General features: G+C 63.2%; 58 protein-coding genes (1 of these 58 cut by a window edge). 27 read left to right on the top strand and 31 right to left on the bottom strand.

What is annotated here, in order from left to right:
* Window positions 1-294, top strand: partial view of a pyridoxamine 5'-phosphate oxidase family protein gene (locus C8264_RS11180; RefSeq protein ID WP_108461124.1) — the 3' portion only. Its footprint begins 264 nt before the window's first position; only the last 294 of its 558 coding nucleotides appear in the window; its start codon lies off the left edge, out of view; its stop codon occupies window positions 292-294.
* Between the two features lie 51 nt (window positions 295-345).
* Here the strand turns inward: C8264_RS11180 and C8264_RS11175 are convergent, their stop codons facing one another.
* Window positions 346-1,017, bottom strand: coding sequence for a L,D-transpeptidase (locus C8264_RS11175; RefSeq protein ID WP_245893082.1), 672 nt, complete (start codon window positions 1,015-1,017; stop codon window positions 346-348).
* Between the two features lie 129 nt (window positions 1,018-1,146).
* Here C8264_RS11175 and C8264_RS22155 point away from each other — a divergent pair, with 129 nt between their 5' ends.
* Entirely contained in the window at window positions 1,147-1,446 is a 300-nt protein-coding gene (locus C8264_RS22155) for a hypothetical protein (protein ID WP_205245668.1), read from the top strand.
* A 118-nt stretch (window positions 1,447-1,564) separates the two neighbouring features.
* On the opposite strand, the gene C8264_RS11165 is transcribed toward C8264_RS22155, so the two are convergent.
* From C8264_RS11165 to araD, 8 genes are all read right to left on the bottom strand, one after another.
* Window positions 1,565-2,305, bottom strand: coding sequence for a FadR/GntR family transcriptional regulator (locus C8264_RS11165; RefSeq protein WP_108461056.1), 741 nt, complete (start codon window positions 2,303-2,305; stop codon window positions 1,565-1,567).
* A gap of 1 nt (window position 2,306) precedes the next feature.
* The gene (gene yjfF / locus C8264_RS11160) at window positions 2,307-3,284 is read right to left on the bottom strand and encodes a galactofuranose ABC transporter, permease protein YjfF (protein WP_108461055.1); all 978 of its coding nucleotides are present in this window, start codon (window positions 3,282-3,284) and stop codon (window positions 2,307-2,309) included.
* The gene (locus C8264_RS11155) at window positions 3,281-4,282 is read right to left on the bottom strand and encodes an ABC transporter permease (RefSeq protein ID WP_108461054.1); all 1,002 of its coding nucleotides are present in this window, start codon (window positions 4,280-4,282) and stop codon (window positions 3,281-3,283) included. The genes yjfF and C8264_RS11155 overlap by 4 nt, the downstream gene beginning before the upstream one ends.
* On the bottom strand, window positions 4,279-5,796 hold the full coding sequence (locus tag C8264_RS11150) for a sugar ABC transporter ATP-binding protein (RefSeq protein ID WP_108461053.1): 1,518 nt from the start codon (window positions 5,794-5,796) through the stop codon (window positions 4,279-4,281). Before C8264_RS11150 ends, C8264_RS11155 begins: the two co-directional genes overlap by 4 nt.
* A 171-nt stretch (window positions 5,797-5,967) precedes the next feature.
* A complete protein-coding gene (ytfQ, locus tag C8264_RS11145) occupies window positions 5,968-6,942 on the bottom strand; it encodes a galactofuranose ABC transporter, galactofuranose-binding protein YtfQ (protein WP_425430676.1) in 975 nt (324 codons plus the stop codon).
* A gap of 159 nt (window positions 6,943-7,101) precedes the next feature.
* Complete coding sequence (locus C8264_RS11140) at window positions 7,102-7,812, bottom strand: ribonuclease activity regulator RraA (protein ID WP_108461052.1); 711 nt, start codon at window positions 7,810-7,812, stop codon at window positions 7,102-7,104.
* 19 nt (window positions 7,813-7,831) lie between these two features.
* A complete protein-coding gene (locus tag C8264_RS11135) occupies window positions 7,832-8,731 on the bottom strand; it encodes a dihydrodipicolinate synthase family protein (RefSeq protein ID WP_108461051.1) in 900 nt (299 codons plus the stop codon).
* A gap of 15 nt (window positions 8,732-8,746) precedes the next feature.
* Window positions 8,747-10,489 (bottom strand): L-arabinonate dehydratase, encoded by a 1,743-nt coding sequence (gene araD / locus C8264_RS11130; protein WP_108461050.1) that lies wholly within the window; start codon window positions 10,487-10,489, stop codon window positions 8,747-8,749.
* Window positions 10,490-10,612: 123 nt separating this feature from the next.
* On the opposite strand from araD, the gene C8264_RS11125 reads away from it, so the two are divergent.
* The gene (locus C8264_RS11125; protein ID WP_205245667.1) at window positions 10,613-11,632 is read left to right on the top strand and encodes a LacI family DNA-binding transcriptional regulator; all 1,020 of its coding nucleotides are present in this window, start codon (window positions 10,613-10,615) and stop codon (window positions 11,630-11,632) included.
* Here C8264_RS11125 and C8264_RS11120 read toward each other — a convergent pair.
* From C8264_RS11120 to C8264_RS11100, 5 genes are all read right to left on the bottom strand, one after another.
* Complete coding sequence (locus C8264_RS11120) at window positions 11,610-12,197, bottom strand: DUF6969 family protein (protein ID WP_108461049.1); 588 nt, start codon at window positions 12,195-12,197, stop codon at window positions 11,610-11,612. The genes C8264_RS11125 and C8264_RS11120 overlap by 23 nt on opposite strands.
* Entirely contained in the window at window positions 12,198-12,608 is a 411-nt protein-coding gene (locus C8264_RS22150; protein WP_108461048.1) for a hypothetical protein, read from the bottom strand.
* Entirely contained in the window at window positions 12,605-13,819 is a 1,215-nt protein-coding gene (locus C8264_RS11110; RefSeq protein WP_108461047.1) for a YeeE/YedE family protein, read from the bottom strand. Before C8264_RS11110 ends, C8264_RS22150 begins: the two co-directional genes overlap by 4 nt.
* Before the next feature lie 96 nt (window positions 13,820-13,915).
* Complete coding sequence (locus tag C8264_RS11105) at window positions 13,916-14,818, bottom strand: sulfurtransferase (RefSeq protein WP_108461046.1); 903 nt, start codon at window positions 14,816-14,818, stop codon at window positions 13,916-13,918.
* 182 nt (window positions 14,819-15,000) lie between these two features.
* Window positions 15,001-15,258 carry a YjhX family toxin gene (locus C8264_RS11100; protein ID WP_108461045.1) on the bottom strand — a complete coding sequence of 86 codons (258 nt, stop codon included), beginning with the start codon at window positions 15,256-15,258 and terminating at the stop codon, window positions 15,001-15,003.
* A gap of 464 nt (window positions 15,259-15,722) precedes the next feature.
* Between C8264_RS11100 and rnk the strand changes: the two genes are divergently transcribed.
* The 5 genes from rnk (at window position 15,723) to C8264_RS11075 (ending at window position 19,385) form a co-directional block, all read left to right on the top strand.
* On the top strand, window positions 15,723-16,136 hold the full coding sequence (rnk, locus tag C8264_RS11095; RefSeq protein ID WP_108461044.1) for a nucleoside diphosphate kinase regulator: 414 nt from the start codon (window positions 15,723-15,725) through the stop codon (window positions 16,134-16,136).
* 128 nt (window positions 16,137-16,264) lie between these two features.
* Window positions 16,265-16,786 (top strand): GreA/GreB family elongation factor, encoded by a 522-nt coding sequence (locus C8264_RS11090; protein WP_108461043.1) that lies wholly within the window; start codon window positions 16,265-16,267, stop codon window positions 16,784-16,786.
* Window positions 16,787-16,834: 48 nt separating this feature from the next.
* A complete protein-coding gene (locus tag C8264_RS11085) occupies window positions 16,835-17,227 on the top strand; it encodes a GreA/GreB family elongation factor (protein ID WP_108461042.1) in 393 nt (130 codons plus the stop codon).
* A gap of 259 nt (window positions 17,228-17,486) precedes the next feature.
* Window positions 17,487-18,758, top strand: a complete 1,272-nt coding sequence (locus C8264_RS11080; RefSeq protein WP_108461041.1) for an O-acetylhomoserine aminocarboxypropyltransferase/cysteine synthase family protein — start codon at window positions 17,487-17,489, stop codon at window positions 18,756-18,758.
* Window positions 18,759-18,803: 45 nt separating this feature from the next.
* Window positions 18,804-19,385 (top strand): uracil-DNA glycosylase family protein, encoded by a 582-nt coding sequence (locus C8264_RS11075; RefSeq protein ID WP_108461040.1) that lies wholly within the window; start codon window positions 18,804-18,806, stop codon window positions 19,383-19,385.
* Between the two features lie 4 nt (window positions 19,386-19,389).
* Here C8264_RS11075 and C8264_RS11070 read toward each other — a convergent pair whose 3' ends face one another.
* Window positions 19,390-21,390 carry a HAMP domain-containing methyl-accepting chemotaxis protein gene (locus C8264_RS11070; RefSeq protein ID WP_108461039.1) on the bottom strand — a complete coding sequence of 667 codons (2,001 nt, stop codon included), beginning with the start codon at window positions 21,388-21,390 and terminating at the stop codon, window positions 19,390-19,392.
* Window positions 21,391-21,992: 602 nt separating this feature from the next.
* Here C8264_RS11070 and C8264_RS11065 point away from each other — a divergent pair.
* The 4 genes from C8264_RS11065 (at window position 21,993) to C8264_RS11050 (ending at window position 26,057) form a co-directional block, all read left to right on the top strand.
* Window positions 21,993-23,033: a Bug family tripartite tricarboxylate transporter substrate binding protein gene (locus C8264_RS11065; protein ID WP_245893080.1), complete on the top strand. Its 1,041-nt coding sequence runs from the start codon at window positions 21,993-21,995 to the stop codon at window positions 23,031-23,033.
* 67 nt (window positions 23,034-23,100) lie between these two features.
* A complete protein-coding gene (locus tag C8264_RS11060) occupies window positions 23,101-23,646 on the top strand; it encodes a tripartite tricarboxylate transporter TctB family protein (RefSeq protein WP_162783581.1) in 546 nt (181 codons plus the stop codon).
* Between the two features lie 15 nt (window positions 23,647-23,661).
* The gene (locus C8264_RS11055; protein ID WP_108461036.1) at window positions 23,662-25,191 is read left to right on the top strand and encodes a tripartite tricarboxylate transporter permease; all 1,530 of its coding nucleotides are present in this window, start codon (window positions 23,662-23,664) and stop codon (window positions 25,189-25,191) included.
* A gap of 95 nt (window positions 25,192-25,286) precedes the next feature.
* On the top strand, window positions 25,287-26,057 hold the full coding sequence (locus tag C8264_RS11050; RefSeq protein WP_108461035.1) for a TSUP family transporter: 771 nt from the start codon (window positions 25,287-25,289) through the stop codon (window positions 26,055-26,057).
* Between the two features lie 15 nt (window positions 26,058-26,072).
* Here the strand turns inward: C8264_RS11050 and C8264_RS11045 are convergent, their stop codons facing one another.
* Both C8264_RS11045 and C8264_RS11040 read right to left on the bottom strand, forming a co-directional pair.
* Window positions 26,073-26,975: a S1C family serine protease gene (locus C8264_RS11045; RefSeq protein ID WP_108461034.1), complete on the bottom strand. Its 903-nt coding sequence runs from the start codon at window positions 26,973-26,975 to the stop codon at window positions 26,073-26,075.
* A gap of 273 nt (window positions 26,976-27,248) precedes the next feature.
* Window positions 27,249-28,475 (bottom strand): NAD(P)/FAD-dependent oxidoreductase, encoded by a 1,227-nt coding sequence (locus C8264_RS11040; RefSeq protein ID WP_108461033.1) that lies wholly within the window; start codon window positions 28,473-28,475, stop codon window positions 27,249-27,251.
* A gap of 156 nt (window positions 28,476-28,631) precedes the next feature.
* On the opposite strand from C8264_RS11040, the gene C8264_RS11035 reads away from it, so the two are divergent.
* The 5 genes from C8264_RS11035 to C8264_RS11015 all read left to right on the top strand — a co-directional run bounded on the left by C8264_RS11035 (window position 28,632) and on the right by C8264_RS11015 (window position 31,657).
* The gene (locus C8264_RS11035) at window positions 28,632-28,820 is read left to right on the top strand and encodes a hypothetical protein (protein WP_108461032.1); all 189 of its coding nucleotides are present in this window, start codon (window positions 28,632-28,634) and stop codon (window positions 28,818-28,820) included.
* A gap of 3 nt (window positions 28,821-28,823) precedes the next feature.
* Window positions 28,824-29,033 (top strand): hypothetical protein, encoded by a 210-nt coding sequence (locus tag C8264_RS11030; protein WP_108461031.1) that lies wholly within the window; start codon window positions 28,824-28,826, stop codon window positions 29,031-29,033.
* Window positions 29,034-29,122: 89 nt separating this feature from the next.
* Window positions 29,123-29,494: a hypothetical protein gene (locus tag C8264_RS11025; RefSeq protein WP_108461030.1), complete on the top strand. Its 372-nt coding sequence runs from the start codon at window positions 29,123-29,125 to the stop codon at window positions 29,492-29,494.
* Between the two features lie 80 nt (window positions 29,495-29,574).
* A complete protein-coding gene (locus tag C8264_RS11020; protein ID WP_108461029.1) occupies window positions 29,575-30,432 on the top strand; it encodes an SDR family oxidoreductase in 858 nt (285 codons plus the stop codon).
* A gap of 79 nt (window positions 30,433-30,511) precedes the next feature.
* On the top strand, window positions 30,512-31,657 hold the full coding sequence (locus C8264_RS11015) for a glycosyltransferase family 87 protein (protein ID WP_108461028.1): 1,146 nt from the start codon (window positions 30,512-30,514) through the stop codon (window positions 31,655-31,657).
* On the opposite strand, the gene C8264_RS11010 is transcribed toward C8264_RS11015, so the two are convergent.
* The 10 genes from C8264_RS11010 to C8264_RS10960 form a co-directional block, all read right to left on the bottom strand.
* Window positions 31,597-33,207 (bottom strand): hypothetical protein, encoded by a 1,611-nt coding sequence (locus tag C8264_RS11010; RefSeq protein ID WP_108461027.1) that lies wholly within the window; start codon window positions 33,205-33,207, stop codon window positions 31,597-31,599. The two genes, C8264_RS11015 and C8264_RS11010, sit on opposite strands and share 61 nt — an antisense overlap.
* Window positions 33,204-34,724, bottom strand: a complete 1,521-nt coding sequence (locus C8264_RS11005) for a hypothetical protein (RefSeq protein ID WP_108461026.1) — start codon at window positions 34,722-34,724, stop codon at window positions 33,204-33,206. Before C8264_RS11005 ends, C8264_RS11010 begins: the two co-directional genes overlap by 4 nt.
* Window positions 34,721-36,310 (bottom strand): hypothetical protein, encoded by a 1,590-nt coding sequence (locus C8264_RS11000; protein WP_162783580.1) that lies wholly within the window; start codon window positions 36,308-36,310, stop codon window positions 34,721-34,723. The genes C8264_RS11005 and C8264_RS11000 overlap by 4 nt, the downstream gene beginning before the upstream one ends.
* 10 nt (window positions 36,311-36,320) lie before the next feature.
* On the bottom strand, window positions 36,321-37,067 hold the full coding sequence (locus C8264_RS10995; RefSeq protein ID WP_108461024.1) for an SDR family oxidoreductase: 747 nt from the start codon (window positions 37,065-37,067) through the stop codon (window positions 36,321-36,323).
* Window positions 37,064-38,347: an FAD-binding oxidoreductase gene (locus C8264_RS10990; RefSeq protein WP_245893077.1), complete on the bottom strand. Its 1,284-nt coding sequence runs from the start codon at window positions 38,345-38,347 to the stop codon at window positions 37,064-37,066. The genes C8264_RS10995 and C8264_RS10990 overlap by 4 nt, the downstream gene beginning before the upstream one ends.
* Window positions 38,348-38,392: 45 nt before the next feature.
* Window positions 38,393-38,836 carry a GtrA family protein gene (locus C8264_RS10985; protein WP_245893075.1) on the bottom strand — a complete coding sequence of 148 codons (444 nt, stop codon included), beginning with the start codon at window positions 38,834-38,836 and terminating at the stop codon, window positions 38,393-38,395.
* A 23-nt stretch (window positions 38,837-38,859) separates the two neighbouring features.
* Window positions 38,860-40,410, bottom strand: coding sequence for a UbiA family prenyltransferase (locus C8264_RS10980; RefSeq protein WP_245893074.1), 1,551 nt, complete (start codon window positions 40,408-40,410; stop codon window positions 38,860-38,862).
* Between the two features lie 547 nt (window positions 40,411-40,957).
* Window positions 40,958-43,213, bottom strand: a complete 2,256-nt coding sequence (locus C8264_RS10970; RefSeq protein ID WP_162783579.1) for an AI-2E family transporter — start codon at window positions 43,211-43,213, stop codon at window positions 40,958-40,960.
* Between the two features lie 69 nt (window positions 43,214-43,282).
* The gene (locus tag C8264_RS10965) at window positions 43,283-43,774 is read right to left on the bottom strand and encodes a YidB family protein (RefSeq protein ID WP_108461021.1); all 492 of its coding nucleotides are present in this window, start codon (window positions 43,772-43,774) and stop codon (window positions 43,283-43,285) included.
* 24 nt (window positions 43,775-43,798) lie between these two features.
* Window positions 43,799-44,050, bottom strand: coding sequence for a GlsB/YeaQ/YmgE family stress response membrane protein (locus tag C8264_RS10960; protein WP_108461020.1), 252 nt, complete (start codon window positions 44,048-44,050; stop codon window positions 43,799-43,801).
* A gap of 154 nt (window positions 44,051-44,204) precedes the next feature.
* Here C8264_RS10960 and glgX point away from each other — a divergent pair, with 154 nt between their 5' ends.
* Window positions 44,205-46,283 carry a glycogen debranching protein GlgX gene (gene glgX, locus C8264_RS10955; protein ID WP_108461019.1) on the top strand — a complete coding sequence of 693 codons (2,079 nt, stop codon included), beginning with the start codon at window positions 44,205-44,207 and terminating at the stop codon, window positions 46,281-46,283.
* A 175-nt stretch (window positions 46,284-46,458) separates the two neighbouring features.
* On the opposite strand, the gene C8264_RS10950 is transcribed toward glgX, so the two are convergent.
* A complete protein-coding gene (locus tag C8264_RS10950) occupies window positions 46,459-46,710 on the bottom strand; it encodes a DUF6894 family protein (protein WP_108461018.1) in 252 nt (83 codons plus the stop codon).
* Between the two features lie 110 nt (window positions 46,711-46,820).
* Complete coding sequence (locus C8264_RS10945) at window positions 46,821-48,884, bottom strand: TonB-dependent receptor domain-containing protein (protein ID WP_108461017.1); 2,064 nt, start codon at window positions 48,882-48,884, stop codon at window positions 46,821-46,823.
* Window positions 48,885-49,078: 194 nt separating this feature from the next.
* Between C8264_RS10945 and hemP the strand changes: the two genes are divergently transcribed.
* The 9 genes from hemP to C8264_RS10900 are packed head-to-tail and all read left to right on the top strand — an operon-like array spanning window position 49,079 to window position 55,733.
* Window positions 49,079-49,246: a hemin uptake protein HemP gene (gene hemP, locus C8264_RS10940; RefSeq protein WP_108461016.1), complete on the top strand. Its 168-nt coding sequence runs from the start codon at window positions 49,079-49,081 to the stop codon at window positions 49,244-49,246.
* Between the two features lie 9 nt (window positions 49,247-49,255).
* Window positions 49,256-50,311: a hemin-degrading factor gene (locus tag C8264_RS10935; protein ID WP_108461015.1), complete on the top strand. Its 1,056-nt coding sequence runs from the start codon at window positions 49,256-49,258 to the stop codon at window positions 50,309-50,311.
* 8 nt (window positions 50,312-50,319) lie between these two features.
* Window positions 50,320-51,189 carry a heme/hemin ABC transporter substrate-binding protein gene (locus C8264_RS10930; RefSeq protein WP_108461014.1) on the top strand — a complete coding sequence of 290 codons (870 nt, stop codon included), beginning with the start codon at window positions 50,320-50,322 and terminating at the stop codon, window positions 51,187-51,189.
* Between the two features lie 38 nt (window positions 51,190-51,227).
* Window positions 51,228-52,289 (top strand): FecCD family ABC transporter permease, encoded by a 1,062-nt coding sequence (locus C8264_RS10925; RefSeq protein WP_245893072.1) that lies wholly within the window; start codon window positions 51,228-51,230, stop codon window positions 52,287-52,289.
* Window positions 52,290-52,293: 4 nt separating this feature from the next.
* On the top strand, window positions 52,294-53,112 hold the full coding sequence (locus C8264_RS10920; protein ID WP_108461012.1) for a heme ABC transporter ATP-binding protein: 819 nt from the start codon (window positions 52,294-52,296) through the stop codon (window positions 53,110-53,112).
* On the top strand, window positions 53,112-53,537 hold the full coding sequence (locus C8264_RS10915) for a hypothetical protein (protein ID WP_108461011.1): 426 nt from the start codon (window positions 53,112-53,114) through the stop codon (window positions 53,535-53,537). Before C8264_RS10920 ends, C8264_RS10915 begins: the two co-directional genes overlap by 1 nt.
* Before the next feature lie 7 nt (window positions 53,538-53,544).
* Entirely contained in the window at window positions 53,545-54,237 is a 693-nt protein-coding gene (tolQ, locus tag C8264_RS10910) for a protein TolQ (protein WP_108461010.1), read from the top strand.
* Window positions 54,237-54,668 (top strand): ExbD/TolR family protein, encoded by a 432-nt coding sequence (locus C8264_RS10905; protein WP_108461009.1) that lies wholly within the window; start codon window positions 54,237-54,239, stop codon window positions 54,666-54,668. The genes tolQ and C8264_RS10905 overlap by 1 nt, the downstream gene beginning before the upstream one ends.
* Window positions 54,669-54,671: 3 nt before the next feature.
* A complete protein-coding gene (locus C8264_RS10900; RefSeq protein WP_108461008.1) occupies window positions 54,672-55,733 on the top strand; it encodes an energy transducer TonB family protein in 1,062 nt (353 codons plus the stop codon).
* 84 nt (window positions 55,734-55,817) lie between these two features.
* On the opposite strand, the gene C8264_RS10895 is transcribed toward C8264_RS10900, so the two are convergent.
* On the bottom strand, window positions 55,818-56,123 hold the full coding sequence (locus tag C8264_RS10895; RefSeq protein WP_108461007.1) for a hypothetical protein: 306 nt from the start codon (window positions 56,121-56,123) through the stop codon (window positions 55,818-55,820).
* A gap of 111 nt (window positions 56,124-56,234) precedes the next feature.
* A complete protein-coding gene (locus C8264_RS10890; RefSeq protein WP_108461006.1) occupies window positions 56,235-56,441 on the bottom strand; it encodes a cold-shock protein in 207 nt (68 codons plus the stop codon).
* Window positions 56,442-56,702: the final 261 nt, after the last annotated feature.

Here is a 56,702-nt window from a genome sequence, read left to right as displayed (position 1 = left end):
CTATATGGCCAGGGGCGGGTCATTCACCGTGCGAGCGATGAGTACCGGCATCTGTTGGCAACGCTGTTTGATGGCAACGCTCCGCTGGGCGCGCGCCAGATGGTGCGCCTCGATTTTGATCTGGTGCAGACCTCATGCGGATATGGCGTGCCGCTGTTCGACTACAAGGACGAGCGCCCACAGATGGACGACTGGGCGCGCGCCAAGGGCGTCGATGGCATCGAAGCATATTGGCGGGAGAAGAACCAGGTCAGCCTCGATGGTTTCCCCACAGGCTTGTTCGAGGAATCCTAGTGCCTGAGCAAGGTGGAAGGCCGGTGAGGCGCCGGCCTTCCAATGCCTTGGCTATTGCACGACCACGATTGGCGCGCCCCACCGGACCCGGTCATACAAGTCGATGACATCCTGGAAGAGCAGCCGTACGCAACCGCTGGACACGGCCTTGCCGATTGAATCGGCGTCCATGTTTCCGTGCAGGCGATAGAGAGTGTCCCGATTACCCTGGTGAATGTAGAGCGCGCGCGGGCCTAGCGGGTTTTCCGGGCCGGGCTCCATCCCATGCCGGTACGGTTCAAGTTCGGGCTGCCGCTTGATCATGTCGGATGGTGGCGTCCAGGTCGGCCATTCGCGACCATAGGCGATATGGCCGCGGCCTTTCCAGGCAAAGCCCTCCCGGCCGATGCCGACGCCGTAGCGCATGGCCCGGCCGTTCTCCATCGTCCAGTAAAGGAAGCGGTTCGGCGTATCGACCACCACCACGCCCGGCTTCTCGCCGGTGATGTTGGCCACTTCCTGCCGCCAGTATATCGGATCGACCAGGTCGATGCGGGCCGCCGGAATCGGAAAGCGCTCATCCGGTATGGCCGCATACATGGCCAGGTATTCGGGCGGTATCGCCGGTGCGGGAGGCGCAACGGGTATTGTCGGTTTGGTGGTCGTGCAGCCGGCCAGAGCAAGTGCGGCAAGGCTTGTGGCACCCAGCATCATGTGCCGGCGCGAAATCATGGTGATATGCATGTCATCCAGCAGCCGTCGCGGCCGCCTCTCAAGGGATCAGGATCAGGGATTTTGGCGAGGCTTTGTCGCCAGCGTTCCTAGACGGCTCGCGGAGGTCGGAAGCGTCCGTCGTCGCCTGGGGCAGTGACGGTGTTATCCCGCGACGATGCGAACACCGCGGCCTGCGCATTGACACTGCACGCATCCACGAACGGCAAGACGCCAATTGCCTGCTGGCACGATATCATTTGCCCGTGGATCTTCTTGGAACAGGGCTTGAAGGCTGGCGCGCTGCGTTGGGAAGCATCCGCCTCAACGCATAGCTCCTGGCTGGCGATCGTCCAGAAATGGCCACTTGCCACGGCGCTGGCCATGGCCGGCCCGGGAACGGCCACCAATCCAAACAGCATAGCGATGAGCAGCAGGAACCTGTTCATGAACCGGTTCTAGTATATCCTGATGCAGGATGCGAGGCGCCGGACGAGAGAGTCTTGCGGCGTTGCATCTGCACAACGCCTGTGTGGATGTAGTCGCGGTTTTCTTTTGACTGGCCGTTTGCCCCTCTGTGCTAAGGCACGAGCTTGCTTGCCTGCGCTTCGTCCAGGTCGAGGATGATGTTCAGCGCCCGCTGCGCATCCTCCTTGCTGCCGGTTTCGATGGCGTGGAGCAGCGCGTCGTGGGCGCTGATGGAAGCGCTGCGATAGCTGGCTGAATCCGTGTCGGCGAGGGATTTGAGGGCCAGCGCCAGGGTCAGCTCCACGATGCCGGTGACAGAGCGGAGCAGGCTGTTGCCGGAGCTTTCGGCAATGGCGCGGTGGATTTCGAGCCCCGCCAGGCCATGGGCTTCGAGGTTGCCCTCCGACATATCCATCTGGTGCAGCCAATACTTCATCAGGCGCACATGCTCGGCCGAGCGACGCTCGCTGGCGAGGTGTACGGCGCGGACCTGCAGTGAACGGCGGATGTCGAAAAGGCTTTCGTAGAAGCGCCGGTCGGGCTTGGCATAGAAGTGCCAGGAGAGCACCTGGGGATCGAAATAGTTCCAGCGGCTGGTGGGCGAAACGCGCGTGCCCACCTTCGGTCGTGCTTCGATCAATCCCTTGGCTTCCAGTGTCTTGAGCGCCTCGCGCAGCACGGTTCGCGAAACACCATAGGTTTCCATCATCACGGCGTCGCTGGCCAGGATCGAGCCAACAGGAAACTTGCCGGTGACGATGCCCAGGCCGATCTCGTTTATAACGAAAGTGTGGAAGTTCCGTGCAGCGGGTCGCCCGGAAAGCGAGCGAATAAGGCTGCCTGCTTCGATCATGCTATGCCTTCTCGGGCGACTTCTCTCCTGGGGTGGAGGCTGCGAATATGACCCGCTGCAGGACGATGAACAGGAACAGCAGCACGCCGATCACGATCTTGGTCCACCAGCTCGACAGCGTGCCGTCGAAGATGATGTAGGTTTGCACCAGCCCCAGCAGCATGACGCCGACAAAAGTGCCTAGAACAAAGCCATAGCCGCCGGTCAAGAGCGTTCCCCCGATCACCACGGCGCTGATCGCATCGAGCTCCACGCCGACCGCCGCCAGCGGATAGCCGGCGGAGGTGTAGAACGAGAACACGATGCCTGCCAAGGCCGCCAGCATGCTCGACAGCATGTAGATCTGAACGGTGGTGCGCGCCACCGGCACGCCCATCAAGGAGGCCGAAACCTCATTGCCGCCCAGCGCATAGACATAGGAGCCAAAGCGCGTCCGGTGCGCGAGCAGGGCGCCCAGGATGAAGATGGCGATCATCAGCAGGCCGATGAAGCTGAGCCTGCCACCGCCGGGCAGGCGGATGATGAGGCCGGTGACGGTACCGTAGAAATCGTGGTTGATGGGCACCGAATCCTGGGTGATGACCGAGGCGCCCCCGCGCGCCAGGAACATGCCCGCGAGGGTAACGATAAACGAGGGCACGTTGAGGAAGTGGATGGTGAGCCCCATGGCGGCGCCGAACAGCCCGGCGACGCCCAGGGCAATGGCGAAGGCCAGGAGCGGGTGAATGCCCATCCAGCTGATCAGGACGGCGACCAGCACGCCGGTGAACCCGATGACCGCGCCCACGGACAGATCGATGCCGCCGGAAATGATGACGAACGTCATGCCGACGGCGGCAATGCCGAGGAAGGCATTGTCGGTGAGAAAATTGCCCAGCACGCGGGTCGAGAGCATGCTCGGGAACTGCAGGACGCTCAGTGCGTAGGCGATGATGAAGATAACCGCGGTGGCGGCGAGGGGGCGCAGGCTGCGTTTCATTTGCGTGCTGCCTTTGCCGGAACCAGCCGGCCAGTAAACAGACGTCCGGCAAGGGGCGACTGGATCAGGAGGATCAGGATGATCATGCCCGCCTTGACAATCAGGTTGAACTCGGGCCGGAAACCGGACACCAGGATACCGGTATTCATTGCCTGGATGATCAGTGCGCCGACTACCGCCATGGGAATGGAGAAGCGCCCGCCCAAGAGCGACGTGCCGCCGATGACCACGGCAAGGATGGCGTCGAGTTCGAGCCAGAGGCCGGAATTGTTTGCGTCAGCACCGCGGATGTCGGCGGCAACGACGATACCGGCGATAGCGGCGCAGAACCCGCTCAGCGCATAAACCAGCATCAGCAGCATCCGGCTGCGAATACCGCTCAGCGAGGCGGCAGCGCGATTGACGCCGATAGCCTGGATAAAAAGGCCGATGGCGGTGCGGCGCACGAGAAACGTCACCAGGACCATCAACACCAGGGCGATCACCGCCGCCATGGGCAGGCCAAGGAAACTGCCGGTTCCGATAAAGATCAGCGCCGGATCGTTGAAGGTAACGATGGAGCCTTCCGTGATCAGCTGGGCGATGCCGCGCCCGGCGACCATCAGCACCAGCGTGGCAATGATCGGCTGGATATCGAGCACGGCGACAAGAAAGCCGTTCCACAACCCGCAGGCCAGACCCACCGCAAGCGCGGCAATGACGGCTACGGGTGTCGGATAGCCCGCCACCACCATCGTCGCGGCAACAGCGCCGCAAACCGCCATGATGGCGCCGACCGAAAGGTCGACCCCCTTGGTCGCGATAACGCCGGTCATGCCGATGGCGAGGATCGCCACAGGCGCACCGCGGTTGATCACGTCAATCAGGCTGCCGAACAGGCGGCCATCCTGCCAAGTGATGCGGAAGAAATTGGGGAACAGCAGCCAGTTGATCAGCAGGACGCCAGCCAGGGCGAGCAATTGCGGATTGGCGAGGCGCTCGAGATGCAGCCGCTTCATGCCACGGCCTCGTCTGGATGATTGGCGATTGCCTGCACGATAACCCCGGGGTTGATGTTCTTGCCACGCAATTCGGCGACCATTTCGCGGTCCCGCATGACGACGATGCGCGAGCTATAGGCGACCACTTCGTCGAGTTCGGACGAGATCACGATCATGGCCATGCCATCGTCACGCAGGCGATTGATGGTGCGCACGATTTCGGCATGGGCGCCCACATCGATGCCGCGCGTCGGCTCGTCAAGGATCAGGAAAGCCGGATCGGTGGCAAGCCAGCGCGACAGGATGACCTTTTGCTGGTTGCCGCCGGAAAGCAGCTTCACCGGCATGTCGAGCGAGGCGGCACGGATGTCCATGGCCTCACCGAACTTGCCGGCTATTTCGAGCTGTTCGTCGCGATTAAGCGCGCGGAACCAGCCCAGTTTCCCCTGCAGGGCGATGACGATGTTTTCGCGCACCGAAAGATCGCCGAAAATGCCCTCCGCCTTGCGGTCCTCGGGGCAGAAGCCGAAAGCCTGGGCGATGGCATCGCTGGTGTTGCGGATGGACACAGGCTTGCCGCTGATATGCAGCGTGCCTTGGTCCGCCGGATCGGCTCCGAACATGATGCGGGCCATTTCCGTGCGCCCGGAGCCCAAAAGTCCCGCAATGCCGATGACCTCGCCCTTGTGGACGGTGAGGTTGAACGGTTGCACGCTTTTCTTGCGGCCATAATCGCGAAAGTCGAGCAGCACTTCGGAGTGAGCGTTTTCGGGCTCGAGGTCCGTCGCGCCGGAAAAGGCGATGTCCTTGCCCAGCATCAGGCGAACCACATCGGTGCGGCTGACGCTATCGAGCGGGCGCGTTTCGACCAGCCTGCCGTTGCGCAGCACCGTGACGCGGTCGGCAATGGCGAAAACCTGATCGAGAAAATGAGTGATGAAGATGATGGCGAGGCCGCGACTCTTGAGATCACGCACCACCTCGAACAGGCGCTCCACCTCGTTGCGATCAAGGCTGGCGGTAGGTTCGTCCAGGATCAGCACCTTGCCGGATAGCTCCACCGCACGCGCAATGGCGACGATCTGCTGCACGGCAACCGAATGGGTGCCAAGTTCGCTCCCGGGATCAAGGTTGAGCCCATAGCGCTGCAGCAGGACTTTGGCGTTGGCTTCCATCTTGCGATGGTCGACAAGCCCGAAACGGGTAGGCTGGTGACCGAGATAAAGGTTCTCCGCCACCGAGCGATTGGGCAGCAGATTGACTTCCTGATAGACCGTGCCGATGCCATGTGTCTGGGCATGCAGTGGATTATCGAGGTGCACCTGCTCGCCCTGGACAAACACCCCGCCGCCGTCCGGCTGGTAGGCTCCGGTCAAAATCTTGATGAGCGTGGATTTGCCGGCGCCGTTCTCGCCCAAAAGGGCATGGACCTCGCCCGCCTTGAGGCCGAAATCGACGGCATCGAGCGCGGTATGATTGCCAAAAATCTTGATGACGCCGCGCGCTTCGAGCACGAATGGACTATTCGCCATGTGTGTCCCCGCTCAATGGTTAGTTCCGCCAGTAGACCTCATCCTGAGCTTGTCGAAGGACGAGGTCGTGGCACGATAGCGCGCCCGCCCTCGTGGTTCGACAAGCTCACCATGAGGGCTTTTCTGACACGGCAAACGGACCACCCGTGCAACGGGTGGTCCTGGCTTTAGCTAGTACCCCAACCCCTTGCGGCGGTCGTACTCGCCCTGCGGATCATCTGCCGGAGTATAAAGCTTGGACTCGGTGATGATGAACTTTTCGGGCTCGGTGCCATCGGCGAGATATGCCGAGAGCGCCTGGAAGGCTGGGCCCGCCATGTCGGGGGTCAGTTCCACGGTGGCATTGGCTTCACCGGCTGCCATGGCGGCAAAGATATCGGGAACGGCGTCGATGGAGACAACCTTGATATCGGTGCCGGGCTTAAGCCCTGCGTCCTTGATCGCCTGGATGGCGCCAACGGCCATGTCGTCATTGTGGGCATAGACTGCGCAGATTTCGGCGCCGCCGTTTTCCGCCTTGATGAAGCCTTCCATTACTTCCTTGCCCTTGGCGCGGGTGAAGTCGCCGGTCTGGCTGCGGGCGATGGTGATGTTGTCGTGGCCGGCAATGGCTTCTTCAAAGCCCTGCTTGCGATTGATGGCGGGGGTGGAGCCGACGGTGCCCTGGAGTTCGACGACTTTGCACTCTTCCTCGCCCACTTCGGCAACCAGCCATTCGCCGGCAACGCGGCCCTCCAGCACCTGGTCGGAGGCAACGGTGCTCAGGTAAAGGTCTTCGGGCGCATCCACGCCGCGATCGAGCAGGATGACCGGGATTTCGGCTTCCTTGGCTTCGGTCAAAACGTTTTCCCAGCCGGTGGCGACGACCGGAGCCAGCAGGATCGCGTCAACGCCCTGGGCGATGAAGCCGCGGATGGCCTTGATCTGGTTTTCCTGCTTCTGCTGCGCATCGGCAAACTTGAGATCGATGCCCAGTTCTTCGGCCTGCTGCTTGGTGACCGAGGTTTCGGCAGCGCGCCAGCCCGATTCAGAGCCGATCTGGCTGAAGCCGACGACCAGGCCATTCAGGTTTTCCTGGGCAAGGCTGACAGACGTCAAAGCGGTAGCGAGGCTTGCCGCGACGGCAAGCTTGGTGATGATGTTCACGATGTCCTCCCAATGAGATCGCCACGGCGTGTTCACCTGCGGCAATGAGGAGGACGCTACATAAAGTACTATTATATGTAAAGTACCAAAGAGAGTAGTGCCGGGCGTGACCAGACTGACCTCGTGGAAGTCCGGTTCAATGCTGCGATTTGGCTGAAGTCAGCGGCCCCCGCGAAGCCGCCATTGCCGGAATTCTTCATCGAATTGCGGCTGCGTCTTGGGGTAAAGCCCGATCACCGGCGTTCCGGCCTTGACCTTTTCGAGCACGAAATCTTCGTAGGCCGTCATCTCGACAGCCTCATCGGCCACTTCGCCGGCAATGTGCGCGGGAATGACGATGACGCAATCATCATCGCCAACGATGATGTCGTCGGGGAACACCGCGACGTCGCCGCAGCCGATGGGCACGTTGAGATCGAGCGCCTCATGAAGCGTCAGATTGGTAGGGCTGGAGGGGCGGGTGTGATAGGCCGCAATATCCAGCGTGCCGATGGTGGCGGCGTCGCGAAAACCGCCATCTGTTACCACGCCGGCAACGCCGCGCACCATCAACCGGGTGACCAGGATATCGCCGGCCGACGCTGCGCGCGGGTCCTTGCGGCTGTCGATCACCATGACATTCCCGGCCGGACAGGTCTCCACCGCCACGCGCTGCGGGTGCTGGGGATTGCGAAATTCACTCAGCTGGTTGCGATCTTCACGCGCCGGAATATAGCGCAGGGTGAAGGCGGGCCCGACCATGTTGCGGCCCTTGGGCTGCACTGGATGAACGCCCTGGATCACCTGGTTGCGCAGCCCGCGCTTGAACAGCGCTGTGGCGAGCGTCGCGACCGAAACATTCATCAGCTTGTCGTGCATGGTCTGGTTCATATGCGGGGTTCCGGGAGGGTCAGGTGAGCTGATTGCTGGCGATGAAGGCGTCGAGCTTGGCTTGCTGTGCCGGGGTCAGCGGCCAGGCCGAAGGCGGACGCGTGGGGCCGCAATCGCGCCCAAGTGCAAGAAGCGCGGCCTTGACGCCGGTGACATTGGCGCCGTTCATTTCCTCGGCGCGAATGTCCTCAAAGGCCTTCATGCCGGCGATGAGCTCGTTCGCCTTTTTGAAGTCGCCGGCCTCCAGCGCCGCGTGAATGGCGACGGAGCGCTCGGGCCATACATTGATGAGCCCGGACGTAAAACCGCGCGCGCCCACGGCGTAGAACGCCGGCGCCCAGACTTCGGCAAGTCCCCCGACCCAGACGATTGATGGGTCGCACGCAGCCTTTGCTTCGGCCAACCTGAGCGGATTGGGCGTCGCCCATTTGACGCCCTTGACGTTGGGCAGGGCGCAGAGATCAGCAATAGCCTTGGTGCCGATGGCGTCGTTGCGCAGATAGAGCATCATCGGCAGCCCATCGGCGGCATTGGCGATGGCCTTGAGGTAATCCACGATGCCGCGCGGCGCAACGAACGGATCGGGCGGCTGGTGTACCATCAGCGCCGTGGCGCCGGCTTCCGCCGAGATTTTCGCAAGCGCACAGGCGTCACGCACTCCGCGCCCAATGCCGGCTAATAGGGGCGCGCGACCCGCCACCAGTTCGGCAACCGAGCGCACCATGGTGGAAGCTTCATCGGTTGTGAGCGCGTAGAACTCACCCGTATTGCCGTTGACCACCGGCATGTGGAGGCCTGCGCTCAGGGCGCGGTCGAGAATTGGCGCGAGCCGGGCAGGAGCGACATCGCCATTGCTATCGTACGGGGTCACCAGGATGCCGGAAATTCCAGTCAGGGCCTGATCGAGGGTCAGTGTCATTGCGTTCGCTCCAGCCTAGAAGATGTCGGGTTCGCCGGCAGCCGGCCCGAAGTCGCGTTCAAGGAAGTCGAAGTCGCAGCCCTTGTCGGCCTGCGTCACGTGTTTGGAATAGATCCAGCCCCAGCCGCGTTCGAAGCGCGCTGGCGGTGGCGACCACTCGGCGCGACGGCGCGCCAATTCGTCCTCGGCCACCAGCATGTCGAGCCGACGGTCGGGTAGGTCCAGCCGCACGATGTCGCCATTGCGCAGCAAGGCGAGGGGACCGCCGACATAGGATTCAGGAGCGACATGCAACACACAGGCCCCATAGGATGTGCCCGACATGCGGGCGTCCGAAATGCGCAGCATGTCACGGTGGCCCTGCTTGATCAGCGCCTTGGGGATGGGCAACATGCCCCATTCGGGCATGCCCGGACCGCCCTGCGGCCCCGCATTGCGCAGCACCAGCACATGGTCCGGCGTCACCTCAAGGTTTTCGTCGTCAATGGCCTGCTTCATCTCGGGATAGCTGTCGAACACCAGGGCCGGGCCCTGATGCACATGGTATTTCGGATCGCATGCCGCGGGCTTGATGACGGCGCCATCGGGACAAAGATTGCCGCGCAGCACGGCGAGGGAGCCTTCATGGTAAACGGGGTTACTCAAGGGACGGATCACGTCATCATTGTAGACCACGGCGCCCTGGAGATTCTCGCCCAGCGTCCTGCCATTTACGGTAAGGCAGGAGGTGTCCAGCCTATCGCTGATCTGGCTCATCAGGGCCAGGAGACCGCCAGCGTAGAAAAAATCCTCCATCAGGTAGTCCTTGCCTGACGGGCGCACATTGGCCAGCAGCGGCGTGGTGCGGCCAAGCGCATCCAGATCATCCAGCGTCATGGCGATGCCCGCCCGGCGGGCCATGGCAACCAGGTGCACGACGGCATTGGTGGAGCAACCCGTGGCCATCGCGACAATAGCGGCATTGCGCATCGCGGCGGCGGTCACGATCCTGTCGGGCCCCAGATCTTCCCAGACCATATCCACGATGCGCCGTCCGCAATCGGCGGACATGCGGGAATGGCCCGAATCCACCGCCGGAATGGATGAGGCACCGGGCAGGGTGAGTCCCATTGCATCGGTGATCGCAGTCATGGTCGAGGCGGTGCCCATGGTCATGCAGATGCCGGCCGAGCGGGCGATGCCGCCCTGCAGGCCACGCCATTGCGCGTCCGAAACATTGCCGGCGCGCCGCTCGTCCCAATACTTCCAGGCGTCCGATCCCGAGCCCAGCACGCCACCGGCATGATTGCCGCGCAGCATGGGTCCGGCGGGCAGATAGATCATCGGAATGCCGGCTGCAATCGCGCCCATGACGAGGCCCGGCGTGGTCTTGTCACAACCGCCCATCAGCACCACGCCATCCAGCGGATGCGAGCGGATGGTTTCTTCCGTCTCCATGGCCAGCAGGTTGCGGTACAGCATGGAGGTTGGCTTGGTAAAACTTTCGTCCACCGACAGCGTCGGCAGCTCCACCGCAAAGCCACCGGCCTGCGCTACGCCGCGTTTCACATCCTGCACCCGCTGCGGGAAGTGGCCGTGGCAGGCATTGAGTTCGGACCATGTGTTGAGAATGCCGATGATCGGCTTGCCCAGGAAATCGGCCTCGGAATAGCCAAGCTGCATCAGTCGCGAGCGGTGTCCGAAAGTGCGCAAATCGTCAGGCGCGAACCATCGTGCCGAACGCAAATCTGCTGCAGTCTTGGGCGTTTCCCGGCTCATATCGGCTTCTCCTCCGGCGCTTATGTATGCGCATACATTAACGCAGGTCAACCACTCTCCCCCGCTGCCATTGCATCTAAAGCTGCCACCATGTTAGCGCATGTATATGAGGCGCCATCCGCAATGACCGACCGCAATGAGGATCCACCGAAACGTGGGGTGACCATGGCGGATGTCGGACGCCTGGCGGGCGTGTCGCAGGTGACGGTGTCGCGGGCGCTCTCGTCGCCCTCCAAGGTTTCTGCGGAAACCCTGCAGCGGATCCATGACGCCATCGCGCGCACCGGCTTTGTGCCTAATGCGCTGGCGGGCGCGCTGGCATCGAGCAAGAGCAACCTTGTTGCGGCGCTCGTACCGTCGGTGACCAACATCGTCTATGCCAGCATGCTGCACGCCTTTTCGGAGATCATGTGGGGGCATGGCTACCAGATCATGCTTTCGGAAACCGGTTACGACCCGGAACGCGAGGAAAAAGCCATCGCCACCCATCTGTCGCGACGGCCGGATGCAATCCTGCTGACGGGCGTGAGGCATAGTCCGGGTGCGCGTCGCATGCTGCTGAACGCCGGTATTCCCGTCGTCGAAATCTGGGACATTTCCGAAACGCCGATCGATCGCTGCGTCGGCTTTTCGCATGTGGATGCCGCTATTGCGGCGGCCGACTTCGCACTAAGCGCGGGTTATCTGCATGCAGCTACCATCACGGCCGGGGACGAGCGTGCGCAGCGCCGGCGCGATGCCTTTGCACGGCATTTCGGCAAGCGCAGTGGCATTGCCGTGCAACAGATCGATTTCGACCGCTCGGCCACGCTCGGCCTGGGTCGCGAAGCGGTGGTCCAACTGCTGCAGCAGGACCTGCCTGCAAGAACGGTGCTGTTTTGCAGTTCGGACCAGTTCGCGCATGGCGCCCTGGTCGAGGCTGGTGCGCAGGGCCTCTCGGTTCCTGGCGATCTCGCGGTGATCGGCTTCGGCGATCAGGATTTTGCGGCCCAAACCCATCCACCACTAACCACCGTGCGCATCGACCGGCAGGTACTGGGCAAGCAGGCGGCACAAGCACTATTGGCGGGCTTTGCCAAAATCGGCCCGTCCAACGCGGTCCACGATGTCGGGTTCGAGTTTATCCAGCGGGGTTCGGCGTAGCGGGCTGTGCGGGGACGATGAATTCCGACAGCACTTCGAGGCTACGGTCCTCGGATACGCCGCCCCCAGCCGCCGCCAACACGCGGTCCCGCTCGCGCAACAAATCGACGATCTGCGGCTCATAGGCAGCAAAAACGGCCGTGAGCCAGCGGTTCACCAGATAGGACGGCCGCGGCATCTGCATATCGAAGCGTGACGCTAGACCAATCAACGTCTCCGCATCGGCCCAATCATCTCCCACCACCCATTGGTTGACCGTGAACAGGCGCAACAGCCGCCCATTGGCGTCCACGCCGATCGCAACCAGATGATGAATGGGACCATTGGCGCCCTGCGGCCGCAGGAAGCAATGGAAATGCCCGTGTTCGGCAGAGCCCTCGGCAGCAGGGTGGCAATGATAGAACCACTGCGAATTGCTGGCCGGGTCGAACACGTCGCCGGGAGGATAGTGATCCCACGCCTCGATGGAGGAGACGCCCTGGAACGTCTCGCTCAGCACATTGAGCCCGCCCTTGGCGAGGACTGCTTCACAGAAGGCGATTTCGGCCAGTGCCTGCTCGCTCATCTAGCCCCCGTTCACCACGAGATCGGGCGCTTCCTCACCCGCAGGCTTGGCCTTGGGTGGTGGAGGCGGTGCCGCCAGCGCGCTTGCGGCAGGTGGCGGCGGAGGCGCGAGCTTTGCCTGGGCCGCTGGGGTGGCCGGTGGCGGCGGAGGCGCAGCCAGTTGCGGTGCTCCAGCAGCGCAAGGCGCCGCAGCGGGCGGTGGCGGCGGCGGTGCAAGCGCTACTGCGCCAGCAGCACATGGTGCGGCCCCGGCAGCGCAGGGAGCCGCAGCGCACGGCGCTGTGCCGGACGCGGCCGTCGTTCCGCCGTAAGTAGGGCGAGGCGGCACCGGATTGGTGACATGGTCATAGGCGATAGCGGCGGTCGAAACAGCCAATGCAGCGCCAAAAAGCAGAGTGTTGCGTGCGCTCATTTCTTGGCAAACCCATCAAGGCCGAACATGGGGCGCAGGGCGACGCCCCCGATGGAGCCGACAAAGGCGGCGGCAAACCACAGCCAGCCGTGCAGGCTCCCCGTCGCAATCCCCGAAAACAGCGCGCCGATATTGCAGCCAAAGGACAGGCGTGCGCCATAGCCCATCAGCAGCCCGCCGACCACCGCCGCCAGCAGCGAGCCGAGCGGGATCTTGGCCTTGGGCGCGAATTTGCCGGCAATGGCGGCGGCCAGGGCAGCGCCCAGAACCAGCCCGAAATCCATCACCGAAACCGTGTCGGCCAATACGCTGGAGTTGAGGGCCTGTGCCTGTGCGGGCCAGGTCCAGAACTCCCAGCTGGCAACGTCGACGCCGGCAGTCTGCGCGATCTTGGCGCCCCAGAGGCCGAAACCATAGGTGATAGACCAGGGATGCCCGGCGAGCAGCAGGGTGGCGATATTCAATAGCGCCAGCATCAGACCAGCCCCGACCAACGGCCAAGGGCCGCGCAACACCCAAGTCCAGCCCGGACGAACCGGAGCAGGTTCGGATTCGATATTGCCGTGCACACGCCGTTCGATCAGCGCCGAGACCAGCGCCACCAGCGCTAGGCCCGCGATGGTCACCGCGATGGCAAAACCGACGCCCAGTTCAGCGCCGATGCTGACGGGCGGTAGCGATGGCTGGAGCAGCCAGAACGGCAGATGCGCCGTTCCGACCAGCGCGCCGACGATGAAGAAGACGAGCGTGACCAGCATGCGGGACGATCCCCCGCCCACCGTGAACAACGTGCCCGAGCCGCATCCGCCGCCCAATTGCATGCCCAGGCCGAACATGGCCGCGCCGATCAGCACCGACAGCCCGACCGGGGCCAGCGCTCCGACCATGGCCTGGCCGCCGATATTGCCGGCTGCCACGAGCGGGATCATGGCTATGGCTGCGACCCCGATGGTCAGCATCTGCGCTCGCAGGCCACGTCCGCGCTTTTCCACCACCATGCGGCGCCAGCCGCCGGTGAAGCCGAAGGAGCCATGGTAAAGCGCTACGCCGAGCGCCGCGCCGATCAGGAACAGGGCGCCCTGCCGCAGATCGACCAGCAAGGTAATGAGTGCGAAGCCAGCAACAAGCATGGCCGCGGCAACGAAAAGCGGGGCGCGGTCGGCATTGGGCGCTGGCAGGAATTTTGGCGCGGCGGCAGTAAGGTCGCTCATGGCTCTCGAAAATCGCTGTGTTCATAAAAGGTTTGGATGCTGCGCCGATCAAGCGCAACACCCAAAACCAGATTAGTGGTGCCTGGCTGGCCCGTGTTACTGAATGGGACGCGCCGGATCGGCAGCCCATTCGGCCATCGAGCCGTCATACATCGCAGTATTCTTGTTGCCGGCCACTTCGCTGAGCCCGAACCAGATGATCGAAGCCCAATGGCCGGTGTTGCAGAAGACGATGTTGTCTTCGCCTTCAGCCAGGCCAAGATCTTTCACCAAGGTTGCGACGGTTTCCGGCTGGGCAAAGCTGGCATATTCGCCGCTGTAGAGCGAGGAGTGCGGCAGGTTCACTGCACCAGGAATGGTGCCGGGAACGCGAACGACGGGGCTCTTGGACTGGCCGATAAACTGCTCGTTGGGGCGGCCATCGATCAGCTTGGTGCCGCTTTCGAGCGCTGCGACGACCTGGTCCGTCGTCGTGCGCAGCTGCGGCTGCACTTCGTATGGGAATTCGACAGCCTCGGGAGTCACTGCCTCTGCCACGCGCTCGCCGCCTTGGGCGTCATACTGGCGCCAGCCGCCATCGAGGATCGAAACATCGTCATGGCCGAGATATTTGAAGGTCCAGTAGACGCGGGTTGCGCCGCCGAACTCCGAGGAATCCGTGCCCCAGGGCACGATCACGACGTGATCGTCGCCGTCAATGCCCAGGCCGCCGATCAGGCCGGCGATCTGCTCTTCGGCGGGAATCTGGCCGGGAACGCCATCGACTTCGGTGCGCCAGCCGGCAGACCCATAGGGCGCCACGACGGCATTAGCGATAAAGGGAAGCTCGCCCAGATCGGTCTTTTCGATGTCGTCGCGGATATCGAGAATAACGAGGTTCTCGTCACCTGCATGGGATTTCAGCCACTCTGCGGTAACCAGCGGCGTGACTTCGGCCGCGTGGGCAAACACAGGGACCGCAACCATCACGGCGGCGGCCAGCAAAGACGAGAGGCGCATGCAAAACACTCCTGCAGGTAAGTGCCGGCATGTTACCCTTCTATCTCTGCCGAAGCGACGTCTGGTGGTCCAAAGCTCTGCCGGATAAGGCAAAACCCAACTCCACGACGCGCCCCGACGGGAATAGCTTTCTATTCTACCAACGCCTCAGTCTCAGCAGCCAGGCTCCGGCCGCGAGAGGTTCATCTGTTGTCGAGCTGACTGCGGACCAGATCGAGCCCTCGTCGTGAGATGCGGTACGGTGCGCCGTCACGCGAGATGATGGCGCCCTTGCTGCGCAGTTTCTTGAAGACAGGCAGGGTGCATTGCGGCATCAGCCAGCCCTCGCGGTTGAAGCATTCCACGTTTTCGATGCGGCCCTTCTGGTCCTTGAGCGGCTTTATGCAGCCACCCTGGGCGAGCGCATGCAGCACTCGCTGTTCCGGTTTGGAGATATTCAATTGGATGGAAACCCACGATCAGTGTCCACATGGACACGAACAAACACTGGGCCGCGGGCAGCATCGCGCCTGCCGGCAGCCTGGTTCGATGATCACCTCGCCCGACGTGGAGCGAGGTCCTAGAGGGTCTCTGCGTGCTTACACATGCGCCTGCCATAGCGCACAACGCGCCGCCCCGCAATTGCCCGCCATCGCCGGGTATCGGCTCCGATCGGGCCCGGCGCCGGTCCGACTTGACTTTATTTTCGTGGCCCCTACCTTGAGAGCATGAACCCGATTTCAATCATCCTCCAAGCGGTTGCACGCCGGGCCACTCCGGTCGAAGGATAGTTGCCCTAAATCTGGGTGCGCTGCGCGCCAGGTTTAGGGGCACGGGAACTTACACACATCATTTGAGCACGCACGATCAGTTGAACCCTAGCGTTCGCCTGCTTGGTTGCGGCTGTTCACGCGGAGAAAACATCATGCGTACTCATAATCTCAGGCCACAAATCTCGATTGCCCAATCGGAGCATCCCCAACTCCTGGCACTGGCTGCCGGTGGTGGTGGCTCGCTCAGCCAGGCGGCCGAAAGCCTCCTGACGGAGGTGGAGCGTGCCAAGGTGGTGCCCGACAAGAAGCTGCCCGCCGATATCGTGCGCATGCACTCCCGCGTGCAGTACCGCACGGATCGGGACGAGTCAGTGGACGTGACGCTGGTTTATCCGGTGGAGGCAGATATCTCGCAGGGCAAGATCTCGGTGCTCACCCCCATCGGCGCCGCGCTGATCGGGTTGCGGACTGGCCAATCCATGACCTGGGAAACCCGCGATGGCCGCAAGAACGTGTTGACGGTTCTGTCGGTGATCCAGAACGCCGACGAAGCTGCGGAGGCCTGAATGCGCGGCCTCCCTCCAGTCAGCTGGCAAACCCAAGGCAGCGCGTCGCCCCTGACCCGATAAGGCATCAACTGCCTCCGGGTCAGGGGTCCTGCCAGCCAGACACCCTTTTCGTCCCGGAGTATCCTATGTCAGACCAGCTTCCAGTCGTTCTAACATCCAAAGATTTCGCGCTGCTCGAGGCCATCTCGCAAGGTCATGGCGAACCTTTCGCCGGCGCAACGGAAATCATTCGGCGCAAGCTGGGGGCCGCTACGCTGGTGTTCCCCAACGATGTTCCGGCCAATGTCGTAACCCTCAATAGCCGTGTGCGGTTCAGGGCCGGCGATGCTCAGCCCGAGGAGCGCACTCTGATCGGCGAACCCAGCGAAGAGGACCACGGCCTCACGCTTTCGCTGGGCTCGCCTCGTGGCCTGGCGCTGATTGGCGCAGCCGTCGGCCAGGCCATCGAGGTGCAGCGCAAGGACGGCAGCACCGAGCAATTGCATATTGAAGCCGTAACCTTCCAGCCGGCCCAGCACCGCTTCAAGCCAGCCCTGAAAATCGTGTCGAGCCAGCAGATGGAGCCGCCAGCAACGCCTGCTTCGCACACCAGTGCACGCCCGTTCCAGCGGGGTTTCGACGACGATCCGGGCCCAAGCGCCGCCTGATCGGCTGCGCGCCGATTGTTGTAGTGATGCTTTTGACAGGAGAACAAAGTGGGGCTCTTCGGGTCCATTCTTCCCTCGATCATCGTTGGGGAAGCCGATCGCCATGATTTGCTGGTGCTCGCCATGGGCGGCACAGGCCATACCGCCGACGCCGCCGACGACCTGCTCTATGAGCTCGGTCGCGCCAGGGTCGTCGACGACCGGCTGCTGCCCTCCGACGTGATCAGGATGGAGTCGACCATTGTCGCCAGCATCGGCAGCGGAAAGCCGCAAGTGCTGCGCCTTGCCTATCCCCAGGATGACGGAAAAGACGGCATCTCCATCTTCTCCCCGATCGGCACGGCATTGCTTGGCCTGCGTTCCGGACAGTCCATGCACTGGACCGACCGCGACGGGGCGACCCATGAAGTGAAGGTCCTGTCAGTCAGCAACCGAACCTAGAACGGCGGCGGGATGGGATTTACCCAGTAGATCTCATCCTGAGCCCGTCGAAGGACGAGGTCGTGGCACCGGGGCTCTTCAGCCGTGGTCCGCTGCAACCTTGCCCATTTTCACCGCTCCGGGGACGACTGTTTCTCCCCGGCAGCGCCACGAGCAAGCCTGTTCCCCCTGCAATGTTGCACCCGGGCTGAAGCTGTGGTCGATTGAGCTAACACCATGGCGGCACACCAATCCCATAAGCCGCCAAGCGGAGGACGCCTTGAAGCTTGAATCTTTAGCCCTGCACCATGGCTACACATCGGAAGCCACCACCAAGGCGGCTGCGGTGCCGATCTACCAGACCACGTCGTACACGTTCGACGACACCCAGCACGGTGCGGACCTGTTCGATCTCAAGGTGGCGGGCAACATCTACACCCGCATCATGAACCCCACCACGGCCGTGCTCGAAGCGCGCATCGCCGAGATGGAGGGCGGGGTCGGCGCATTGGCCGTCGCTTCGGGCATGTCCGCGATCACCTACGCGATCCAGACCATTGCCGAAGTGGGCGACAACATCGTCTCCATCTCCCAGCTTTATGGCGGCACCTATAATCTCTTCATGCACACCTTCCCCCGCCAGGGCATCGAAGTTCGCATGGTCGGGTTCGATGATTTCGAAGGTTTCGAGAAGCTGATCGATGGCAAGACCAAGGCGGTCTTCCTTGAATCGATCGGCAATCCGCTGGGCAACGTGGTGGATATCCAGCGCATCGCCGAAATCGCCCATCGCCACGGCGTTCCGGTCATCGTCGACAACACGGTGGCCACGCCCTATCTGTGCCGGCCATTCGATTTCGGCGCCGACATCGTCGTCCACGCGCTCACCAAATATATCGGCGGGCATGGCACCTCCATCGGCGGCATCATCGTAGATTCCGGCAAATTCGACTGGGTGGCCAACAAGGATCGCTTCCCGATCCTCAACGAAGCCGATCCCTCCTATCATGGCGTCGTCTATACCGAGGCGCTCGGTGCTGCCGCCTTTATCGGCCGCGCCCGCGTGGTGCCCCTGCGCAATACCGGCGCGGCGCTCTCCCCGTTCAACGCCTTCCTGATCCTGCAGGGCCTGGAAACGCTCGGCCTGCGCATGGAGCGGCACTGCGACAACGCGCTCAAGGCCGCCGAGTATCTGAGCACCCACCCCAAGGTGAGCTGGGTGAACTACGCCGCCCTCCCCGATAGCCGCTTCCATGCGGTGGCCCAGAAGATCACCAAGGGCAAGGCCTCGGGCATCCTGAGCTTCGGTATCAAGGGCGGCCGCGAGGCTGGCGGCGTCTTCATCGACAACCTCAAGATGATCCTGCGGCTCGTCAATATCGGCGACGCCAAATCGCTGGCGGCACACCCCGCGTCCACCACGCACCGCCAGCTCAACCCCGAGGAACTGGCAAAGGCGGGCGTCTCGGAAGACCTCGTGCGCCTGTCCATCGGCATCGAACACATCGACGACATCATCGCCGATATCGAGCAGGCGCTCGCCGCCGTTTAGTGTAGACGGTCACCTCATCCCCACGATGAGGTGACCGCCCACCAGATGTCTACCGATCTCGAACAGACCCTTGCGGATGCACGCGCCTGCACGCTGTGCCAGAGCCAGCTTCCGCTAGGCCCCAGGCCCGTTCTGCAGGCGAGCGCCACCTCCAGGGTGCTGATCATCGGCCAGGCGCCCGGCACCAAAGTGCACCTCAGCGGCGTGCCCTGGAACGATCAGAGCGGCAAGCGGCTGCGCGAATGGCTGGGCCTGGTCGAGAGCCGGTTCTATGACGCGCGCGATGTCGCGATCGTGCCGGCTGGCCTCTGCTATCCCGGAGCGAAACCGGGCGGCGGCGACAATCCACCCCTGCCGGCCTGTGCGCCGCTCTGGCACCCCCGCATCATACCCCAGCTGAGCGAAGTGCGGCTGACCCTGCTGGTCGGGCTCTATGCGCAGCGGCTCTACCTGCCCGGCAAGAACCCCCTGACCCACAACGTGCAGCATCAGCCCGAAAGCGCAAAGTTCGTCTCGCTCCCGCACCCAAGCTGGCGCGTGGTGTCCTGGATGAAAGCCAATAGCTGGTTTGAAACCGAAACCCTCCCCCACCTGCGTGCCCGGATCAAGGCGGCGCTCGAGCGGTGAGGCTTCAGAACTCGTTCCACTCTTCCTTCAGCGCTGCATTGCCCCGCGACAGGTAAGCGCGGGCGGCTCCCCTGACCTTCTGGTCAATGGCCCGCATCACCGTCTTCCGCGGCACATCCACGGCCGCAGCCTGCGCGCCCATATTGCCCACCCGGAACACGGCAACCGCTTCGTCGAGTTCGCTGGCACGGGCTTCCGTCTGCTCGATGGCGGCGTTGGTCTCTTCGACCAGCGCTGCGTTTTGCTGGGTCATCTCGTCCATGTGCCGGACGGCGGTGGTGATTTCGGTAATGGCGGAGCTTTGCTCCTTGCTCGCGCCGGAAACCGCATTCATCAACTCGTTGTTTTCCTGCACCGCCTGCAGGATGCCACCCAGCTTCTCCGCGGCAAGCGACACCAGCTTGGAGCCGCCGCTGACTTCCTGGGCGCTTTGCTCGATCAACTGCTTGACGTCCGACGATGCCTGCGCCGCCGATTGCGCCAGGCGCCGCACTTCGATGGCGACGACAGCAAAGCCCTTGCCCGCTTCACCGGCGCGCGCCGCTTCAACCGAAGCATTGAGCGCCAGCAGATTGGTCTGGAACGCAATGTCGTCGATCATGCCGATGATGTTGGAGATCTTGGCCGAGGACGTGGTGATCCGCTCCATGGCGCTATTGGCCTGGCCCATCACCTTGCCGCCTTCATCTGCCAGTTGCGCCGCTGACTTGGTGCGGGTGGCAGCCTGTTCGATCTTGTGGGCGTTCTCGATCACCGTGCTGGACAATTGCTCCATTGCCGCCGAGGTTTGCTCGATAGCGGCTGCCTGGCGGGTCGTGCGCTCGGCGAGGTCATTGGCGCCGCTGAGGATCTCGGACGTGGCGACCTTGAGCGAGCGGGAGGTGTCACGCAATGTGGTGATCAACCCGGCAAGCTGTTCCATCACCGCGGTGGTATCGTCACGCAGCTGGGCAAAGGCGCCGCGATAGTTCCCTTCCATGCGCTGGGTGAGGTCGGTGCGGGCGAGCGCCGCCATGACCCGGCCGGCTTCGGTCAGGGCCGAATTGGTGGTCTCCAGCATGCCGTTGAGATTGCCTGCCACGCGGTCTAGCGCTTCGTCATCGAACCGCTCGTTGATGCGCTTGCTGAAATCCCCTTCCACCGCCGCTTCGAGCATTTCGGCAAACACCGACTGGAAACGCTCCATGGTGCGGGCGCGGGCGGCCGCTTCTTCAGCGCGTTTGGCACGCTCGGCGTCCGAGAGCTGCATGGCCCGGCCATTGCTCTGGAACACTTCCAGGGCCTGCGCCATGCGGCCAAGTTCATGGCTCTGTTCGGTTCCGGCAATGTCGAGTTCGTAATTGCCCTGCGCCAGCTCGCCCATGGTGCGGGTCATGTCCCTGATCGCATGCGACAGCCAGCGGCCGGTGATGACAGCCAGTACCAGCCCGATCAGCACGCCCACGGCCGAACTGATGATGACGGTAAGCTCCGTCATGTCGATGCGAGCGGTCGCCTGTGGCCCCAGCGTATTCTGCCGGTCCTTGGCGTGCTCGAACATGGTTTTGAGGTTTCCCGACATCTGGTCGGCAAGATCGTCAAGCTGGGCGACGGCAGGCGAAATTGCGCCCGCCTGCCCGGGCACGACATTTTCGAAAACCGATTGGTAGGCCTTTGCCGTTTCGATCAGGGCCGCGAGTTCGGTCGTGGCCAGATCGTTGCCTTCGAACTTGGCGTAGCCGTCGGCATCGATGGTCCCGACATCTTCGATCTTGGCGACGATTTCGGCTGGAGCAAACGAGCCGGGCTCGCGGAAGTAGTCGTCCACGGCTAGGCGCATGTCGATGAGGTCATTGGTGTAGTCGCTGAGCTCGAGTGTCTCCCGGGCGGCGGCGCGGTACTCATCGAACGAGCCAGCGACACTGGACACGCCCAGATATCCACTCGCACCGATACCCGTGAGTATGACGATAAGCGCGCCGAACGCGCCGAGAATGCGCGCTCCAATGGACATTCGGGAGAACATGGAAAACCTTCTGGATCATGTGTGTCCGGCCGTGCTTCTGCACGCCGCTATTGATCCAGATTTCTAGCCGTTATGGGTTAATATTGCCTTCTGACAATTTGCTGACAAAGCATGGAAGCCTTTGCCGACAGCAGTTTGCATCTGCGGCATGCCGCATCGGCAGCGCTCCGGCTTCGCCGGTTAGACCAGCTGTGGATTTGCCTTGGCACGGCTCATCTGTCGCTCGATGTCGGCCAACAGCGAGGGGAGTTCGCCGGGGGAACGGATGGTATAGCGCGGCACTTCGATGGCCCCTGCCGGGATGTGGGTGCGCTTCTTGGACCAGAGAGCCGGAGCATCGCTATGCCTGCATCCGGGCTGACGAGATCGAGCTTCGACAGGTGGATGGCGGGGTGAGGCGGGAACTGGCGGCGGTTTAAGCCACCTTTTGGTTCACTTTGGGCAATGCCGGAGCCTATCGGACTGCTATCGCAGGGATAAGTGCGCGATCTCCTCATAACCAGTCAGTTACTTATGGGTTGACTCGCCTCGGGAGGAGCCCCAATCTGGCGCCTGTCGATTACGGAAATATTCGGATCGAATGCACCATGGGAGGAATGCTCGTGCACAAACGATTGCTGTTTATCCTGGCTGGGACTGCTGCTGCGCTGTTGCCCGGCGTCACCTCGAGCTTTGCGCAGGAGTGGAAGCCCGACCGGCCGATCAATCTGATCGTGCCATGGGGCGCTGGCGGCTCGACCGACCAGGTAACCCGCGTCACCGCGCCGATCCTGGCCGAAGCGCTGGGCGTGGAAGTGGTCGTGGTCAACCAGCCGGGCGCATCGGGCGCCATCGGCACCCAGGAAGTGCTCAATGCCCCGCATGACGGCTATACCTGGACGGCCAATGCCATTGCCAACAATGCCACCTATTCGGTGACCGGCCTGCTCGAGGGCACCGATATCGACGACTGGCACATCTATCTTTCCGTTGCCAACGTGCCGGTGGTGAGCGTCCCGGCCGACAGCGAATTCACCGATTTCGGCCAGCTACTCGAGGCACTCAAGACCCGCGGGCAGGAAATCACCGTTGCCACCGCCGGCATTACCTCCTCGGGCGGCACGGCCATCGCCGCGCTCTCGGATGCGGCCGAGGGCTTTGAATATAACATGATCACCTATGATGGCGGCGGCCCTGCAGCTATCGCCACGGCATCGGGCGAGGCCATGGTCACCACCCAGCTCGCAGTGGAACAGACCGAACTGATCCGCGGCGGTCGCCTCAAGGCCTTGGCCGTGCTGTCCGACCAGCCGCTGGTACTCGATGGCGTCGATCCGATCCCGCCGATCACCGAATGGCTGCCGGACATGGAAATGGCGCCCGACTATTTCGGCATCTTCATCCCGGCCGACGCGCCGCCCGAAGTTCTGGCCACGGTCGACAAGGTTTGGGCCGACAAGGTGATGAGCTCACCCGAGCTCAAGGAATATGCCGAAACCTTCGGCGCGGTCTTTGCGCCGTCCTATGGAGCCGAGGCACGGGCGCTGGCCATGCCGGTGGCTATCCTGGAAGCCTGCTCGTCAGTGGCGCGCGGCGAGGCGGTCAACGATCCCTCGACCATCGGCATCGACTGCGAGACCCGCACCGAGGTCGGTGCGCAGTAAGGCTGCCTGACAACACGGCCCGGCGATGCAAACCGCCGGGCAAATTCCTGCCGAGACGGACCTCTTCATGACGACACCAGACGACGCCGACCAAACAGCCGGAGACGAGCACAGCCCGGCCATGATCCGGGCCGACCTGCTCGCCGCTTTGGCCCTCATCATTCTTGCGGTGGCGATGCTCTATGGCTCGTGGACCATGGACCGGCTCGAATTGCGGCGAATCCAGCCGCTGACCGCTCCGGGCCTGGTGCCCGGCCTGCTGAGTGCGGCGCTCTTGGTCTGCGGGCTCATACTGGCCATACGCTCGATGCGCCTGCCGGCACCGGGTGGCTGGACCAGCCTGGGCGCGGCGATTACCTCCGGACCTGCCCGGCGCGTCGGCGTGGTACTGCTGCTGGCGCTCACCTATACGCTGGGCCTTGTGGGCCTGCTGCCCTTCTGGCTGGCCACGGGGCTCTTCGTCTTCGCCTTCATTCTGGTCTTCGAAACCTGGCTGGCCGAGCCACGGCGCAGCCTGCTGCAGTCCGCGCCCTGGGCAATCGGCATTGCCGTGGCAACGGCCGCCATCGTCACCTTTGTCTTCGAACGCGCCTTCCTGGTGCGCCTGCCATGAGCGGAGCTTTGAGCCATGCTTGACGGACTCGGCCTGCTGCTGGGCGGCATAACCCATTTCCTGACTCCGCTATCACTGTTCAATATCGCCTGGGCAACGCTGCTGGGCATCGTCATCGGCGCGCTGCCGGGGCTGACCGCCACCATGGGCGTGGCCCTGCTGGTGACGCTGACCTACAAGATGGCGCCCGACCAGGCGATCCTCTGCCTGATGTGCATCTATTCCGGCGCCATCTATGGCGGCAGCCGCACGGCCATCCTCTTGGCTATTCCCGGCACGCCGGCCAGCGCCGCGACGACGCTCGACGGGCATCCTCTGGCACTGCAGGGCAAAGCGGGTCTGGCCATGGGCCTGGCCACCACATCCTCGGCCTTGGGCACCATCATCGGTATCATCGCGCTGGCGCTGATCGCGCCGCTGCTGGCCGAGGCGGCACTCAAGTTCGGCACCTATGAATTCTTCTGGCTGGCGCTGTTCGGCGTGGTCATTTCCGGCCAGCTCACCGCCATGGATGATCCGCTCAAGGGCTATATCGCCGGCATTCTGGGGCTGATGGTCGCGATGGTGGGCATGGAAACCCTGCATGCCCACCAGCGCTTCACCTTCGGCATTTCGGCCCTGGGCGGCGGGGTGGACCTCATTCCCGCTATGGTCGGGGCCTTCGGCCTCGCCGAAATCCTTGGCGTGATGAAGCGCACGGTACATGCCCGCATCGTTTCATCCGGCGATCGGGTGGTGCCCAAGTTCAACGAAATTCTCAAATACTGGCGGACCACCCTGCGCTCCGGCATCATCGGTACCTTTGTCGGCATCGTGCCGGGCGTGGGCGAGGATGTGGGCGCCTGGGCCTCCTATGCCGCCGCCAAGCGGTCCAGCAAGGAAGCCAACCTGTTCGGAAAGGGCAGCCAGGAAGGCCTGATCGCCGCGGAAACCGGCAATTCGGCCGTGGTGCCGGGCGCCATGATCCCGACCCTGACCCTGGCGCTGCCCGGCTCGGCAGCGGCCGCCGTGCTGATCGCGGCCATGTTCATCCATGGCATCCGCCCCGGCCCGCTGCTGATGACCGAGAGCCCGGAAGTGCTCTACCAGATCGTCGCCGTACTCCTGTTCTCGACGCTGGCCATCCTGATCTTTGGCCTTACCCTGACCAAGCCCCTGCTCACGGTTCTGGCGGTCCCGCGTGAGCGGCTCATGGCGGTGGTCTATGTGCTGTGCGTCGTCGGCTCCTTCGCCATCACCCAGCGCATGTTCGACATCTATGTCATGGTGTTCTTCGGCATTGCCGGCTTCATCCTGCGGGAAATGAAATTCCCGATGGCGCCGCTGGTGCTGGGCATCATTCTCGGCGATCTGCTCGATCTCAACCTGCGGCGCGGCTTGATGCTGACCAATGGCGATCCGACCCCGTTCTTCACCCGTCCGATCAGCGCCGTGATCTGCCTCATCATCGTCTTCACCATCCTGATGTCGATCCCGGCGGTGTCAAAGCGCGTCAAAGCCGTGCTAGGCAGAGGCAAAAAGGAAGAAATTCCGAAGCAGGCTTGAAGCAAAAGCGGAACGAAAAGGCCTCTTGCTCGCCCATTGCCCCATGCGGGCAATCGCCTGTATGTCCCAGTCCGTAACGGCGGAGACCACAAGCTTTGGACATCGTTAGTCTGGCCGGCCTCCTGCTGCTCGCCGGTGTCGCTGCCTATGTGCAAAGCCTGACCGGCTTCGCTTTCGGCCTGTTGATGATGGGCGGCATCGGCATGATGGGCCTCGTCCCGCTCCCCGACGCCGCAGTCATCGTGGGCATTCTGACCCTGGTCAATGCGACCCAGGTGCTGTCACGCGGCTGGCGCGACGTGGCCTGGGCTGAATTCCGCCTGGTGATCGGCCCCAGTCTTATCTTGCTGGTAGGCGGGTATTTTCTGCTGGAGCGGCTGGCCGATATCAATCTGGACGGGCTGCGATTGATGCTTGGCGTGGTGATCGTCGGCGCCAGCATCCAGTTGATGCTGCAGCCTCATCCGCTGGCACAGCGCTCAACCCCCGGCACCTTCGTGCTGGCCGGCGCGCTCGGTGGCTTTCTGGGCGGCATGTTCTCGACGGCCGGTCCGCCCCTGATCTACCACTTCTATCGACAGCCGTTGGCAGCGGTCAGCATCAGGGAAACCCTCGTGATGGTGTTCGCCGTCAACGCGTCCCTGCGCCTGTTTTTGGTAGGCGTTTCGGGCAATATCCCGCATGGCACCGTCTGGTGGGGCCTGCTCGCGGTCCCCGTCGTTTCGGCGCTGACCTATGCAGCCCGGCGCTGGCCGCCACCCTTGTCCGTCCTTGCAATGCGCCGTGTGGCCTTCTGCCTGTTGCTGCTGTCGGGACTCTCGCTGGCCGTGCCGGCGCTCCTCAAGCTGACGGGAGTTATCCCGTGACCGACGCCGGCGGCGCTATTGCAGTTGCGGCTTCTGCAAAAAGGCTTCGCGGTCGGCTGTCTTGACGCGGACCCAGCTTTCCCGGCCGCTGCGGACGATGCGCATGGCGAATTCTTTACCGGCGGGGGATTTGGTCCACAGCTTGCGATAGAAATCGGCGAGCCCCGTTACCTCGTCGCCATCGAGTTCGCTGATGACATCGCCGCTCTTGAGGCCGGCCTGCTCGGCGGGTCCGCCATCGGCAACGCTCATCACTACGACGCCATTGCTGCTTTCGGCGGAATAGACGCCGAGCCAGGGGCGGGATTCGCGCTGGGGACGGCCGGCGGTGATCAGATCGCCCAGGATCGGCTGCAGCAGATCGATCGGCACGATCATGTTGATGTCGGTGGTGTCTCCCTTGTGCAGCATTTGCAGCCGCAGCGAGCCGATCCCCACGAGCCTGTTGTCGGCGTCGACCAGCGCCGCGCCGCCCCAGGACGGATGGAAGGGCGCCGTGAACATCGCCTCCTCGAGCAGATATTCCCAGTAGCCGGCGAACTCCTGCTTGGCGACGATTTCGGTGAGGACCTCATGGCCACGCCCATCGATGATGGTGCCGATATCGCCCCGCTTCGCCTCGGCCGAGCTGCCGATCTCGAGCTGCGGCAGATCGAGATCGCCCATCGCCTGGACCAGGCCAAAGCCGGTTTCCTGGTCGTAGCCCACCACATGGGCGGGCAGCACCCGCTCGTCATGGGTGGTCAGCCAGACTTCTTCGGCCTCGGTGATGAAATAGCCAATGGTGACGATCAGGCCATTATCGTCGATCACCACGCCGCTGCCCTCACGCAAGGTGCCCAGCGTCGAGGCAGTAAAGGCCGTGTCCGGCACGAGGCTACGCAGGGACACGACGGAATGTCTTGGGCTAAGAGGCATCAGGGTATTCGCTCCACGCATGCTTGGAGTCGTACATAGGGACGTCCTGCCGGTTGGCAAGGCTAACGGTGGTTCAGCGATGCTGGCGCGGTGCCACGATCTGGTGGTCTGTGTAAGCTCACGACAAGGTCCACCGGGGACATGTTTAACCTGCGTTTATTGACGCCGCGGCGGGGAAGGTATTTCAATGCTCCCGACCTCGCCAAGGCGAGCGACAAACGCCATGCGTTGGACCCCGTTGAAGAGCGGGGTCTTTTTTTTGGGTGCGGCGCCTTAGGGAATGAGCCGGACACCCCGCGCCTTGCTGATATAGCGCCACAGCCATTGCAGGCTCACCAGGGCCCGCTTTTCGGCATTGACCAGCAGATAAACATGCACCACTGCCCAAAGCAGCCAGGCAAGGCCGCCCTTCATGTGATAGCGCCCGAAATCGAAGACGGCGGCGTGGCGGCCGATCACTGCGGTGTTGCCCCGATCGTGGAACCGGAACGGGGGCAGTGTATCGCCGGGACCTGCTGCCGAGCGCAGCGCGCGGCCGAGATGGCGGCCCTGCTGCTTGGCCACCTGCGCCAGCCCCGGCAGAGGTTTGCCGTCCTGCATGAAGGCGGCGATGTCGCCCAAGGCATAGACCCCGGGCAAGCCCGGGACCGACATGTCTGGGCCGACCGCAATCCGTCCGGTGCGATCGGCCTCCATACCAAGCCACTGGGCCACAGGCGTTGCCGATACGCCGGCGCCCCACACGATGGTGCCCGCACCAATGTGCTCGCTGCCGATGGTGACACCCTGCGCATCGATCTGGGTGACGCCGTGCCGGACCAGCAACTCGACGCCAAGTCGCTGCAGTTCGCGCTGCGCATAATCGGCGAGTTCCTGGGGAAATTGCGGCAGGATGCGCTCGCCCCCTTCAACCAGCAGCACGCGCGCGGATTTAGGGTCGATGTTGCGAAATTCGCCCTCCAGCGTCCAGCGGCCAAGTTCCGCAATGGCGCCCGCCATCTCGACGCCAGTCGGTCCGCCCCCGATCACCACCGTGGTCATCAGACGGCGCTGCTCGTCCGGGGCCCGGCTCTTTTCTGCGCGCTCGAAAGCCGACAGGAGCCGCGAGCGGATGAGCCGGGCATTCTCGATGGTTTTCAGGCCCGTGGCATATTGCGCCCAGTCATCATGGCCGAAATAGCTGTAGCGCGACCCCGTCGCCAGGACGAGCACATCGTATGGATATTGCCCGCCATCGGTGCTGAAAACCTGCTGTGCCGTTGTGTCGATCCGATCCACTTCGGCCATGACCACCGAAACATTGGCGTAGCGCTTGAGTACGCGGCGGATAGGTTCGGCGATGTCGGCAGGTGACAATGCGCCGGTGGCGACCTGGTAGAGGAGTGGCTGGAACAAATTGTGGTTGTTCTTGTCGATCACCAGAACCTGGTGGGAGGAGCCGCCCAGCGCCTTGGCGCAGGCCAGCCCACCGAAGCCGCTGCCGACGATGATGATCTTCATTGGATGATGTTGCTCACGTTAAGGTGGTGCTGGATCAAAGGCAAACGGGCGGCCCCAAGTTCCGCAAACGCGATTCAGCGGATAATTTGGACAGTCTATCACAAGTTGGGAACGGCGGGGCGCCGGCTTGGTTTAACCCGAAGAAGGAGTTCGACCATGTCAAAACACCTACCCCCAATTCCACCGCAGAATCGCAGCCCCAAGGGCACTGGCGGGAACGATCATCTCGATGAAACCCAGACCAATGACTCGGCGCCGCAGGGCGCGCGCAACTACGACCAGCAGGGGCGCCAGGGCAATTCGAAGCAGAATACCACCAATCAGGGTTATCAACAGGACAGGTGAACCATGTCTACCTCTGACAAGACCGACACCGCCAACCGCCACCATGGCGGTCCCGGCAGCAGTCATCAGCGGCCCGATCTTCCCGATCCGACCGAAGGGCGCGGCCCCCAGCCGGGTCAGCCCACCAATGGGCGGCAGTCCGATGTATCGGGCGGCGGCGGGGTGCGCGATAGCCACCATACCCACGACCCGCGCGACAAGGGAGAGACGTGATCGATCGCGCGGAGCGAGTAACGGGCAGATGCGTTGAGTGAGTGCCTTGCCGGTCAACGGCAGGGCCTCGCCTTGGAAGGATAGCAAATATGAGCAATGAGATCCCAACCGAACGCCAGCCCAAGGGCGACCACAATCGCCGCCTCGCGCTCGGCATCGAGCCGGAGGCCTTTGCTGCGGAGGCGGGCGTCACGACAGAGCAATTGCGCGAATACGAGCGCACCTCGCCTGACCATCGCTTCGATGCGGAGGTGGCGCGACGGGTCGGCGAAACGCTGGACCGGCTCGAGGGTGTGCTGCCCAATTTCGAAACGGGTCGGGACAAGCCCGCTCCGGGCGCAAGCGTTCCCGGCGTGGGCCTTGATGCTCCCCCGGAAGAGGAGCGCTACGACGGCAATGAAGAGGTGGCGCCTCGCTACGACACTTCGGGCGAAGATGACGCCATTCGCGGGAACCGGTAGCGCGGCAAAATTGTCAGGTTAACCGGCGAACCCGGCTGGCTCGCCCTGCGTTGGGCATGCAGCAAACAGGAGAATTGCTCATGGCCAACGAACCCAAGCCCCCGTTTCCCGACCAGAAGCAGCCGATCCCCGGCAAGACCGCCGCGATGAATCCTGTGCCCGATCATGGCGAGGACAGCTACAAGGGCAGCGGCAAGCTCGAAGGCAAGAAATCGCTGATTACCGGTGCCGACTCTGGCATCGGCCGGGCGGTTGCGATCGCCTATGCCCGCGAGGGAGCCGATATCGTGGTGTCATATCTGAGCGAGCACGAGGACGCCGAGGAAACCAAGCGCCTGGTGGAAGAGGCCGGGCGCAAATGCTGGTTGGTGCCGGGGGATATCTCCAAGCCGCAGCATTGCCGCGAACTGGTGCAACAGGCCGTCAAGGAGCTGGGCCGCATCGATATCCTGGTCAACAATGCGGCGCACCAGGACACGTTCGAGGACATCACCGAAATTCCGGACGAGGAATGGGAGCTGACCATGGCGACCAATATCTCGGCCATGTTCTATATCACCAAGGCCGCCGTGCCGCACATGCCCGAGGGCTCCTCGATCATCAATACGGCCTCGGTCAATGCGGATAGTCCGAGCCCGCAATTGCTGGCCTATGCCACGACCAAGGGCGCCATTCAGAACTTCACGGCGGGCCTTGCGCAAATGCTGGCGACCAAAGGTATCCGCGCCAACACCGTCGCGCCGGGGCCGGTCTGGACCCCGCTCATTCCTTCGACCATGCCGCCCGAGAAGGTCAAGAATTTTGGCAAGCAGGTGCCGATGGGTCGTCCGGCCCAGCCCAAGGAATTGGCGGCGCCCTACGTGATGCTGGCCTCGGCCGAAGCGAGCTATATCTCGGGCGCGACCATCGCCGTGACGGGCGGCAAGCCGATCATCTAAAAAAACAGACGCACCTGCCCGCGCCACGCTGGCAGGTGCTTTTCCATGCCGGTTTGTACCCCCTGAGCGAGGAAATCCTATGAGCCAGCTCGATGCGAGCTATGCCGCCGGCAAGCTTGACCGGATCTTGTTCTGGATAGCCGCGGCGTTGCTGACGCTGTTCTCGCTATGGGTGATCTGGGTCGAATGGCCCCGTATCGCCCCTCCCCACGGGCTGTGGGATTTCGGAGCCTTTCTGGCGTCGGGGCGCGCGGCCGCGGAAGGGCTAAACCCCTATGGCATCTATCCGCCCCTGACGCCGCATGTGGTTTTTCCAGGCTTCGAGGCGTGGAACCCCAATCTCAATCCACCGGTCTCTGCGCTGCTGTTTCAGCTGTTCGACCTGGCGCCGCCGGAGGTGAGTTTTCGCGCCTGGTCTTGGATTTCCATCGGGCTTTATGCGGCGACCATAGCGCTCCTTCTGCATCGTTATGCGCGGGGACCGGAGGCGGTGGTGCTGATCGCCTGGGCCGGGGCGCTGGCGGGGTTCTGGGACACGCTTTATCTGGGACAGATCTATATTCCGCTGGTGCTGGCGGCGGTGGGGGCCTGGCTGCTGCTGGAGCGCGGCGAGCATGTCTGGGCCGGTGTGCTGATCGGGCTCGTGATTGCGATCAAGCCCAATTTCCTGGTGTGGCCGGTGCTGTTGTTTCTCGCCGGGCATCGCAAATCGAGCCTGGTTTCGGTGGGAACGGCTGCGGTAATCAGCATCATTCCGGTGTTGTTCTTCGGGGTGGAAATCTACCGGCAATGGGCGGAACTCGTGGTGTCGGATGGCGAGCGGGCGATGTTTTTGACCAATGCGTCGCTGTCGGGCTTCACTGCGCGGGCGGGCATTCCCTATCTGGGGCTGGTGCTGAGCGGCACCATGCTGCTGGCGCTGGCGGGGTGGGCACTGTGGAAGCAGCCTCCGGTTGTGCAGGCGAGCAGCTTCGCTTTGGTGGCCGCAGTGCTTGCGTCCCCGCTGGGGTGGATCCACTATACGCTGTTCCTGTTGCCGGTGATCGTGTCGCATTGGCGGTTCTGGCCGATGTGGCTGGTGGCGGCAATGCTGTGCATTCCCGTGCCGATGATCATCAACCAGTTTGGGGCACCGACGAGCGTGCAACTGACCACCGGATCGGCCTATGGCTGGGCGCTGGTGCTTTGCCTAGTGACGTTGGTGGTCTCGGCGCGCCGGACATAGACGCGCCAGTCAGCGATTTCATTGGCTAGTGTAAAGTGGGCAGCCAAATAACCGGCATAGACCCGGCTCATGCCGCGCGCGGTCCACACTTCAACCGGCCATTTGGGCTCCATGATGATCTTGGCATCAGCCAATATGCCCTCGGCGGGAGGATACATGTCGTCGTCCAGCGTGCGGCCCCAATGGTACCAGGGGCTGTCGCCGCTGGGGGGAGCAAGGCCCAGGCCCGCGGTGAAAGGGCTGACGAAATCAAACACCACGACCCGTTCGATTTCGGTATCGAGGGTTGACAAGGCTACGGCGCCATCGGCCAGCGAGCGGTTGTAGCGGGAGAAATTGCGGTAAAGTCCCTCATTGGTGACCTGCACCAGCCGGACGCCAGCCAAGCCCGGAAGCGTGAAGTCGTCGCCCTGCTGGCTCAGCGCGAGGCCGGTGTGGAGGATAAGTCCAAGCCCGTTCTGGGCGGTGACGGGCAACATGAGGATGGCCAGCAACAGGGGCAGGCCTAGATGCAATCCTTTGCGGGGCCAGTGAGCGGCCAGAAGCTCGGCGGCAACGGCGGCGCCGGCGGCAAGGCTGAGGATGCCGACGATCTGGAAGTTCTGTTCGATGATGAGTATGCCCGTGGCGCCGCAGAAGCCCAGGAACAGCAGATCGCGCCAGCTGCGGCGCACAAGCAGCAGGATGGCGGCAAACACCAGGGCCACGGCGATATCGGCCAGGTTCTGCAGCACGATGGTGGTGAGGCGCTGGAGATCCGGCAGGTCACCGCTGACATTGCTCGCCAGCTTCACATCGGCAAGGTAGGTCGCTGTTCCTCCCCAGATCGCCTCGATCAGGAGCATTGCGACGACGCTGCCGAGCAGGGCCATCGCCGCCCAGCGACGGGCAGTCCAGTCGATCAGCATGAAAAGGATAAAGGCAATGGCGACGACGCCATAGCTGATCTTGAGATAGACCAAGAACAGCGTGAGCGCCGCAGCACAGCCGGCATCCAGCACCGGCTGGCGGGAACCATCCCTTGGCGGCAGATACATGACCAGGAGCAGGCCGAGGGCCGTCCAGCCCAGGCGATTGTAGAACATGGCGAAGGACAGATCGCCAATTCCCTCGCCGGGGTTGAGCGGCACGGCGGCAATCAGCAGCAGGAACACCGCCAGCGGAATGCCGGTGATCGGGCGCATGCGGCTGCCGATCACCTGGGCGGCGATCAGGGCGAGGAACACGGTTGCCAGCGCCATTCCCAGCGGCATGGCGGCGCCGAGACTCCCCATCAGCGCATAGCCAAAGGCGGGCAGGTAAAATGCGAGCGGACCAAGCGAGGAATGGAAATCCCGATTGGGCACCTGACCCTGCACAATGCGATAGGCGCCATCGAGGAAGATGAAGAGGTCATTGACGTATTTGGTCGTCACAGTCTGCCCCGGCAGGGCGAGAACCAGCGCGAGGACGAGCCCGATCAGGAGGACGATCCAGCCCAGCGACAGCGCGGGAACGCGCACAGTCTCCCGGGCTCTTTGCTGGTCCTTGGCAATGGGAGGTGTCGTCATTGCCCGTTCCTCGAAACGTAGACTTTCCACCCTTCCGTGGCGCTGATGAGTTGGTAATTCCCGGCAACGAAGGGCCCGTAAAGCTCCTCCAATTGCCGGCTGTTAATGCCGATTTCCGGTATCATCACAATGGCCACGTCCTCGAAAAGCTCCGAAGGTGCCGGGTGATGGGCGGCGCTGACATTGCGGCCCCAATGCATCCATGAAATATCGCCGCGCGGTGGCTGCAGCCCCATGCCGGCGGAGAACGGGTTGGAGAAGTCGAGCACCAGAACCCGGGCGGGATTGTCGAATTTGGCAAGCAGGGAAGCGCCCTTGGGGAAGGTGCCGATGTATTTTTCGGTGAAGCCATTATCGCCCGGCGACCACAGGCGGCCAAACCGCACATCGGTGAAGTTGGGCAGGTTCAGGGGCGTTCCGAAATTCGATAGCGCCATGCAAGCATAAAGCACGAGCCCAATGGCATGCTTGACCATCGGGGGCAGGACCATGAGCCAGAACAGCAGTGGCGCCCCGGACCAAGACCGGGCGGCTGGCGCATAGCGCAGATGCGTTTCGGCGGCGACGACCCCAGCCGCAAACAGCGTGATAATGCCCCAGCCATGGGCGTTCTGGGAAATGATCAGGATGCCCGAGGCGATGCAGAGCCCGTAAAAGCACAGATCGAGCAGGCTGCGGCTGCGATAAAGCGCGAGTGCGGCAAGCACCAGGGTGAGTATCAGATCGGTGAAATTGTTGAGCACGGCCCGGACCAGCAATTGCACGTCGCGCTGGCCGCTGACCTTGGCGGTGTCGATCAGATCCTGCACATGGGCGAATGAGCCGCGCCAGACGAGTTCGACCAGCAGCATGCCGCAGCCGACAAGGCCAAGCGCAGCGCCGGCCCAGCGCCGCTGCCTTGGGTCGAGCGCAAACAATAGCAGCAGCGCAAAGGCGGTCGGGGCATAGGTTATCTTGGTATAAAGCGCCACCAGCACCAGAGCGGCGGCGCAGCTCGCATCCTGCCACCAATGGGGTGCGTCGGGCGCCTGTGGGCGCAGGTAAAGCACCGCGAGGAGCGCCAGCGCAGCCCAGCCGATGCGGTTGTAGTACATCGCAAAGGAGACCGAGGAGAGCGGATCGCCCAGATTGGCCGGAAGCGCCAGGATCAGCAGGAGAAAGGCACCGAAGGGCAGGGCCAGCATGGGCCGAAGGCGCGAGCCCAGGACGTGGACGAACACCGACGCCAGAACCAGGATCAGCACGGCCATGCCGACGGGCAGGGCACCACCCATGCGGCCGGTCAGCCAGAGGCCGAGCGCGGGCAGGTAATACACCAGTGGGCCAAGGGCTGTGTGGAAATCACGGTTGGGAACCTGGCCGAAGGCGATGCGGTTGGCGCCATCGAGAAAGATCAACACGTCGTTGACATAGGCCGTGGTGATGGTGCGACCGGGTACGGCCAGCAATAATGCGGCAATGAACGCAAGGGCCCAAATGGCGGTGTTGGACCGCGACGGGGTGATCTGCCGTGTCACTGCAGGTCGTCGGGGCGCTGGAAGATGCGCCAGTTCGGGGTCTGTGCAGCGGGCTCGAAATTCTCGGAAACAAAGGGCAGGTAGGCCGCGCCCATGGTGCCGATACCACCGGCGGCGAGGCGCTCCAGCACGGTGGAGGTGTTGCCCAGCATCTCGGCGGCGGGGATCTGGTGGATTTCGTTCTGGTGATGCCCCCACCGCAGATGCGCGGTATCGCCGCGGGCTGGCTGGAGATCGAGGATCAGGGAGAAGGGGTTGGGCCCGCCGAGAACCACAAGCGGCGCGGCTGGTTGATCGAGCCCTTCGATGGCGCCGAGGCCATCGGCAACCAGATCGGTGTACCACCGGCTGCCGCCGAAATCGCCCGGAGTCCAGAGATCGGCAAGGCGCACGGCCTCGAGGCGAGGCAGGGTGAGCGCCTGCCCGCCATTGACCAGGGCCGTGCCAGCGTGGAGCGAGAGGGCGATGGCGCAGTGCACGATGGTGGGGAAGAGAAAGCCGAAGAGGTAGAGCTTGACGCCGGCGGGATTGACCAGCGCGCCAACCGGGCGTGCGTCGGCGCGGCGCATGTCGCGCAGGATGGTTTCGGCCACGGCCGCGGCGGCGGCGTGAATGACGATCATGCCCCAGCGCTGATCGTTCTGATTGAGGAGCCAGAAGCCGGCAAGCCCGCACAGGACGGCAAACAGCACCAGGCGTAGGCTGAAACGCCGCCATGTCGCGATGCCGACCAGGAAGCCGAGCAGCAGGTAATCGGCCGTGTTGCCGAGGAACAGATCAAGCCATTGCCGTGGCGTGAAGCGCAGCCAGCCGCCCGCGGAAAAGGCGAGGAGGGAATCCTGCCAATAGGCGAGCGAGCCACGCCAGAACAACTCGATCAATCCCGCTACGGCGGCAGCGAGGATGAGCGCTGTGCCCGCCCAGAGCCACTGGCGCCGGCCGGTCAGCATGAACAGGAGAAAGCCGACTGCCACAATGCCATAGGTCGCGCGGCAATAGATCAGCAGGAGGGTGAGGACGGCCGCGCAGAGAATATCGAGCAGCAGGGTGGGCCGCCCGGTTTCCGGCGGCAGGAACATCACGAGGAGCAGGGCCAGGCCAACCCAACCGATGCGATTGTAAAACTGGCCAAAGGACAAGGCGTTGACCGCGTCGCCCAGATTCATCGGGACGGCCAGGATCAGCAGCAGGAAACAGCCGAAGGGCAGGGCAAGCGCCGGCGACAGGCGCGAGGGCAGGATATGGGCCGCGATGGCGCCGAACGGCAGCAGCAGCAGGGCCATGCCGACCGGCAAGGCGGCGCCGAAGCTGCCGGTGAGCCAATAGCCCAGCCCCGGAATATAATAGGCCAGCGGGCCGATGGCGGAGTGGAAATCGCGGTTGGGCACCTTGCCCCAGGCAAGGCGGTGCACGCCATCGAGGATGGCGAACAGTTCCTCCAGTGTCCGCGTGGTGACGGTCTCGCCGGGAACCGCCAGCAACAAGGCCAGCACGGCGCAGGCGATCAGCAGGGCGCGGGCGGGATGGCGCTGCAGTGTGTGCCAGCCGGTTGCAAGGACACCGGATGAGGCGGGGGGCGCCAGCACGCGCTCCATGCTAGAGCCGCATCTTCTTGAAGATGGGTTCGGGAATGGCGCGCACGGCCATCATCACGGGCCGCCACAGCTTGCGTACGTAGAGCACGTCGCGCTTCCTGCCTTGCACCGCGCCGAGGATGGCGGCGCCCACCTCGCCGGGTTCGGCCGTGAGCAGGGGCGGCAATTTCATGCCCTCGGTCATGCGGGTGCGCACGAAGCCGGGTTTGACCGTGATGACATTGATGCCGCCGGGACTGAGCCGGTTGCGCAGGCCGGAGAGGAAGGCGGAAAAGCCGGCCTTGGCGGCGCCATAGACATAGTTGGAGCCACGGCCACGATCGCCGGCGACGGAGCTGACGCCGACAATGGTGCCACTGCCGCGCTGTGCAAAACGCTCGGCGATCATGCCAAGAAGCAGCGCCGGACCTTCGAAATTGGTGCGGATGACCTTGGAGGCGTGGTCGATATCACCCTGCGCCTGCTGCTGGTCGCCCAGTTCCCCAACGACGCAGACCACGGCATCGGGCAGGACCGGAAGCCCGTCGAGGAAGGTTGCAAAGCCAGAGGTATCAAGGATGTCGAGGTGAAGGAGGCTCACTTCGCTGCCGCTGCGGGCTGCGATGTCGTCGCGGTTGCGCTGCGCTGTTTCGGTGTTGCGCGCGGTGAGGAGCACGTTCCATCCGGCACCGGCAAAGGCCTGTGCCGTCGCATGCCCGATGTCGGACGTGGCTCCGATCAGCAGCAGGGTTTGTTGCGCAGTGCTCATATGGCAAGCCTCTCGGAGAGTTTGGATGCGATCTGACCTTCAACGCCGATGTGACGCCGCAGATCCTGAAATTGCGCAAGGGCGGGATAGCCGGCCCGGAACGTCGCGCGGGACTGGCGCGCGTCCTTGGCAAGGTAAAGCCGTCCACCGGCCCGCGTAACCACTTCGTCAATCTCATTGAGCAGGGTGAAGATATCATCGCGCACATGGACGTCCAGCGCCAGCGTATAGCCGGGCATGGGAAAAGACATCATGCCCTGGCCCTGGCCCAGCTTCTTGAGCACGGCAAGGAACGAGGCGCGGCCGGAGCGGGCGAAGCGTTCGAGGATTTCGCTCAAGACCGCATGGGCATTGTCGGGCGGCACGACGCATTGATGCTGCAGGAACCCCCGGCGGCCATAGATGCGGTTCCAGCGATCCACGCCATCGAGCGGGAAGAAATAAGGATTGTAGTGCACCAGCGCGGCGGCATCCCCATTTCGCGCGCCCTTGCGGAAATAAAGCTCGTTGAACGCCAGTACCGAGGCACGGTTCAATGTCCAGCCGGGCAGGTCGAGCGGCACGCTGAGCCTGGCGGGCCTCGAAACGGCCAGCATGTCGCCGTGGCGCGCGGCTTCCATCTCGCTGCGGCTGGCATGTTCGCCTGCATAAACCAACGAGCGCCCAAGCGAGCCGCCACCGGCCAGGCAATCGATCCACGCGACGGAGTAGGTGACGTTATCGGCTGCATCGAGCGCCGCCAGCGCGGCGGCAAGGTCGGGGGCGACTGTGGTTTTCTGGGTGATGAAGGCGGTTTCTATGGGGCGTAGCTTTATACTCGCCTCGGTGATGATGCCGGTGAGCCCCATGCCGCCAATGGTGGCGTGGAACAGTTCGGTGTTCTCATCGGGCGAGCAATGGTGGGTTTCTCCGCTCGGCAGCACTAGCTTGAGGCTTTGTAGGAGCGCCCCGAAGCCGCCATCGCGGTGATGGTTCTTGCCGTGAACGTCCGAGGCGATCATGCCGCCAAGGGTCACATGCTTGGTGCCGGGCACCACGGGCGGGAAAAAGCCGCGTGGCACGAAGGCGTCGAGGATTTCCGACAGCAGCAGGCCGGCCTCGGCGGTGAGCACGCCCGTTGCGGGATCGAAGGCCTTCATGCGGTTGAGCCGCTTGGCGGAAACGCTGATCCGGCTGCCGATGGCGGCATCGCCATAGGCGCGCCCATTGCCGCGGGCGATCATGCCATGGCGGTCATGCAGCAAGGCGGCCAGCTCGCCCGGTGCGGAGGCCACGAGCATTTCACTCTCGTGCCGCGGGAAGCGACCCCATCCCTCCAGCAGCATTCAGGCGCTCTCCGTCCGGAACGTATAGCGTTTGTCCAGAGCATATTTGGCGCAATAGCCGATGGCCAGACCCAGCGCGCCGCCGGTGTATTTGGCGAAATCGGTCTGCCAGATCACCCAGGCGGTGATCTCGAAGGCCCAGAAGATCACCGTCGTGCCAACGCTGAAAAGGGCATAGAGGCTCACCTTGCGCATCTCGCTCCGGCCCGTGGTGTAGTCGTCTTCGAACACCCATTTCTTGTCGAGAACATATTTGACGGCAAAACCGGCGGCCGTGCCGAACAGGATCGAGAGCACGAGGGGCGCCATCGGCAGCGCCACGATAACCATGTGCTGGGCCATGAAATTGACGATGGTCGAGATCACGGCGAACAGCACATAGCGAAAAGCGGTCATGCTGACGCTGGCCGCGCCGGTGTCGCGCGCAGGGGTGAGCTGGAACAAGTTCTGATGCCTCCGCTTGCCAGCTACATTGCGCCGACGACCATGGCGCCGGCAAGCGCCAGAGTCACGATGCTGACGCGGTCCTTGAGGGCAAACACCATCGGATCGTCGTGCATTTCACCACGCTGCGCCAGCACCAGGGCACGGCCCAGCCAAAACGTTAGGACGGGTGCGACCAGCCAGAGAATTTCGGGGCGGCTATAAAGAGCCTCCGAAGCCTCGTTGGTGGCGTAGAGGATGAACAGGGTGATCGACTGCAGCCCCGCAGCGGCGGCAAGTGCGCCCACCATGAAGATGTCGTCGTTTCGATAGTCGCGGCTGGAGCTGTCGCCCAGATGCGCCTTTTTGCGCGCGCCCAATTCCACGAAGCGCTTGATCAAGGCCAGCGACAGGAACCAGGCCACCAGGAAGGCAAGCAGGTAGAACGAGGTGGAAACGCCGATTGCGACCGCCCCGCCGACGACGCGCACCGTATAGAGCCCGGCCAGCGCCATCACGTCAGCCAGCAGCATGCGCTTGAGCACGAAGGAATAGGCGGTGGTCAGGGCATAATAGCCCAGCAGCACCCCGAGGAACGGCAGGGAAATGGCCGAGGCGATGGCGATTGAAATGCCGAACAGGATCGGCACGGCCATCACTGCATCGGCCAGTGGAATGGTGCCGCTCGCCAGCGGACGCAGGCGCTTGCTGGGGTGGCCGCGGTCATCCCTGATGTCGACGAGGTCGTTGAGAATGTAGACGCTCGAGGCGCAGAGCGAAAAGGCAATGGCCGCGACGAAAACGGTCAGCAAGGCCTCAAGCTCGAAGATCTGGCTGGTGATCAGCGGTACGAAAACCAGGGCGTTCTTGGCATATTGGTGCACGCGCATGAGACGCGCCCAATCCTTCCAGCTCGTCTGGTCGTGGTGCAAATGTTCCACGTCATCGAAGCGCCGGGCCAAGGTTCGGCCCACCCGGCCATTGGCGCGGATGGCGAGACACTTGGCGGCATGGGGCCACACTTCAAGGTCCGCCTTGTCATTGCCGATATAGTCGAACTGCCGGTCGCCGAAGGCATCGACGAGGATCTGTGCCTTGACGTGGCCCGAGCAGTTGGAACTCCTGGTGGTGGCGAACCAGCCGTCGAACAGGCCCAGATGCTCGGCAACCGCACTCACCAGCCGCTCGTGGCTGGCCGAGGCCAGGTAGACCGGCCGGCCGGCGTCGCGGGCTTCGCTGATATATTGGAGCACCACCTCGTCATAGGGCAGGACGGAAGGGTCGAAATCATCGGGCAGGGACAGATGGTCCTTGAGCGCGGACTTGCCCTCGCGCAGGGCCTTGAGAATGCCTAATATGGCGTGGGGGCGCTGGCCCAGCTCGGAAAAAGCCGCTTCGATCAGCAAATCCGAGCGGAGCAACGTGCCATCGAGATCGACGACCAGCGGGCGCAATGCGCCCAGTTCAGGCCGGATGGTGTCGCTGTCATTGTCGGGACGCGCTACCTCGGGGAAGGAGAAACGTCCCTCAAGGCTTGTTTCGGGTTGCCGGTGGGCTGGTAGTGGGTGAATGGCGTATTGCTCTGACCTGCTCAAGTTCCACCTCTGCCGCGTGGTTGTTTGGGTGGGCCGCCTGGATGGCCCGTTTGCGGCGGGTTAACAGCGTCGGAGAGCCATTGTTCCGCATCGCTGCCATGGCTAATCTGCATTAACCAAGCTGGCGCCCGAGGCGAGGGGACGAAAAGGCGAGCAATTTCAACAAAAAAGCCCCGCGCGGGGGCGGGGCCTTCGCTCGCGAAAATGTGAGCAGGGCTCCAACCGCCGCAAGGGGAGCAGGCCCGGGTCCTGCCCCGAGCTTGCTTCCCCTTAGCTTGCGATCCGCTTCGATCCTGCCCTCAAAATTCGCGCATCCGCTTCCGGGTTGATGCGGAGAACCTCCGCGATCCGACCACAAGCGGCATCAAACCCTACCGCAGACGCGTAAACTTTGAACCGCTTTGCAGCGAAGGGCCAAGGGAACGCAAATTCGTCGAGGACGTTTATCTGTTGCAGGTTTGCCCCTGCGACCTCCAAACTCCCATGGATGACCCCGGCTCATGCACACGGCCGGGGTCGCTTTTTTATGGGATATGGCAGGTGGCCCTCAGGCGATCTCGGCCCGGGTCAACTGGTTCAACCGCGTCATCAACTTAAGCGCTTCCAGTTCGAGCTTTTCCCGATCCACTTCGGTGAAGTCGCGCGGCTTGTCGTCCAACAGGGCGAGGACGCCGATCACGGTGCCGTCTGGCCCCTTGAGCGGCACACCGGCGTAAAAGCGTACGCCGTTCTCAAGGAAGAACCGGTCATTGGCGAATTCCTCGCTTTCGACCACATCCGGCAGGATGAGGGTCGCTTCGCTGGCCACGACGCTCTGGCTGGCGCCGTTGATCTCGTCGTGTTCTTCGACCACGGTGAGCGCGCGGAATTTGCTATCCACAATGTCCATGATGGCCGTGGGGGCATTGCTGGCGCTGGCGATATCGCCAAGAGCCTTGGCGAGAGGACCGTCCGAATGAGCGAGCTGCCGCAAGCGGTCGAGTGCCGCATCATCGATGGCGGGAACGGCAGTGGGCTTCTGTGGGGTATCGGCATGGACCAATTCGTCCACCGCCAAGACGGCTTCCGACAATCCGGGCACGATCCGAGCCACGCCCCAATCCTGCTTGCGATCACCGCTCACGGGAGGCACGCCAAGAGCTACCGCTATGATCTTTATGCCCGAATGGCGGCGCGACAAGCGGCGGGCAACCAGGCGCGCATGGCTGCGCGGGCTTTTGTCGAGATAGCAGAGGCAGATGACCTCGACCCCTTCAAGCGCCAATTGACCGATGCTTTCCTGCCGGATCGCCAGCGGCGCGAGGGCCTTGACCGGGCCATTTTCCGGCTTGATGAGGCGCATCAGGATCTGCGCCGCCGCGTCATCCAGTTCGGTGCGTCCCCCGATGCACAGCACGCGCGGCTTCTCGCTCGCCGTAAGGTCGGCCTCGATTTCAATATCGATGTCGTCGATGACGGCGCGCATGCTGTCCATCACGTTGCGGCGGTGGGAGAGGTCCGAAACATCGAGGGATAGGTCCATCTCGGCCAGCAGCAGCGCCGGGACGGCCACATCGAGATAGAACTTGGACACGTCGTTGTCGGCGATATGCTCCTCGGCCAGCTCCACCGCTTCCTCGACATTGCCCGAGACCAGGCGCTGATACAGCCGTTCGGGCTGGCTCAGGACCGGCTCGCTCCCCAACAGGGTTTCAAAGAACGCCAGCTGCGGCACGTAGCGGCCAAGCACCACCAGACAAACGGTAATCGGGGTGGAGAGGATCAGCCCGATCGGTCCCCACAGCGTTGCCCAGAACATGGCGGCGACCAGCACCGCCAGCGGTGACAGGCCGGTGCTGGAGCCATAGAGCCGGGGCTCGATGGCATTGGTGATGGTCATCTCCAGCGTCACGAACAGCCCAATGGAAGCCAGCAGCATGAACCAGCCCGGGTCCACCGCGAAGGCCAGCATGAAGGGGATGCTCGCGGCCATCAGCGTTCCGACGAACGGGATATAGCGGAACAGGGCCGCCAGCAGACCCCAAAGCACCGCATTGGGCACGCCGATGAGATAGAGGCCGGCGCCGAAGACGATGCCATAGCTGAAATTGACGCCGAACTGCACCAGCAGATAGCGCCCGACGCGGGCCGCGGCTTCGTTCATTACCTTGGTGCTGGTGCGCAGATCGCCCCGGCTGACGAGCTTAAGGAAGCGGTCGCGCAGATCTTCGCGCTCGAGCAGCAGGAAGATCAGGAAGACCAGGACAATGGCGCCGGTGGCCAGCGGCCCGAGCACGGAGCCAAGCACGCCCTGTAACAGATCGAGCGGCCCGGCCCCGCCATTGGTGATGGTGACGGGCGTGGGTGGAACGACGGTTTCCTCCGCGGGATTGGGGAAGTCACCGGTCAACTGGTCGATTGCGCCCATGAGGCTGTCGAGGAACTGCCCACCGCCCATGGTTTCCTGCAGGGATTGGGTCTTGGCGGCGACAGTGCTTTGATAGGCGGGCAGGTCGGACGCGAGCTTGACCAGTTGCGTTGCGACCAGATAGCCAATGGTACCCACCAGCGCCGCGGCCAGGCCAACGGCGATCAGGATGGCGAGAATATGGGGAACGTGCAGCCGCCGCAGGCGCCGGATCAATGGGGCCAGGGCAAAGGCCAGCAGAACGGCCAGCACCAGCGGCACGAGGATGCCTGAGCCCAGATAGAGCACCACAATGGCAATCAGCAAAAAACCCGCTGTAATCAGCGGATTGCCACGCTCAGAGGGCCGGACATAAATGGGCCGCACGGGTGGTGCGCCGAACTGTTGATCAGGCAAGGCGACGCTCCTCAAGCCAGTGATGTGAGCGCGGCCGCCCCCGGAGGAGCGACCGCGCCGAAGTTTCTGTCAGACGAAGCGGCTGGCTTCGGTTTCTGACGGTATGTGGCCATCAGGGGTAAAGTGGTTGACCGCGTCCGGCAAGGTCTTGCTCAGGCGCTCAAGCAGCTCCTGCCGGCTGAGCCCGGTCTTTTGCTCCAGCTCGGCGATCGTGTCGGCGCCAAGGGTCTGTTCCAGATCATTGGGGTCGATGGGCTCGTTTTGCCCGGGGCCGACCCAGCTTTGGGCCTTGGAGCCCTGTCCCGAGCCGTTGAACTGTTCCATGAGGTCGCCCAGCCCGCCGCTCAGGATCGAACCCAGACCGCCGGCACCTGCACCGCCCAGTGCGCCGCCAAGCACGCCGCCCAGGCCACCCTGGTTCTGTCCGGCTACGCCGGGATCACCGGTGCGGTCATTGTTGCCAAGCCCACCCAGCATCGAGCCGAGCTTGTCACGGTTCTGGTAGCCCGCGACTGCCAGCATACCCAGCAGCGCGACCATTGATGGCATTCCTCTGGCCATTTCGGCCTCCTTGTTCCGTTTGGACTAGCGACGGCGAGCGATCATGCCCCACACGAACAATACGATAATGGCACCGACAACGGCGCCGATCAGGCCTGCGCCTTCACCGGCCGAGTACCAGCCCAGGGCCTGGCCCAGGAAGGTCGCAACGAAGGCACCAACAATGCCCAGGATGGTGGTCAGGATGAAACCCGATGGCTCGTTGTTTCCAGGCATGACGAACTTGGCGATGAGGCCCGCGATGAAGCCGATAATAATTGTCCAGATGATACCCATGACGCTCTCCTAAGTTGATGGACACAAACGTGTGAGTAGGTCCTCGGTTCCGCGATGCAGGTTCAATGCTGTCGCGCATGGCTCAATTGCGTTGGTCCCAGCAACTTTCCCGATGGCAGCCCCGTTTATACGGACCACTTGGGGAAAGCCTTGCATGTCAGACCTGTATTCGCCGTCTCGCCAGATCCTGTCGGGTGATCATACTCGCTTGGGCGCCCACTGGGACGGGGAGGGCACCAACTTTGCCCTGTTCTCCGCCTATGCCGACCGCGTCGAACTCTGCCTTTTCGATCCCTCGAGCGGCGCCGAGGTCGAACGGATCGTGTTGCCCGAATATACCAACGAAGTCTGGCACGCCTATCTGCCCGGCGTTGGGCCGGGTACGCTCTATGGCTATCGCGTGCACGGAGCCTTCGATCCCGAGAACGGGCACCGGTTCAATTCCAACAAATTGTTGCTGGACCCCTATGCCCAGGAAGTGGTGGGTGATGTGCAATGGTCATCCGCCCATTTCGGCTATCTCGCCGACAGTGAGGAAAAGGACCTCTCCTTCAACGAAGAGGACAGCGCCCCTTTCATGCCCAAGGCCAGGGTGGTTGACCCCAATGCCTATGATTGGAGCGGGGACAGCAAGCCCAATATCGATTGGGCCAAGACCATTTTCTACGAGACGCACGTAAAGGGTTTCACCAAGCTTCACCCAGCTGTTCCGGAGGAGTTGCGTGGCACCTTCGAGGGACTCGGGCAGCGCGAGATCGTCGACTACATCAAATCCACCGGCGTGACCTCGGTGGAATTGCTGCCGATCCACTACTTCCCCGACGACGATTTCCTGCTTCACAAGGGTCTGCACAATTACTGGGGCTACAACACGCTGGGCTTTTTCGCGCCGGCGAGCCGCTATTATGGTCCAAACGGCATCAACGGGCTGCGCAGCACCATCCGCGCCTTCCACGATGCCGGGCTCGAAGTGATCATGGACGTGGTCTACAACCACACCGCCGAAGGCAATGAGATGGGGCCGACGCTCTCCTGGAAGGGCATCGACAACTTTTCCTATTATCGCACGATGCCCGAGGAGGCGCGCTACTACATCAACGATACGGGCACCGGCAATACGGTCAACACCAGCCATCCGCGCGTGTTGCAGATGATAACGGACTCCCTGCGCTACTGGTCCGACGAGATGCATATCGACGGCTTCCGGTTCGACCTGGGCACCATTCTGGGGCGCGAACCGCACGGGTTCGACCAGCGGGGCGGGTTCTTCGATGCCGTGGGGCAGGACCCCACGCTCGCCAAGGTCAAGCTCGTGGGTGAGCCGTGGGATATCGGTCCCGGTGGCTATCAGGTGGGTGGCTTCCCGCCCGGCTGGGCCGAGTGGAACGACAAGTATCGCGACACGGTGCGCGACTACTGGAAGGACACCGACGACACCTCCGGTGACTTCGCGGCGCGCTTTACGGGCTCGGCCGACGTCTACGATCTGCGCGGCCGCCGGCCATGGTCCAGCGTCAACTTCATCACCGCCCATGACGGTTTTACCCTGCACGATGTGGTCTCCTACAACGAGAAGCACAACGAGGCGAACGGGGAGGACAATAACGACGGTCACAACGACAACCGCAGCTTCAACTATGGCGCGGAAGGCGAGACGGACGACCAGGGCATCATCGAGATCCGGGAACGGCAAAAGCGCAATTTCCTCGCCACCCTGTTCCTCTCGCACGGCACGCCCATGCTGCTGGCGGGCGACGAATTCGGACGCACCCAGGGCGGCAACAATAATGGCTATGCCCAGGACAGCGAGATCAGCTGGGTGAACTGGGATATCGGGGACACCGGCAAGGCGCTGACCGAGTTCATGCGCAAGGTCATCGCCATCCGCAACGCCCAGCCCCTGGTGCACCGCGAGAACTGGCGCGATATGATGGGCGTCACCTGGTACAATCCGGGCGGCGGCGAACAGTCGAGCGAACATTGGGAAGACGCCGGCGCCACCACACTGGGCCTGCGCCTGTCACGCGATGACCTCAAGGGCCAGGACGGGGTGTGGTGGGAATTGCTGGTGTTGTTCAACCCCCATGACGGAGAGGTCGATTTCGTCGTGCCCCAACGCGAAGGCGGCGGGGATTGGGTGACCGAGATCGATACGTTTGAAAGTGGCGTGCGGAACGTGGCTGGTGGGGCGGCGATCAAGATGGGGCCGCGGTCGTTGATCGTGCTGCGGTAGGCCTCGTCTCCTGTTAGTTCCATCCACCGCGTCATTCCCGCGAAAGCGGGAACCTCCGTTTCAAAACAGGGGTTCCCGCTTTCGCGGGAATGACGCGGTGATAAATTGGAAAGCTAGCAAGTGCAGGACAGGAACCCTCCCTTCAAAAAAGGAGGCGAACATTCATCACATAACCCTAATGCCGCATCTCCACGCTCGGCTGGATCTCGCCTGAGTCGATGCTGATGGTTAGCCAGAGAACCTGGCGGTAGTTCTGGTCGGCGACTACGATCTTGAGGGCGAGTTGGCTGGAGTGGACGTCCATGGCCATTTCGATGGCCGCGCGGTGGGCCTCGGCCTGGGCGTGTTCGATATCGCGGCACTCGATGCCGACATGGTCGATCTCGAGATCGCCATCCTGCAAAACGTCGAAGTAGAAGACGGACATGAAACTCTCCGCTGGAACAAGGCCAGCGGCGCGAATTCGTTCATTGCCGGCTCTTCACAAATTGGCTGGACCCAACAAAAAGCCCCGGCGCTTGGCCGGGGCTGGGATTGCTACCAGTCGAACTGCTTGGACAGCGACAGCTTGAAGGTTCGCCCGATGGAACGGTCTGGCGATTGGTTGTCGCGATAGTCGGTGTCGAGGATGTTATCGACCCCGAACCGCACCTCGGTGCCCTTCAGGACGCCCGTGGTAGGCTTCCAGGCGGTGTAGGCATCGAAGGTCATGTAGCCCGAGGTTTCAGTGGAGCCGCCGCCGGACGGAGCGACGCCTGTGTCGGTGGAGGCGGCGAAGGTGCCCTTGACGCCGTATTCCAGGCCGTACTCGTCATTGCGGGCACCCAGCGTCGCCACCAGCTTGTGCGCCGGGATCGAGGTGAGCTGCTCGCCCGTGTCGGTGTTCTCGCCGAAGGTCGAGGTATAGGCCAGCCGGGCGAACAGATTGCCCGATTCATAGGAGCCTTCGACCTCGACGCCATAAATGGCCGCGTTGGAGACGTTGGAATAGTAGGGGCCGGGGACGCCGCGCGGATTGGCTTCGATCAGGTTTTCGATGTCGCTGTAAAAGCCGGTGACCTTGACCGCGGCCTGGTCGCCCTCCTGGATCAGCTCGAACGCCGAGATGGCAAAGCCCGCCTCGAAATTGTTGGAGGATTCCTTCTCCAGCTGCAGGCTGGGCGTGCGCGCATCGCCATACTGGAAGAGTTCGTCAAGCGACGGCAGGCGCTCGGTATGGGCAATCGAGCCGAATACCGAGACATTGTCACTAAGCTCGTAGAGTGCCGCAATCTTGGGGGAAAGGGCGAAATCCTCGACGCTGCGATGCTCCGGGCGGCTGATTTCGGGGGCCTGCCAGACGAAATCGCCGCGCACGCCCGGAATGATGGTCAGCCGCTCGTCATAGATGAACTCGTTTTGCACGAAGAGGCCGAGGCGCGTGTCCTCGCCTTCGGGATGCGTGCCGATGACGCCATCGCCCATAGAAGACTCTGCGGTACGATCCTGCCGGCTGAACTGGATGCCGTAGGTCAAATAGTTCTCCCAATTCTCGCCGGAAAATTCGGAGGTGTTTTCGAGATTGGCCTGCCAGGTCCGGTAGCCATATTCGGCATTGCCGAACGCGCCGACCGCCGAGTCGGACTGGTCCACCTGCGTATCGGAGAACGACAGGGTGGCCTTGAGATCGACCCAGGGATTTTCGAGGTCGGCATTCTCGTAGGACAGCACCGCAGTCTGGTCGAGCACGTCACGGTCGACCAGCCCAAAGGCAGCCAGCGTGCCGGTCTGGGAATAGTTCTGGTCCTCGGCGTTGCTGCTCCAGCGCTGATAGGACAGGCGCAGCACCTGCTCGTCATTCTCGCCAAAGCGCGCCGTACCCTTGATGATGCCGGACAGCGCATCGAATTCCGAGCCGGACAGCTCGTCGCCATTGGCTAGGTCGAAATTCTCCGAACGGCGCCAATTGCCGGCCGCCAGAACGTCGAAACTGTCGGTGACCTGCTGTGCCAGAACGCCCGAAACCAGGGTGCCGTTGCCGTTGGAGCTGTACTGCCCCTTGATGCGGGCGGCACCGCTATAGCCGTCCTGGATGAAGTCCGAAGCATCCTTGGTGGTGAAGTTGATCACCCCGCCCAGGGCGCCCGACCCGTAAAGCGTGGAGGAGGCGGGGCCACGCAGCACTTCGACCTGCTTGTAAAGCTCGGGATCGGAGAAGAACGAGCCCATGCGGTATTGCTCGTAGAACTTCTTGGCGCCATCGACAGTAACGATGATGCGCGATTCATCGCCCGAGGTTTCGGCCGACCCGATGCCGCGGATGTTGAACGACTCGCCCAGGGCACGGTCCGAGCCCATCATGGTGACACCGGGAACGGTATCGAAGATCTCGCCGATCGTGGTGGCCTGGGCGGCATCGATGTCGCCCTGGTTGACAACCGTGACGGCCTGCGGCGTGTCGATGGCGACCTTGGGTGCACCGGCGCCGATCACCAGACGCTCCAGCAGCGTCACGTTCGTCGAGTTCACATTGCTCGATTGCGCGGCCGCTGCCTGCACACCCAAAATGCCCACAGCCGCCCCGCACATCAGTACGGCAGCATGCGCCTTAACCAGCCCCATTCTTAACTCCAGAAATTATCGTGTTCTGCGCTGGCTGGCTGTTCGCTGGCTGCGGCGTGACCTCGTCATAAAGCTGACTTGAAAAATCACCTATTGCGTCTTCTAGTTAACATGATTAGTAGAGTCAACAAACAGAGATCGGCCCAGCCAAGTTCGTTGAAACCAGCCAAGCCACTGATTTGACGAGAACTTAAGTGACGCAACCAAGTGACGGGCAGGCACCTGGGTCTGCGGCTCCGGCCGTTTTGACCCTGACCACGCAAGAGCTGTTTGACGGCAGGCAGGAGATCATCCTGCTCCATAACGGCTCGCCCTATCGCTTGCGCATCACCCGCCAGAACAAGCTCATTCTGACCAAGTAGGCCCAATCGATGAACCAAGCAGCAGCCAAGACTCCAACCGAAATCCGCCAATTGCGGGCCCGCCACCCCGAGATGCGCGAGCGCGATTTTGCGCGTATCCACTCCATCTCCGAAGGCGAACTCGTCGCGGCGGAAGTCGGCCGCAGTGCCATCCGGCTGGAGCCCAGCGTGCCAACGCTGCTCAACGGGCTGCCGGCCTGTGGAGAAGTCATGGCGCTGACCCGCAACGAAAGCGCCGTGCACGAAAAGATCGGCCCCTATGAGCGGGTATCCGTCGGCCAGCGTGCCGCGACCGTTCTGGGCGAGCAGATCGATTTGCGCATTTTCCCCAGCCGCTGGGCCTTTGGCTTTGCGGTGGAGAAGAAGAACGACGACGGTTCGGTTCGCCGTTCGATGCAGTTCTTCGACCAGCAGGGCATGGCCGTGCACAAGGTGCATGCGCGGCCCGCGACCAATATGGAAGCCTGGAACGCGCTGGTGGACAATCTGCGCCATGCCGAACAGGTGGACACCATCACCACAACGCCGCTGGAGCCGGTGGCGGCCAAGGGTGAGCCGGCCGGTGTCAGCCAGTTGCGCGAGCGCTGGTCGCTGATGACCGACACTCACCAGTTCTTCGGCATGCTCAATGAGCTCAATTTGAAGCGGCTCGATGCGCTGGAAATGGTGGGCGAGGATTACGCCTTCCAGCTCGACCATGGTGCCATCGCCAAGCTGTTCAACGACGCGGCCACCGAGCAATTGCCGATCATGGCCTTCGCAGGCAATCATGGCTGCATCCAGATCCATGGCGGCCCCATCACCAACGTCAAGACCATGGGCCCATGGCTCAATGTCATGGACGAGACCTTCCACCTGCACTTCCGGCTCGACCAGGCGGCCCATGTCTGGGCGGTGCGCAAGCCCACTTCGGACGGGCACGTGACCTCGGTGGAAGTCTATGACGCGCAGCGCGAGCTCATCATCCAGTTCTTCGGCAAGCGCCAGGAAGGCCAGGACGAGCGCACGGGCTGGCGCACGCTGGTGGAACAGCTGCCGCTGTTTTCGCAGACCAACGCTGCGTGAGGCCGGCAATGTCCTTTTTCCGCAAGGCCGGCCTTGTTGCCGGGCTTCTGTCGGCAGCGCTCGCGCTGCCGGCCACCGCGCAGGATCTGCAGGAATTTGCCGATAGCTCGCGGCTCGTTTCCATCGGCGGTTCGCTGACGGAGATCATCTACGCGCTGGGCGAAGAGGAAAGACTCGTCGCCCGCGACCAGACGGCGCTGTTTCCCGAAGCTGCGACCCAATTGCCCGATGTCGGCTATATGCGCGCACTGGCCCCCGAAGGGGTTCTCTCGGTCAACCCGACGGCGCTGCTGGTGATCGAGGGAAGCGGCCCGCCCGAAGCGCTCGACGTGCTCTCGCACACCGGCGTCCAGTATCAAGCCGTGCCGGAAAGCTTCAGCCATGAAGGAATTCTCGTCAAGGTACGCGCGGTCGGGCAGGCCCTGGGCGTTCCGGGCAAGGCCGAATCCCTGATCAGCGAGATCGACACGGCACTCAAATCCGTCGAAGCGCGTACCGCCGACATTGCCGAGCGCAAGCGCGTACTGTTCGTGCTTTCCACCGATGGCGGCAAGATCCAGGCTTCGGGCACCGATACGGCCGCCAATGGCATTATCGAGCTGGCAGGCGCGATTAACGCGGTTGGCGATTATTCCGGCTACAAGGCGCTGACCGAAGAGGCCGTCATCGAGGCGGCGCCCGACGTGATCCTGATGATGGATCGTGGTGGCGACCACGCCACGACCGATGCCGATCTGCTGGCCAATCCGGCAATCGCGCTAACCGAGGCGGGGCGCAACAAGGCCATCATCCGGCTTGATGGCGCGTATCTGCTGGGCTTTGGACCGCGCACCGCCGCCGCCGTCGGCGAGCTGGTCGACGCGCTTTACGGGCAGTAGCCGCAGTGACCGAGGTGCTTTCAGTGGGAATGTCGCGCATGGCGCGACCGGCGGGTGACCGCAGCGGCCTGGGCAAGGTGACCATCGTGGTTCTTTGCGTGCTGCTGCTCGTCACCATGGCGGTATCGATGACCACGGGCGCCTCGGGCGCTTCCGCCTGGACCATGCTGCGCGGCTGGTTCGGCCTGGCGCCGACAAGCGAAGTGCAGGCCGCTCGGGACTATGCGGTGTTCGTTAATATCCGTCTGCCGCGCATGTTGCTCGGCATGCTGATCGGGGCGGGGCTGGCGGTTTCGGGCCTGCTGATGCAGGGGCTGTTCCGCAATCCGCTGGCCGATCCCGGGCTGGTCGGCGTGTCGGCGGGCGCGGGGCTCGGCGCGGTGGGCATCATCGTGCTGGGCACAACGACGCTGGCGCCGCTCACCGCGTTCCTCGGCATTTATACGCTGCAGATCGCCTCGTTCCTGGGCGGGCTCGTCACCACCTTCATTCTTTATCGCGTGGCGACGCGAAGCGGACATACGGCGGTGGCGACAATGCTGCTGGCCGGCATCGCCCTTGGCGCGCTGGCCGGGGCGGTGACGGGCGTGCTGGTCTATGTCGCGACCGATAGCCAGTTGCGCGACCTGACCTTCTGGGGCATGGGGTCGCTCTCCGGCGCCAACTGGACCAAGATCTTGACCTCCGGGCCGATCATTCTCGTGGCGCTGATCGCGGCAGGCTTTATGGGCAAGGGGCTCAATGCGCTGACGTTGGGCGAGGCCACGGCCAGCCATCTGGGCGTGCCGGTACAGCGGCTCAAGCATATCGTGATCGTGGCGGTCGCGGCGGCAACCGGCGCTTCGGTGGCGGTCAGCGGCGGCATCGGCTTTGTCGGTATAGTGGTGCCGCACCTGCTGCGGCTCGTGATCGGGCCCGATCATCGCTATCTGCTGCCGGCTTCCGCGCTGCTGGGCGCCTCGTTCCTGCTGATGGCAGATGCCGTCAGCCGCGTGATCGTCGCGCCGGCGGAGCTGCCCATCGGCATCGTCACGGCCGCCGTGGGCGGACCGTTTTTCCTCTGGATCCTGCTGCGCAAGCGGTCCGTATTCGCCTGGTGAGACCATGATCGAAATCGATGACATTGTGGTGGAAATTGCCGGCCGGCACATCCTGCAGGGGATCAGCTTTACGGCCGCCCCCGGCCAGCTAACGGCGGTGATCGGCCCCAATGGCTCGGGCAAGTCGACGCTGATGAAGGCACTGTGCCGTGACTATGACTACGCCGGAGAAATCCGCATCAATGGGCGCGATATTGCCGGCCTCAATGCAGTCGCGGCAGCGTCGCTGCGGGCTGTGTTGCCGCAGGCGAGCACCTTGCCGTTTCCATTTACCGTGCGCGAAGTGGTGGCGCTGGGGCTGACCGCAGGGCATCCCGGCGTGCCGCAGGCAGCATTGCGCCGTCTGCCCGACGAGGCCCTGGCGCGGGTGGACCTCGCCGGCTTCGGCGGGCGCTTTTATGGCGAATTGTCCGGGGGTGAGCAGCAGCGCGTGCAATTGGCGCGCGTTCTGGCGCAGGTCTGGCTGCCGGTGCTCGATGGTGCGCCGCGTTACCTGTTTCTCGACGAGCCGGTATCGAGCCTCGATATCAGGCATCAGATGCTGATCATGGATGTGGCGCGCCAGTTCGCAAGGGCCGGGGGCGGGGTGCTCGCCATTCTCCATGATCTGAACCTTGCGGCTCTTTATGCCGATCAGATCGTGGCGATCCGCAGCGGCCGGCTTGCCGGGGTCGGCGCGCCGCGCGACATCCTCACCGACCGGCTGATTGCCGAAGTGTTCGATTGCCCGATGCGCGTGGGCAGGGTCCCCGCGGCGCACATTCCCTTTGTCCTGCCGCAGTCCGCTGACGGCGCGGCGCTCCCCACCTCCAAGGTTGCCTGATGAACAAGTTTCTTTTCGCCCTCTTCACCTCCGCGCTAACCCTGCCGGCGGCAATCGCGCAGGACGCAGCACCCGCACCATCCCTGGCGCTGGAACTCAATGCCCTGCAGCCGGCCGAAGCCGGATGCCGGGTGACGTTTCTTGCAACCAATACGCTGGGTTCGGCGATCGACCGGGCTGGCGTCGAGATGGCGTTCTTTACCGCCGATGGTGGCATCGACCGCATCGTGACGCTGGACTTCACCGGTTTGACCGACGGCAAAACCAAGGTGCTGCAGTTCCAGCTCAAGGATCTGGCCTGCGACGATATCGGGCGCTTGCTGATCAATGACGTCACCGCCTGCGAGGGCGAAGGGCTGGAGCCCGGTGCGTGTCTCGATGGCCTCGTCACCACCGCGCGTCCGTCCATCGCGTTCGGCGTCTGAGGCAGGCATGGAAACCGTAGCCGCGCATGATTTCTCCATGTTCGCCCTGTTCATGCAGGCCGACTTGGTCGTCAAATCCGTCATGGTCGGGCTGGTCATCGCCTCGGTCTGGGTCTGGGCGATCATCGCCAACCGGCTTGCAGCCTATGGCAAGGCCAAGCGCGAAATGGCGGCGTTCGACCGGGCTTTCGCTTCGGGCCGGCCGCTGGCCGAATTGCGCAATGATTATAGCGCGGGTGCACAGAGCGGATTGTCGGCCGTGTTCCTCGCGGCCATGGAAGAATGGGACAAGAGCCACGCAGCGCAGGCGGCGACTTCCGTGGGCCTGCAGAGCCGGCTCGAGATTGCGCTGGACCTTGCGGTGAGCGAGCAAAGCGCGGTGCTGGAAAAGCGCTTGGGCTTTCTTGCGACCATCGGCAGCGCTGGCCCGTTTGTCGGGCTGTTCGGCACCGTCTGGGGCATCATGAATGCCTTTACCGCCATTGCCTCGGCCGAAAACACCAGCCTAGCCGTCGTGGCGCCGGGCATTGCCGAGGCGCTGCTCGCGACGGCCCTGGGATTGCTGGCCGCCATTCCGGCGGTGGTCGCCTACAACAAGCTCAGCGCCGATGCGGACAAGCTGATCGCCCGCATCGATGGCTTCGCCAACCGACTGGTTGCCCTGCTGTCGCGCCAGCTGGACGCAGGCAAGGCACTCTGATGGGCATGGCGCTGGGCAAGAAGGGTAAGGGCCGGCGCGGTCGCCGCCCAATCAGCGACATCAACATCACGCCCATGGTGGATGTGATGCTGGTGCTGCTGATCGTCTTCATGGTCGCGGCGCCCCTGATGACCATGGGCGTGCCGATCGATCTGCCCGAGACGCAGGCGCAGGCCATGCCGCTCCAGAGCAAGCCCATCACCGTGACGGTCGAGCCCGATGGGGCCCTCTCGATCGATGGCGAGCCGACGACGCTGGAAACGCTTGTTGCTGCGGTGGAGGCGCTGGCGGTGGAAGGCACCGACGAGCGCCTCTATGTGCGCGGGGACACGAGCACGGCCTATGGCGCGATCATGGAAGTGATGGCGCAATTGTCGGCCGCAGGTTACGGCCGGATCGGCCTCGTCACCAACCCGGCCGGGACGCCTTGAGCGATGCGTTATGCTTTTTTCGGCTCGCTGCTTGTTCATGCCGCCATCTTCGGAACGGCGCTGGTGGGCTTTGCCTGGCCGGAAGCCGAGGACGCCGCAGCGCCCGGAGCAATAACCGTTGACATCGTCAACGTTAGCAGTGTGTCAACCAATACCACCGAAACAATTGTCAGCAGTGCCACCCAGACCCTGGTTTCGGCCGGTGCCGAAGCAGTCCCGCCGCCCGTGCTGGAGCCTATCCAATCTGAAACGGTGGAGGCCACGACCAGCCGATTGACGGCGGCCGAGCCGGAGAGGCTCGAGCCGGTCACCCAGAAAGCCGTGACACCGCAAAGGGCGCAGGCGGTGGAAGCGGTTGAAACGCCGGTGGAAACCAACATCCTGGTGACTGCCATGCTGTCGGCGGAACCAGTGGACACCGTGATGCCGGTTCAGGCGGAGGCTTCGACTGTCGAGCCGCTTGAAACAGTCGCACCCGCAAAAGCCGAAGCGTCTTCGGCCGAACCGGTTGACGTCCAAACCGCCGTGGCACCTGAGGTAATCGAACCGCAAATGGTCGCCGACGCTAAAATCGCGCCGGTGCCGCATACGCTCAGCTTCAAGCGCCCCGATGCGCCCACGGCCCGCCAGAGGCCGAAGCCGCAGCAACAGGCTGCAGTGCAGCAGCCCGCCAAGAGCCGCCCGGCCAGCGAGGCCGGCAATGGCGGCCGCAACAATGCCGATGCCGTGGCTGCGCCTGCCAGTGCTGGTCAGAATGGCAGCAATGGCGGGGGCGGCTCGGCGGATACGGCATCATGGGAACGTCAGGTCAGCCGGCGCCTGGCGGGTGCCCTGCGCTATCCGCGTGCTGCCAATGGCGAGCGCGGGGAAGTCGTGGTGCGGTTCACCGTAGCGGCGCAGGGGGGCGCATCGGGCATGCAGGTGGTGCGATCATCAGGCCATCCGGTGCTAGACCAGGCGGCGCTGGACACGGTTTCCCGCGCGGCGCCCTTCCCGCCGATTCCGGCCAATGCGGGGTTTGCCAGCAAGACGTTTGATTTTCCGCTGGGGTTTGTTCGGAACTAGCGGTGGGTCAGATTTACCCCCGCCCACCGTGCTTCCCTCGGGTCAAGCCTGAGGGCAGCACGGTGTTCTTAGGCCAGCGCTGCTTTACGCGGCGTTGGCGAAGGTTGCGCCGTAGAAGGGCAGGCGGCGCTTGCGGCGCGGCTCGGTGGCTTCCTGGCGGGGCAGGGGGTAGTCGGGGCTCCGGTAGAGCTGGCGCAGTTCGTGGGCCAGATAGCTCCGGTTGCCGACCTTGAGGCTGGCGCCGCGCAGGCTCACGGGAGCCGCCTGTTCAAAGGCGAAGCGAAGTGCTTGAGCTGCGGTACGGAAGGTCCTCGGTCCTTGTTCGAGCGCAGTATTCCGGTCGCTGCCAAGATAAAGCTCGGCGCGAGCGTTGAAGTCCATAAATGTCATTAAGTCTCTCATGTGGTCCTGCCCTTTAGGCTTGGACCCTTCTTTTGTATTGGCCTCGACTGCTCTGCAGGAGGCGGGGCCGGGGTGCTGGGCACCCCAACCCCAAAAATGCTAGAGCAGGGTCAGGTTGGTCGCCGACATCTTGCCGTCGCGGCCGGTCTCGAGCTCGTAGGTCACCTTGTCGCCTTCGTAGAGGCCAGCAAGGCCCGAACGCTCGACAGCGGAGATATGAACGAACGCGTCCTTGTCGCCGCCTTCTGGCGAGATAAAGCCGAAGCCTTTGGTTGCGTTAAAAAATTTTACGGTGCCGGTGATCATGGCAGTAGTCCTTGGTTTTTGTGACGTCCGTGCATTGGCACGACGTCGCTCCCAGCCAGCAACATGCTGGTTGGGTCTAACACGCTCGCAAAAATCAGGAAGAGCCAAAACCGGTAACCCGGCATTTAGACAGCTGTCTTGAGCTGAAACGTATGTCGCTAATATAGGGCAGATCTCGGCAATGGCAAGGCTTTCTTCTGACCTGATCGTTCTGCCACGCAAAAGGCCATGTTCTTACAGGCATTTAGCCTGATCCCGGAG

The organism is Devosia naphthalenivorans (assembly GCF_003056355.1).
Classification (GTDB): Bacteria; Pseudomonadota; Alphaproteobacteria; order Rhizobiales; family Devosiaceae; genus Devosia; species Devosia naphthalenivorans.
This window is presented reverse-complemented; position numbering and strand designations above follow the sequence as displayed.

Coding starts and splice junctions, on each gene's coding strand:
- C8264_RS11175 (WP_245893082.1), bottom strand. CDS start 1,017: ATGCATATCACCATGATTTCGCGCCGGCACATGATGCTGGGTGCCACA.
- C8264_RS11165 (WP_108461056.1), bottom strand. CDS start 2,305: ATGATCGAAGCAGGCAGCCTTATTCGCTCGCTTTCCGGGCGACCCGCT.
- yjfF (WP_108461055.1), bottom strand. CDS start 3,284: ATGAAACGCAGCCTGCGCCCCCTCGCCGCCACCGCGGTTATCTTCATC.
- C8264_RS11155 (WP_108461054.1), bottom strand. CDS start 4,282: ATGAAGCGGCTGCATCTCGAGCGCCTCGCCAATCCGCAATTGCTCGCC.
- C8264_RS11150 (WP_108461053.1), bottom strand. CDS start 5,796: ATGGCGAATAGTCCATTCGTGCTCGAAGCGCGCGGCGTCATCAAGATT.
- C8264_RS11140 (WP_108461052.1), bottom strand. CDS start 7,812: ATGAACCAGACCATGCACGACAAGCTGATGAATGTTTCGGTCGCGACG.
- C8264_RS11135 (WP_108461051.1), bottom strand. CDS start 8,731: ATGACACTGACCCTCGATCAGGCCCTGACTGGAATTTCCGGCATCCTG.
- araD (WP_108461050.1), bottom strand. CDS start 10,489: ATGAGCCGGGAAACGCCCAAGACTGCAGCAGATTTGCGTTCGGCACGA.
- C8264_RS11125 (WP_205245667.1), top strand. CDS start 10,613: ATGACCGACCGCAATGAGGATCCACCGAAACGTGGGGTGACCATGGCG.
- C8264_RS11120 (WP_108461049.1), bottom strand. CDS start 12,197: ATGAGCGAGCAGGCACTGGCCGAAATCGCCTTCTGTGAAGCAGTCCTC.
- C8264_RS22150 (WP_108461048.1), bottom strand. CDS start 12,608: ATGAGCGCACGCAACACTCTGCTTTTTGGCGCTGCATTGGCTGTTTCG.
- C8264_RS11110 (WP_108461047.1), bottom strand. CDS start 13,819: ATGAGCGACCTTACTGCCGCCGCGCCAAAATTCCTGCCAGCGCCCAAT.
- C8264_RS11105 (WP_108461046.1), bottom strand. CDS start 14,818: ATGCGCCTCTCGTCTTTGCTGGCCGCCGCCGTGATGGTTGCGGTCCCT.
- rnk (WP_108461044.1), top strand. CDS start 15,723: ATGCGTACTCATAATCTCAGGCCACAAATCTCGATTGCCCAATCGGAG.
- C8264_RS11090 (WP_108461043.1), top strand. CDS start 16,265: ATGTCAGACCAGCTTCCAGTCGTTCTAACATCCAAAGATTTCGCGCTG.
- C8264_RS11075 (WP_108461040.1), top strand. CDS start 18,804: ATGTCTACCGATCTCGAACAGACCCTTGCGGATGCACGCGCCTGCACG.
- C8264_RS11070 (WP_108461039.1), bottom strand. CDS start 21,390: ATGTTCTCCCGAATGTCCATTGGAGCGCGCATTCTCGGCGCGTTCGGC.
- C8264_RS11060 (WP_162783581.1), top strand. CDS start 23,101: ATGACGACACCAGACGACGCCGACCAAACAGCCGGAGACGAGCACAGC.
- C8264_RS11055 (WP_108461036.1), top strand. CDS start 23,662: ATGCTTGACGGACTCGGCCTGCTGCTGGGCGGCATAACCCATTTCCTG.
- C8264_RS11045 (WP_108461034.1), bottom strand. CDS start 26,975: ATGCCTCTTAGCCCAAGACATTCCGTCGTGTCCCTGCGTAGCCTCGTG.
- C8264_RS11040 (WP_108461033.1), bottom strand. CDS start 28,475: ATGAAGATCATCATCGTCGGCAGCGGCTTCGGTGGGCTGGCCTGCGCC.
- C8264_RS11035 (WP_108461032.1), top strand. CDS start 28,632: ATGTCAAAACACCTACCCCCAATTCCACCGCAGAATCGCAGCCCCAAG.
- C8264_RS11030 (WP_108461031.1), top strand. CDS start 28,824: ATGTCTACCTCTGACAAGACCGACACCGCCAACCGCCACCATGGCGGT.
- C8264_RS11025 (WP_108461030.1), top strand. CDS start 29,123: ATGAGCAATGAGATCCCAACCGAACGCCAGCCCAAGGGCGACCACAAT.
- C8264_RS11020 (WP_108461029.1), top strand. CDS start 29,575: ATGGCCAACGAACCCAAGCCCCCGTTTCCCGACCAGAAGCAGCCGATC.
- C8264_RS11015 (WP_108461028.1), top strand. CDS start 30,512: ATGAGCCAGCTCGATGCGAGCTATGCCGCCGGCAAGCTTGACCGGATC.
- C8264_RS11010 (WP_108461027.1), bottom strand. CDS start 33,207: ATGACGACACCTCCCATTGCCAAGGACCAGCAAAGAGCCCGGGAGACT.
- C8264_RS10995 (WP_108461024.1), bottom strand. CDS start 37,067: ATGAGCACTGCGCAACAAACCCTGCTGCTGATCGGAGCCACGTCCGAC.
- C8264_RS10990 (WP_245893077.1), bottom strand. CDS start 38,347: ATGCTCGTGGCCTCCGCACCGGGCGAGCTGGCCGCCTTGCTGCATGAC.
- C8264_RS10965 (WP_108461021.1), bottom strand. CDS start 43,774: ATGGCCAGAGGAATGCCATCAATGGTCGCGCTGCTGGGTATGCTGGCA.
- C8264_RS10960 (WP_108461020.1), bottom strand. CDS start 44,050: ATGGGTATCATCTGGACAATTATTATCGGCTTCATCGCGGGCCTCATC.
- glgX (WP_108461019.1), top strand. CDS start 44,205: ATGTCAGACCTGTATTCGCCGTCTCGCCAGATCCTGTCGGGTGATCAT.
- C8264_RS10950 (WP_108461018.1), bottom strand. CDS start 46,710: ATGTCCGTCTTCTACTTCGACGTTTTGCAGGATGGCGATCTCGAGATC.
- C8264_RS10945 (WP_108461017.1), bottom strand. CDS start 48,884: ATGGGGCTGGTTAAGGCGCATGCTGCCGTACTGATGTGCGGGGCGGCT.
- C8264_RS10935 (WP_108461015.1), top strand. CDS start 49,256: ATGAACCAAGCAGCAGCCAAGACTCCAACCGAAATCCGCCAATTGCGG.
- C8264_RS10930 (WP_108461014.1), top strand. CDS start 50,320: ATGTCCTTTTTCCGCAAGGCCGGCCTTGTTGCCGGGCTTCTGTCGGCA.
- C8264_RS10925 (WP_245893072.1), top strand. CDS start 51,228: ATGGCGCGACCGGCGGGTGACCGCAGCGGCCTGGGCAAGGTGACCATC.
- C8264_RS10920 (WP_108461012.1), top strand. CDS start 52,294: ATGATCGAAATCGATGACATTGTGGTGGAAATTGCCGGCCGGCACATC.
- C8264_RS10915 (WP_108461011.1), top strand. CDS start 53,112: ATGAACAAGTTTCTTTTCGCCCTCTTCACCTCCGCGCTAACCCTGCCG.
- tolQ (WP_108461010.1), top strand. CDS start 53,545: ATGGAAACCGTAGCCGCGCATGATTTCTCCATGTTCGCCCTGTTCATG.
- C8264_RS10905 (WP_108461009.1), top strand. CDS start 54,237: ATGGGCATGGCGCTGGGCAAGAAGGGTAAGGGCCGGCGCGGTCGCCGC.
- C8264_RS10900 (WP_108461008.1), top strand. CDS start 54,672: ATGCGTTATGCTTTTTTCGGCTCGCTGCTTGTTCATGCCGCCATCTTC.
- C8264_RS10895 (WP_108461007.1), bottom strand. CDS start 56,123: ATGACATTTATGGACTTCAACGCTCGCGCCGAGCTTTATCTTGGCAGC.
- C8264_RS10890 (WP_108461006.1), bottom strand. CDS start 56,441: ATGATCACCGGCACCGTAAAATTTTTTAACGCAACCAAAGGCTTCGGC.